The following is a 56009-nucleotide window of genomic DNA, read 5'->3' as shown; positions in this document are numbered from 1 at the left end:
GGCGCCGTTCGTCAACCAGATCTTCACCGGTCCGAACGGCGGCGCCGCCGGGCCCGCGAGCGACGGCTGGCTGACGATGAGCGACCTCGGCAGCGGCGGGACGCTCCTGGTCGACAGCGTCGAGATCGACGAGCTCAAGCAGCCGATCATGATCCACCGCCGGTCGCTGGCGCTCGACAGCGAGGGCGCGGGACGGCACCGGGGCGCCCCCGGCCTGGACGTCGAGTACGGCCCGGTCGGCGGCGAACTGGAGGCCGTCTACGCCAACGACGGGTCGGTCAACCCGATGATGGGCGCGCGCGGCGGGCTGGCCGGGGCGCCGTCCGCGCAGTTCAAGCGGGACGCGTCCGGCGAGCTGTCCGCGCTCGACATCTGCGGCCCGGTGCGCGTCGCCGAGGGCGAGCGGCTCGTGGCCCGCACCAGCGGCGGCGGCGGGTACGGCGTCCCGCACGCGCGGGACCCGGAGGCGGTCGCGCGGGACGTCCGCGAGGGCTGGATCAGCCGGGAGCGGGCCCGGCACGTGTACCGGGTCGCGCTCGACGGCGGCGGCCGCGTCGACGCGGCGGAGACCGCGCGTATCAGGAACGTCGTCCAGGACGGCGGGAAAGGCACGGAGGAATGACCACCACGACGTCCGCCCTCGGCATCGACCGGGAGCGGCTGACCGCCCTGCTCGCCGCGGAGCGGCGGCTCTACGAGAAACGCAACCCGAGGTCGCGGGAGGCGCACGGCCGGGGCGCGCACCTGTTCGGCGGCGTGCCGATGACCTGGATGGCGAAGAGCGCGGCGGGCTTCCCCCTCTACCTTAAGAGCGCGTCCGGAGCGCGGGTCACCGACCTGGACGGGCACGAGCTGATCGACTTCTGTCTGGGCGACACGGGCGCGATGGCCGGGCACTCGCCGGCCCCGACCGTCGCGGCGGTCACCCGCCGCTACGCCGAGCTCGGCGGCGCGACCGCGATGCTGCCGACCGAGGACGCCGCCGCGGTCGCCGCCGAGCTGACCCGGCGGTTCGGCGTCGCGCGGTGGAGCTTCGCGCTGACCGCGACGGACGCGAACCGGTGGGCGCTGCGGCTGGCCCGCGCCGTCACCGGCCGGCCGCGGATCCTCGTGAACAGCTACAACTACCACGGCAGCGTGGACGAGTCGTTCGTCGTCGCGGGCGAGCACGGCGCCGAGTCCCGGCCGGGGAACGTCGGCGCGCCCTACGACGTCACCGCGACCAGCAGGGTCGCCGAGTACAACGACCTCGACGGGCTGGAGCGGCAGCTCTCCTACGGCGACGTCGCCGCCGTCCTGATGGAGCCGGCGCTGACCAACATGGGGATCGTCCTGCCGGAGCCTGGCTACCTGGAGGGCGTCCGGGACCTGACCCGCCGGGCCCGGACGCTGCTGATCAACGACGAGACGCACACGGTGTCGATGGGCGTCGGCGGCTGCACCCGCGCGTGGAACCTCGAACCGGACATCGTCACGATCGGCAAGGCCATCGGCGGCGGCGTCCCGGTCGGCGCCTACGGTCTGGACGAGGCGCTCGCCGAGCGGGTGTGGGGACGCTCCGACCTCGACCTGCTCGACACGGGCGGCGTCGGCGGCACGCTCGCCGGGAACGCGCTCTCGATGGCGGCGGCCCGCGCGACGCTGGCGGAGGTGCTCACCGAGGCGGCGTACACGCACATGACCGACCTCGCCACGCGCTACACGGCCGGGGTGCGGCGGATCATCGACGCGCACGGGCTGCCGTGGTCGGTCGTCCAGCTCGGGGCGCGGTCGGAGTACCGGTTCGCGTCGCCCGCGCCGGTCAACGGCGGCGCGTCCCAGCGGGCCGCCGACGCCGAGCTGGAGGACTACCTCCACGTCTTCCTGATCAACCGCGGGATCCTGCTGACGCCGTTCCACAACATGGCGCTCATGTGCCCGGCGACGACGCGGGACGACGTCGACGCGCACCTGGCGGTCCTCGCGGAGGCCGTCCGCACCCTGCGCGCCGCCTGAGCCTGGAAACGCCTCCGAAGACCACTCAGCGACCCCGGGGATCGATGTCGTGATCACCGGGGTCGCGCGGAGTCTCCAGTCTCGTCGGCGGATACCGTTTACGGAATTCCGCCGCTGTAGGTGACGTTGCCGAAGCGGGTGATGTTGATCCGTCCGGATTCCTGCGTCTCGAACCCGGCGGGGAAGTTCAGGATCTGGGCGCCGGCGAAGACGGTGAAATTGATCCCGGTGCTGGTGAATCCGCGGTCGCCGCCGCCGTTGTTCCAGGTGCCGCACCAGGTCTGGGTGGCCGTCACGGGCGCGATCTGCCGGTTCTTCGTGCAGTACGGGCCTTCGACGACGTAGACCTTCTTGGTGTTGTACTTGACCCGGGCCTTCACGGTGAAGGAATGGAAGGCGAAAAGCGGCCCGTAGGCGAACGTCCGCTGCACCCACATGTACTTGTACTGCGCGGGCGCCTTCGCCGTCTTGGCCCCGGCGGCCTGGGCGGTGCCCGCGGTCCCGGTGGTCCCGGTGGTGCCGGTGGTCCCGGTGGTCCCGGTCACGCTCTTCTCAGCGGACACGCGGCCGACGGTGGACGACTGGCCATCGCTTCCGGCCACCCAGGCGCCGCCCGCGACGAGCGACGTCGCCATCGCCCCGGTCGCGGCGACAACGGTCAGTTTTCTCATCTGCTCCTTCTTTCGTGGATTTCTTCAGCCGACAAGGCAGGACATGAGGTCGTCATAGGCCCACGGAGTCTGCAGGTCGGGAATGCGGGCGCCCGCCCGGAAAGTCGGGCCGGGGTCCTCCACGCAGTCGACGTCGTTCCACAGCGTCACGGTCCGTCCCGACCCGACGATCAGGGAGGTGGCCTTGTTCCGGAACGACGCAGGCGCGGTGTGCACCTGCACCGGGGAATTGAGCTTGACCTTCCACTGCGTGCCCTTGTAGTTCTTCTTCGTCCAGAGACAGACGTAACCGCGCGGGCAGGACGCGGCCGCGGCGGACACGGCCGAGACATTGCCGGCGTCGGACGATCGGCCGCCGCCGGTCCCGGCCCAGGCGCCGCCCGCGAGAAGCGTTCCCGCCAAGGCACCGGCGGAGCCGATGACAATCAGCTTTCTCCGCACTGCCCCTCCTTTCCTGAGAAGGCGAGAATGAATCGCCCATGCAATTCATCGCCGTTCAGGAAAGATATGAGCGCCCGCGGTGCCCCACTAGGGCCCTAGGGCCCCAGCGCTCTTCATAGGGGACCTATCGCCCCCTATCGCCCCCTATCGGTTCCGCGGGTCGGCGGCGCGAGTCCGCCGTCCGTGAAGGAGGGCGGCGAGGTTGAGGACGGTGAGCAGTACGAGCAGGGCGAGGGTCAGCCAGAAGCCCCACTGGAGGCCCGCCGCCCGACCCGACTGGTCGATCAGCGGGGCGCTTTCGCTCTTCGGGATCGTCGCGAACAGGGCGGACAGCAGGCCGCGCACCGAGTCCCTCAGTTCTCCGACGGCGACGAGGCCGGTCGCCGTCAGCAGGGCGATGGCCGCGGCTCCGGTGATCGCGGCGTAGAGCGGGCGGCGGCGGGCGGGACGGGTCACGGCCGTCGCCGCGCCCGCGGCCAGGGCCAGGAGGGTGGCGATCGCGAGGACGCGCGGGCCGGGCGGCCAGTCGAACTCGGACTGGTGGACCGCGATGTTCCCGCCGGTCGAGGAGAGGTCCAGGACGGAGACCATCGCCGACAGGGCGTTCACGTGCTCGGGAAGGGCCTTGTAGGACATGGCCGCGCACGGGAGGAACAGGAACGCGAGCAGGGCGAGTCCGAAGCCGACCGGCGTGACCGCCCGCGTCACCAGTCTCTCGAAGGGGGATCGGGGTGCGTCGCTCACTCGCAGCACCTTAGTCCCGGCCAGGCGGGGTATGCGGCCTTCGGACAGGCGGCCCTCGGGGGGAGGAGCGGGTGAGCCTTCCGAAGCGGTTCCTCGTCGGCCGGCCGCTCCGCAGCGGGCAGCTCGGCCGGACGCTGCTGCCCAAGAAGCTCGCGCTGCCGGTGTTCTGCAGCGACCCGCTGTCGTCCAACGCGTACGCGACGGAGGAGATCCTGCTCGCGCTCAGCCTGGGCGGGCTCGCGCTGACGCACCTCACGCCGTGGATCGCGGGCGCGGTCGTCGTCCTGCTGGTGGTGGTCGTGCTGTCCTACCGGCAGACCTGCCACGGATACCCGAACGGCGGCGGCGCCTACGTCGTCAGCCGCGAGAACCTCGGCGTCAACGCCTCGCTGGTCGCCGCCAGCGCGCTGCTCGTCGACTACGTGCTGACGGTGGCGGTGTCGGTGGCGGCGGGGGTCGCGAACCTCGCGTCCGCGCTGCCGGCGCTGGCGCCGTACTCGGTGCAGGTCTGCGTCGGGCTGGTCGCGCTGCTCGCGCTGATGAACCTGCGCGGGGTGAGGGAGTCGGGGACGGTCTTCGCCGTCCCCACCTACGGGTTCGTCGCCGTCGTCATGGCCGTGATCCTATGGGGGGTGGGCCGGGCCCTGGCGGGCGACACCCCGCACGCCGAGTCGGCACATTTCGGGATTCAGCCGTCCCACGGGACGACGGGGTGGCTGGCCGTCGCGCTGGTCCTGCGCGCGTTCTCGCAGGGCTGCACGGCGCTCACCGGGGTCGAGGCGGTCAGCAACGGCGTCCCCGGGTTCAAGCCGCCGAAGGCCGACAACGCGGCCGCCACCCTCGCGATCATGGGCGGGATCACCGTCACCGTCTTCGTGGGGATCACGGGGCTCGCCCTCATCTCGGACGTGCGGGTCGCCGCCGACCCCCGGCTGCTGACCGGGACGCCCGCGGGCTACGAGCAGAAGACCGTCATCACGCAGATCGCGGCGGCGGTGTCCGGCTCCGGTTCGATGCTGTTCTACCTGGTGGCCGGGTTCACGGCCGCGATCCTGGTGCTGGCGGCCAACACCGCCTACAACGGCTTCCCGATCCTCGCGTCCATCCTGGGCGAGGACGGCTACCTGCCGAAGCAGTTCTCCCGGCGCGGCGACCGGCTGGTGTTCAGCAACGGGATCATCATGCTCGCCGTCTTCGCGAGCATCCTGATCTGGGCGTTCAACGCCAGCACGACGCGGCTTATCCAGCTCTACATCATCGGCGTCTTCGTGTCCTTCACCCTCAGCCAGACCGGCATGGTCCGGCACTGGACGGCGCTTCTGCGGCGCGACGCCGGGCCGGGGCGGGGGCGGATCCACCGGGCCCGGCTGATCAACGCGGCCGGGGCCGTGCTGACCGCGCTGGTCCTCGCCGTCGTCCTGGTCACGAAGTTCACGCACGGGGCGTGGATCGTCGTCATCGCGATGCCGGTCGTCTTCATGACGATGAAGGCCATCCACGGCCATTACGCGCGGCTGGCCGTCGAGCTGGAACCGTCCGAGGAGGCCGTGTCGCTGCCGAGCCGCGTCCACGCCGTGGTGCTGGTCTCCAAACTCCACACCCCGGCGCTGCGCGCCATCGCCTTCGCGCGCGCGACCCAGCCGTCGACGCTCACCGCCGTGACCGTCCGGACGTCCGGGAGCGACACCGCGGAACTCGAGGAGGAATGGGCGCGGTTCGGGATTCCCGTGCCGCTGACCGTCCTCGACTCGCCCTACCGCGACATCACGGGGCCCGTCCTCGACTATGTCGGACGGATCCGCCGGAAGAGCCCCCGCGACGTCGTCTGCGTGTTCATTCCCGAATACGTCGTCAGCCATTGGTGGGAGCAGCTCCTGCACAACCAGAGCGCGCTCCGCCTCACGGCGCGCCTGCTCTTCCGGCCGGGCGTGATGGTGACGAGCGTCCCGTGGCGGCTCGGGCCCGCCGAGGAGGCCGTCAGGCGTCGAGGCCGCCCCGGTTCACGAGCTGGCTCGTGATGACGTTGCGCTGGATCTCGTTCGTGCCCTCGCCGACGATCATCAGCGGCGCGTCGCGGAAGTACCGCTCGACGTCGAACTCCGTCGAATAGCCGTAGCCGCCGTGGATGCGGACGGCGTCCAGCGCGATCTTCATGGCGGTCTCGGACGCGAACAGCTTCGCCATCCCCGCCTCCATGTCCACGCGCCGTCCCGCCTCGCCCTCCCGGGCCGCGTAGAGGGTGAGCTGGCGCGCGGCGGTCAGCGACGTGGCCATGTCGGCGAGGTAGTTGCCGACGGCCTGGTGCCGCCAGATCGGCTTTCCGAACGACTCGCGCTCCTGGGCGTAGGCGAGCGAGTCCTCCAGCGCGGCCCGGCCCACGCCGAGCGCGCGGGCGGCGACCTGGAGCCTGCCCGTCTCCAGCCCCTTCATCATCTGGGCGAAGCCCTTGCCCTCCGTCCCGCCGAGGACGGAGTCGAGCGGCGCGCGGTAGCCGTCGAAGACGATCTCGCAGCTCTCCACGCCCTTGTAGCCGAGCTTGGGCAGGTCGCGGGACACGGTGAGGCCGGGCCCGTGCTCGACGAGCAGGATCGAGACGCCCTTGTGCGCGGGTTGCGCCTCGGGGTCCGTCTTGCACATCAGGGCGATCAACTGCGAGCGCCTCGAATTGCTGATCCAGGTCTTCTGGCCGTCGACGAGATAGCCGTCCGCGTCCCTGCGGGCGACGGTGCGCATCGCCTGGAGGTCGGAGCCGCCGCCCGGCTCGGTCAGCGCCATCGTGGCGCGCACTTCGCCGGTGGCCATTCTCGGGAGATAGCGGCGCTTCTGCTCCTCCGTGCCGAAGTCGAGAAGCAGTTTCGCGACCACGGTGTGGCCGCCCATGGCCCCGGCGAGGCTCATCCAGCCGCGCGCCAGTTCCTCGGTGACCAGGACGTAACACGGCAGGGACACGGGATTCCCGCCGTATTCCTCCGGCACCGCGAGGCCGTAGATGCCGAGCCGCTTCATCTGCTCGATCAGCGCCTCGGGATAGGTGTTCGCGTGCTCCAGTTCCCGGACGACGGGCTTCACCTCGTTGTCCACGAACTCGCGCACGGTCTCGACGACGAAGCGCTCGTCGGAGGACAGGATGTCCAGTGTGCTCATTGTCGTTCCTCTGTCGTCAGATCGCGCCGTCGGCGCGCAGTGCCTCGATGTCGGCGGCGGTGCGTCCCAGTTCGGTCAGGATCCGCTCGGTGTGCTCCCCCGCCGCGGGCACCGGGTCCATTCGCGGGCGGACACCGGAAATGTCGGCGGGCGGTTCGAGCATCGGCACGACGGCGCCGGGAATCGCGACGTCGTGCCAGCGTCCGCGTTCGGCGAGCACCTTGTGCGCGACGAACTCGTGGACGTCGTTGACCCCGGCGTTGGCGATTCCCGCCTCGTCCAGCGTCCGCATGATCTCGGCGCTCCCGGACCGCCCGAACCGTTCGGCGACGACGGCGTTCAGCTCGTCCCGGTGGGCGACCCGCGCCGATCCGGTGGCGAAACGCGGATCGTCCACGAGGTCCGGACGTTCGAGGAACCGCTCGCACAACGCGGCCCACTCCCGCTCGTTCTGGACGGAGAACAGCACCTGCCCGCCGTCGCCCGCCGTATAGGCGCCGTAAGGAGCGATCGTCGCGTGCTGCGTGCCGATCCGCTGCGGCGGCACCCCGCCGTACCGCGTGTAGTAGGCGGGCTGGCTCATCCATTCCCCGAGGGCCTCGAAAAGCGACACCTCCACCGCCCGCGCCGTTCCGGTGGTCGCGCGGGTGTAGAGCGCGGTGAGGATTCCCGAATAGGCGTACATTCCCGCCGCGATGTCGGCGACCGACACCCCGACGCGCGCGGTCTCCTCGGCGGTGCCCGTCAGCGAGACCAGCCCGGTCTGGCACTGGACGAGCAGGTCGTACGCCTTGCGGTCGGCCCACGGGCCGGACGTCCCGTACCCGGAGATCGTGCACGGGATCAACGACGGATACCGGGCGGAAAGCGACGCGACGTCCAGTCCCAGTCGGGCGGCCGCGCCGGGGGCGAGGTTCTGCACGAACACGTCGGCCCCGGCGAGCAGTTCCTCCAGGACCTCGCGCCCGCCCGGGGATTTCACGTCCAGGGTCAGCGATTCCTTGGACCGGTTGAGCCACACGAAATAGCTGGACTGCCCGTGCACGGTCGTGTCGTACCGGCGCGCGAAGTCGCCGCCGCCGGGCCGCTCCACCTTGATCACGCGCGCGCCGAGATCAGCGAGTTGGCGGGTGGCGAACGGCGCGGCCACGGCCTGCTCAAGGCTCACGACGGTGACCCCCGAAAGCGGATGCTCATACATGCGGTGACTTCCTCCTCGCGCGGTGCCATCATCATCGTCCGTAATGTGGAGCCGAGTAAAATACCGATTACTGATGTCTTCATGCCGGGTACGGATGGAATGGGGGGAGGACCAGTGGACGTCAAACAGCTCAAGGCGCTCGTGACGGTGGCCGAGACCGGGAGCGTGACCCGGGCGGCGGAGCTGCTGCACCTCGTCCAACCGGCGGTGACCAGGCAGATCCGCGCGCTGGAGCGGGACCTCGGCGTCCCGCTGTTCGAGCGGACGCGGCAGGGCATGCGCCTCACCGACGCCGGGGAGATCCTGCTCGAACGCGCCAGGCGCGCCCTCACCGAGCTGGAGCGGGCCCGCGCGGAGATCCAGCCGGCGCCCGGACAGGTCACCGGGATCGTGACCGTCGGGCTGCTCGACAGCGCCAGCGACCTGCTCGCCGAGCCGCTCGTGTCCGCCATCGCCCGCGACCATCCGGGCATCGAGCTGCGCGTCCTCACCGCGTACTCGGGGCACCTCCAGCAGTGGCTGGACGACGGCGACCTCGACCTCACCCTGCTGTACGACCTGGCCGGGACGCCGTCGCTGAACGTCCGCCCGCTGGTGCGGGAGAAGCTGTGGGCGGTCGCGCCGCCGGCCGCCGGGCTCCGCGCCGCCGATCCGGTGCCGTTCGCGGAGGTCGCGGCGCAGCCGCTGGTGATGCCCGCGTCCGGGCACGGGCTGCGGGCGCTGATCGACGCGGCCGCCGCCCGCGCCGGGACGGCGGTGGCCATCGCCGCGCAGACCAATTCCATGCACGTCCAGAAACGGCTCGTGCGGGCCGGGCACGGCTGGACCATCCTCCCCGGCGTCGGCATCGCCGAGGACGTCGCCGACGGCTCCCTCAGCGCGGCGCCGTTGTGCGACCCGACGCTGTGGCGCTCCATCGTGCTCGGCACGCCCCGGACGGGACGAAGGGCGCCCGCCACCGATGTCGTCGTCACCGAACTGACCCGCCAGGTCGAGTCGGCCCTGAGCCGGGGGCAATGGCCTTCCGCGGAGCTGACCGGGAACGACGCCTAGATACCCGCGAACGCCTTCCGCACCTCATCGGTCCCGGCGCCGTTGGCGAGCAGCAGGCTCAGCAGGACTCGCGCCTTCGGGCCGGTCAGGAATCCGGCCGGGACGAGCCCGCGCGCGATGAGGTCGCGCTCGGATCCGGGGAACCCGTACGTGGCGTGGAGCACGTCGCCGCCGCCCGTCCGCGAGGCGAGCACGACGGGGATCGACGCGGCCAGCCGCTCCAGCGCCGGAACGGTCCACGAGGGGACGTGCCCGCCGCCGAACGACTCCACGACGAGACCCGCGTAGCCGAGCGCGCCGACCTGCTCGATGAGCCGGTCGTCCCCGCCGAGGGACATCGTCAGCAGCGCCACCGGCGGCACCGGCCCCGGCGGGAGCGGCACGCCGGACGGCCGCTCCGTCCGCGCCGCGATCCGCGTCCGGTCCTCGACCAGCCAGCCGACCGGCCCGGCGGGCGCCGAGCGGAAGGCGGCGGGGCTGCTCGTGTGGGTCTTGGCGACGAACCGCGCCGCGTGGATCTCGTCGTTGAGCACGACCAGCGCGCCGAGCCCGCGCGCCTCGGGCGACGCCGCGACCCGGACGGCCGCGCGCAGGTTCGCGGGCCCGTCCGGGCCCGCCAGCGTCGGGTTGCGCATGGCGCCGGTCACGACGACCGGGTTCGGCGCGCCGACCAGCAGGTCCAGGACGAACGAGGTCTCCTCGATCGTGTCGGTGCCCTGGACGACCACCGCGCCCGCCGCGCCCGCCTCGAACCGCGCGCCGATCTCCGCCGCGAGCGCGACGAGGTCGCCGAAGGCGAGGTCGCCGGACGCGGTCCGCCGGAACGCCACCGGTTCCAGTTCGGCGAAGCCGTCCAGTCCGGGGACGCCCGCGAGCAGTTCCTCGGCGTTGAGCCGGGGCGTGACCCCGGCGGCGGTCCCCTGCGCGTTCGTCGACGCGATCGTCCCGCCGAGAGAGAACACCGTCACGAGGGGACGGTCCCCCGCGGTCACCATTCCGGAGTGGCGGGCAGGTCGCTGACGAACTGGTTGAGCGCGGCCTCCATCGTCCATTCCATTCCGCGCCGCAGCGCCTCCTGCGCCGCCTTGGCGTCGCGCCGTTCCACGGCCGCGTGCACCTCCTCCATGGTGGCCGCCGCGCGGTTGATCCGCTCCCCGCCGACGAGCATGAGCCGGCTGTACCGGGCGGACCGCACGTACACCGTGTCCAGGCTGTTCAACATCTGCGGACGATCGGCGAGCGAATAGAGGTAGCGGCGGTAGTTCCAGCTGTGCCCAACGTACTCCGGCCATTCCGCCTGGCTGTGCGCGGCGTGCTGGATCTTCTCAAGGGCGCCGCGCAGGTACTCGATGTCGTGGTCCTGCACCTGCTCCACGGCCCGCCGGGTGAGCCACCATTCGAGGCTCACCCGGATCGTCCAGACCTCCTCGAACTCCTCAAGGCTCATCGGCGCCACCCGCATGCCGGAATGGGGACGGCTGACCACCAGCCCGGCGGCGGCCAACTCGATCAGCGCCACCCGCACCGGCGTGATGCTCACCCCGAAATGCGCGGCGAGCTGGCGCAGCGGCAGGTGCGCCCCGGGCGCGAGGTCGCCCTCCGCGATCAGCCGGCGCAGTTCCTGCGCGATGCGCTGCTCGACCGTCTCGGTGACCTGCGGCTGGCTCCCGGCGTCGCTCGGCAGCTCCAACTTGATCGCCCGCGACGACCGGTCGGACGGCGACGCCTTCGCCCCCGAGGGCGGCTCGCTGGTCATTCTCTCCTCCTACGGTGGGGGTGCGGCTGACGCGGATCATGGCAGATGCGCCGTATCCGCGGGCAGCGGATGCCCGGGGTCAGCCGGTGTCGCCGGACCGGAACACGAAACGCTTGATGACCTCGGCCGCCCGCTCCGGCTGCTCCAGCACGAGGTAATGGCCGCACTTCTCCAGGATGTGCAGTTCCGCGTCCGGAACGATTTTCACGGCGGTGTCGAAGCCGACGCCGCTCTCCGCCGGGACGGGCGGCGTCATCTGGTCCTCGTCCCCGCCGAGCAGGAGGGTCCTGGGCAGCCGGGGCAGCAGGTCCGACAGGTCCATGGCCTCCAGGCTCTCGGTTCCGGCGACGAACGACTCGGGGTCGTTGGAGCCCATCGCGGTGCGCAGCCGGTCCAGGATCTCGGTGGCGTCCGGACGGTCGTAGAAGCTCCGCGAGAACCCGGCGGCGGCCGTCTGGTCGGCGGCCTGCACCATTCCGCTGTCCATCGCGCCGCGCTTCCAGGTGTGCCGCATGTGCCGCGCCGCGTTGTCGTAGCGGAAGAGGCAGCACGACAGGACGAGGTCTTTCAGCGCCTCGGGGTGGTCGGCGGCGAGCCTGGTCGCGACCACGGCGCCCATCGACGTGCCGTGCACGTACGCGGGGCCGCCGATCAGCCGCTCGATGAACTCGGCGACGTAACCCGCCCATTCCGCGACGCCGAGCGGGCCGTTGGCGGTGCTCTGCCCGTAGCCGGGCAGGTCCAGGTCGATCACGTCGAAGGAGTCGACGAGATGCGGGGTCAGCATCGCGAAGTTGCGGTAGCCGAAACCGCTTCCGTGAATGTCGACGATCGTCGGTCCGGTCCCCTGCCGCTGGTACCAGACGACCGACCCGTCACCCAATTCGAGCGTTGCCACGCTTACCTCCCGTACTCGTCGTGTCGAAGGCCGCCGGACGTCATTCGCCGCCGCCGTCGCGGAGCCGGTCCAGCGTCTCCGCGAAACCGTCGCGGAGCGGGGTCAGCCGGTGCTCGTCCCCGGCGAGTTTCTCGAAGGCGGTCACGCTGAACCGGTACGGGAATCCGAGCCGGCCCGGCTCGGTGCCGATGGTCGCCTCCGGCCGGAGTTCCCGGACGAGGTCCACCGCCTCCCGCATGCTCGCGACCGTCCCCGGCAGGTTGTAGATGCCCTGGTCGGTCTCGTCGCGGCCGTTGACCAGGATGAACGCCCGCGCGACGTCCCGGACGTACTGCCACGAGAAGACGTCGTCCCCGAACGGCACCACCGCGTCCTCGCCGCGCGCCGGACGGTCGAACAAATGCTCCGTGAAAAGCCCCTCGCCGCGTTCCTTGCCCTGCCCGTACACCAATCCGATGCGGAGCCCGACGGTGTTGAGGCCGTACCGCTCCCGGTAGGCGAGCGAAATCCCCTCGGCATAGGACTTGGTGGTGCCGTACACGTTGTCGGGGCAATGGCGGCTCGACTCGGTGAACTCCTCCGAATCGTCGTCGGCCTGCGTCTGGTGGCCGAACACCGCCATCGAACTCGCCCACGTGAAATTGGTGACGCCGCACAGCAGCGCGACCTCCATCAGGTTCTGCGTCCCGATGACGTTCACTTCGAGCGCGTGGTACGGGTCGTCCTGCGACGCCGGGGCGAGCAGCGACGCCAGGTGGATGATCCGGTCGACCCGGTGCTCGCGGGCGACGCGCGCCAACTGCCTGAGGTCCCGGACATCGCCCTGAACCGCGCTCAGCCGGGGGGACCGCGGCAGCCCGGCGGCGGGCGCGTGGTCGAGCGCGACGACCTCGGCCCCCGCCGAGACCAACTCGCGCACCGCGTACCTGCCGACGAAGCCGGACGCACCCGTGACCAGGGTCGTCATCGAATCAGACCTTTCTGTCGCGGGGGAGCCGCCGTGAGCGCGGCACGCGCGCCCGCGACTCCCCCTGTGTCTCGTTCCAGCACCGGCGCCGAGGCGCCGCTCACGGCCCGCCGAGCGTCCGCGCGGAGAACCGGCCGCCGAACCGCCGCAGCAGCCGGACGAACAGCCGGTCCGCGCAGAGCCCGAGCGCGCCGAGGACGATCAGCGCCGCGAACACCCCGCGCACGTCGGTGTTCGCCGTCCCCTCGGTGATCAGGACCCCGAGCCCGGACTCGGCGCCGAGCATCTCGGCGGTGACGACCGTCATGAACGCGTTCCCCATCGCGATGCGCACGCCGGAGAAGATGTAGGGCAGGCTCGCGGGCAGCCGCACGGCGAAGAACACCCGGACCGGGCCCGCCCCGTAGGTGCGCGCCATCCGCACCATGTTCTTCGGCACCGCCTTCACCCCGGCCGCCGTGTTCACCGCGACCACGAACACCGACGTGTAGACGATCAGCGCGACCTTGGACGTCTCCCCCGCGCCGAGCCACAGCAGCGCCGGAGCGAACCAGGCCAGCGGCGGGATGAACCGGAACACGTTGATGAACGGCTCGAACAGCGCCTCAAGCACCCGGCTCGACCCGGACAGCAGCCCCAGCAGGACGCCCGCGAGCGACCCGATGGCGAGACCGGACAGGACGCGACCGATGCTGGCGACCGCCGCGTCCGGGATGTCCCCGCCGGTCAGGCCGTCGAGCAGGGTGGACCCCGTCTCCGCCGGTCCGGGGAACAGCAGCGGCTTGCCGTAGGCGCGGGCGACCAGCTCCCAGCAGACGAGGATCACGAGGATCCCGGCGACGGCGACGGGCGCCCGGCGGAGCGCGGCCCGCCGCGCCGGGTTAGCCAGGACCCTGCGGGTCCCGGCCCGCGTGGTGGTCGTGCTCACGTGTTCACCTGCCCGGCGTAGAAGCGGGCGAGGCCGCGGTGGGCGGCGACGCTGAAGATCTTGTCGAACACCAGCCCGGCGGCGCCGAGGAGGATGATCCCGGCGAACATCGTGGCGGTGTCGAAGAAGATGCGGGAGTTGTAGATCAGGTAGCCGATGCCGTCCTTGCCCGCGACCATCTCCGCCGCGACGACGCTCATGAACGAGTAGCCGAGCGACAGCCGCATGCCGGTGACGATGTAGGGCACGGCGCTCGGGACGATGATCGACCGGTAGATGCGCAGCCGGGACGCCCCGAACGTGCGCGCCATCCGCACCTTGTTGACCGGCACCTGGGCCAGCCCCGCCAGCGTGTTGATGGTGACCGGGAAGACCGTCGCGTACACGACGATGAACCGCAGCGACCCCTCGCCCACGCCGAGCCAGATGGTGGCGGGGACGATCCACGCCACCGGCGTCACCGACCGGAGGAAGTGGACGACCGGTTCGAGCGTCAGCGCGACGCTCCGCACGCTCCCGATCAGGCTGCCGATCACGACGCCGAGCGCGCTGCCGAGCGCGAACCCGACGATGACCCGGCGCAGCGTGATGACCAACTGGTGCCGCTGGTCCCCCTCGGACAGCACGTCGCGAAGCGCCGACAGGCTGGTCCCCGGCGTGGGGAAGACGAGCAGGTTGTCCTTCCACAGCGCCGCGACGTGCCAGGCGGCCACCGCGATCAGCACGGCGAGGACGTTCAGCCCGAGGCGCTGCCAGCGCCAGCGCCGCGCCGCCGCCGGACTCACCGCGCCTCCCCTACGGGCGGACGCGACTTCGCCGCGGTCACCGCGTCCTCGACCCGCTGGTACAGGTCGGCGAACTCGGCGGCGCCGCGGTGGCGCGGGCGCGGCAGCGGGTTGTCCATCACCGTCTGGAGCCGCGCCTCCGGGCCGGACGTCATCACGCCGATCCGGTCGCCGAGGATGAGCGCCTCGGAGATGTCGTGCGTGATGAACAGGACGGTCCGCTGCGACCGCTCCCACAGCCCGGCGAGCGCGTCCTGAAGGTTCGTGCGGGTCTGCGCGTCGAGGGCGCCGAACGGCTCGTCCATCAGCAGGACGGGCGCGTCCACCACCAGGGCGCGGGCGATCTGGACGCGCTGCTTCATCCCGCCCGACAGCTCGTGCGGGAACTTGCCCTGCTGCCCGGCCAGCTCGACCGTCTCCAGCGCGCGTCGCACGCGTTTCGTCCGCTCGGCGGCGGGGACGCGCAGCGCGCGCAGCCCGAACTCGACGTTGTGCCGGACGTTGAGCCATCCGAGCAGCGAGTCGTCGCCCTGGAAGATGACGGCGCGGTCGGGTCCGGGGCCGCTGACCGGTGTGCCGTCCACGGTGATCGAGCCCGTGGTCGGCCGCTCGAACCCGGCGACCTGGTTCATGATCGTCGTCTTGCCGCAGCCGCTCGGCCCGAGCAGGACGAAGAACTCCCCGCGCCGCAGCGTCAGGCTGACGTCCCGCAGGATCGGCTGCGGGCTGCCGGGATAGGAGAAGGAGACGCCGTCGATGACGACGAATCCCTCGTCGGACGAACGCGGCTGCGAGCCCGTGGTCGGTTGCGTCATGCCGTCCTCTCCTCTGGGTCGTTGGGGGCGTGCGCGTTCATGGGCGCGCTCATGGGCGGCCTCATGGGCGCAGCGCGGTGGTCAGCCGTTCGCCGGTGAGGGCGACGTGCGCGTCCGGGTCGGGGACGGTCGTGCTCAGCACCGCGCCGTCGATCCCGCTCTCCCGCTGGAACTCGCGGAGGCGCTCGGCGACCGCGCCCGGCGTGCCGACCGCCGCGAAACGCTCGAACAGGTACGCCTCTTCTTCGGGGTGGTCGGCGAGCAGCCGCTCGTTCGCGCCGTCCGCCTTGGCGTGCGCGGCGAAGTCGTAGCGGGCGAACGCCTGCTCAAGGCCCGGACGCAGCCGGGACGGGACGTCCCGCCCGGCCATGTCGACGCCGATCGCGTGCCGCGCCACCGCGAGGACCGAGGCGCGGACGGCCGCGCGGGCCCGCGCCACCTCGTCCTCGCGCTCCACCAGGTGGCCGATCAGGAAGACCCGCGCGGTCAGCGGCCGGGGCCCGGCCGCCGCGATGAGCCGCCGCGTCCACGGCACGGACAGCCCGCCGCCCAGCACCAGCCCGTCGACGCCTTCGGCGGACGCGGCCGAGGCCGCCTTCGGCCCGCTCGCCGCGAGTTCCAGCGTCACCCCGGCGGGGGCGACGGCGCGGATCGTCTCCAGCGCGCGGGCCGCCTCCCCGGCCTTGGCCGGACGCAGGCCGACGCTGTGGACGGCCGAGTCGCCGGTGCCCATCGCGACCGCGATCCGCTCCGGCGAGTACAGCGCCGCGAGCGCCGCGACGTCCGCCGCGTGGACGGACGGGTGCCGCGTCACCGGGTTGGTGACGAACGGCCCGACCGTGATCCGCGACGTCCGGGACAGGATCAGCTGCACGGTGGGGTACATCGCGCCGAACAGGTGCGAGGAGTCCGCCACCCCGAACCGCGCGATCCCGGTGCTCTCGGCGATCTGGGCGAGGCGCAGCGCGCGGGACGGCGACACCGGCAGGTGTGAGATCCCGATTTCCACGGCGTGCCTCCACGTGGCCGATCGATGGACAAGGGCTGAGCGATGGACAGGGCTGCTCAATGGACGGGGCTGTGCGGTGGTGCCCCGGACGGCGGGCCGCCCCAATGCCCGCCCGCCGTCCGGGCTCTTCTCTTGTGGGGGGACGACCCCCCACACCCCCCGGGAGGGAAGTAAGGCTGCGGCTCACTCCACTCCGCTGCGCTCCGTTGCGTGAGCCGGAGCCTTACTTCTCGGACTCCGCGACCCAGGTCGCCTCGACCAGGCTCTGCGCGTCCACCCGCTCCTTGATCTGCTTGTGCTGGAGCTGGTAGTCCGCGATCTGCTGGACCTGCTCGACGCTCTTCGGGTCGAAGGCGAGGCTGAAGTCGATCTGGGCGAGGATCTCCTTGATCTGGGCGTCGTCGGTCATGCCGGTGAGCTCCTTGGCGAGCTTGATGACCTCGGCCTCGTTGTTCTTCATGTACTCGGCCGTCTCGCGCAGCCCGCGCAGGACCCGCAGGGCCGTGTCCTTGTCCTTGTAGACCTTCGGACCGGCCGCGACGTAGCCGTAGAACGGGAGCAGGTTGTCGTCGCCGCCCCACCAGGTCACCTTGGCGCCGCTCTTGCTGGCGACCGCCTTGGAGACGTTCGGCTCGAAGTGGATGATCGCGTTGGCCTTGCCCTGCGCGAACGTCGGGACGAGCTGCGCGAACTTGGCGTCCACGATCTTGATCTTGGAACGATCCAGCTTGTGGAACGCGACGAACTGGTCGAACCAGTAGTTCGCGGTGGAGTTGGACTGGAACCCGACCGTCTTGCCTTCGAGGTCGGACGGCTTGCTGATGCTGCCGTCCGTCACGAAGCCCCACCACTTGGCGGACGTCGCGTTGTGCCCGATCACCTTCACCTGCGCCTTGCGGGCCGCCAGGCTGACCACGGGGAAGCCCGCGACCGTGGTGAAGTCCGCCTGGCCGGTCGCCACGGCCTCCGTGCCCTCGACGCCGGTCGGGAACTTCTGGAGCTTGGCGTCCAGGCCCTGCTTCTTCAGGAAGCCCTTCTGCACCGCGAAGTACAGCGGCACCCCGAAGAAGTCGGGCTGGGTCGCGACGGTGATCTTCTTTCCCTTGTCGCCGTCGTCCGAGCCGCCCCCGCCGCACCCGGCGAGGACGAGGGACGCACCGATCAGCACCGAGCCCAGAACGCGTGCCCGAACCTTCATGAACTCCTCGCTTTCCGCGGCGCGCCGCGGCCCATGGCCGGGCCCTCGCGCGAACTCGCTTCCTCCGTCTGCGGCCGGAGCCCACCTCACGGAGGTGGCGCCGCTCACGTGGCGTGGATGTTGTCACATACAACATGCAACCGTCAACGGCTGGCCATGGAACGGTCAAAAAGAGCGAAGCGCGAGGTCACACGCCTGGAGGGGGCGAGGCGGGCCGCCTACTTGAGGACGGGGTGGTTCGCGCGGAAGACGTCGTGCGGGTCGCGGGCGCGCTTCAGCTCGCGCAGCCGCGCGAGGACGGGCGGCGTGAAGAAGTCGGCCGCCGTCTCGCCGGGGGCGAGCAGCGTGTAGGGCTTGCGTCCGGTGACGATGGCGCGGAACCGCTCGACGAACCGGGCCTGCCCCGCGCGGGTCGCGCGCGCCAGCTCGGGATCGGCGCCGACGCCGACCATGGAGAGGCCGTAGGGCTCGGACAGGGCTCCGCTCGCGCCGGGGCCCGGCTCGGCCAGCGCGCCGGACAGGTGCCTGACCTGGACGGAGATCAGCGGTTCGATCGGCTCGGTGGCGAGGGCGTCGTCCAGGGCGGAGAGCAGTTCGGCGCGGGGCATCGACGCGGACGGCTTGGTGGGCTCGGCGGCGATGCCGCCGAGGTCGGCGACCGGAAGCGTCCCGCGCGTGTCGCTGATCGCGCCCTCGATCCCGTCGATGGCGCGGACGAGCGCGGCTCCCTCGCGCGGGTCGCCCAGGTAGGTGAGATCCAGGCCCGCCATCGGCGGAGCGCCGGGGAAGGAGAACCGGTTGAACCAGACGGCCAGCTCGCGCGGCGCGGCGGCGGTGATCGCCCGGAAGGCGGCGAAGACCTCGGCGGCGCGGGCGTCCGGCCAGACCACCCGTCCGCCGTACAGGACGGGCGCCGGGTACAGGTCGAATTCGAGGGACGTCACCAGCGCGAAATCGCCGCCACCGCCCCTGAGCCCCCAGAACAGCTCCGGGTCGGACGCGTCGGTCACCCGCGTCCGGTTCCCGTCCGCGTCGACGACCTCGGCGGCGCGGACGCTGTCGGCGGCCCAGCCGAACTTCCGGCCGAACCAGGACAGGCCCCCGCCCAGCGTGTAGCCGGTCACGTTGACGGCGGGCGAGCTGCCCGCGAGCCCGGTCAGCCCGTGCGGCCCGGCCTCCGCCAGCACCCGGCCCCAGGTGACGCCCGCGCCCACCTCGGCGGTGCGCTCGTCCGCGCGCACGCGCAGGCCGTTCAGGCGGCCGGTGCGCAGCAGGATCACGCCTTCGACGTCGCCGGACGCGTCATGGCCCCCGGCCTGGGCGGCCACCGAAAGGCCCGAGCGGCGGGCGTACCGGACGAGCGCGGCCACGTCGGCGGCGTCCGCGGCCTCCACCACCGCCGCCACCGGCTGCTCGACCGTCAGGTTCCAGGCCCGGCGCGCCGCGTCGAAGCCGTCGTCGCCGCGCGTCAGGACCCGTCCCCTGACCGCGCTCCGCAGATCACCGCCGATCATCTGGCCCTCCCCCTGGGCGGCTGGCACCGCGCTCGCTAACTTCCTAATTTGACAGGATGCTAGCATCCTTGCCGCAATGCGCCGCTTCGATCGACTTCTACCGCTCGGCGGGGCGCGCACCCGCGCGCGGCGCCGCCGGGCCGCAGAGTCGCCTGGCGGCCTCGCTCGGCGACGAGGCGGCCAGGCGAAGCCACCGGCCTCCCGGCGAGCGTCCGCGCCCGGTCCGGGGACGGCTAGTGCGCGGCCTCGTACTGCTCGACCACGGTGGCGGGAATGCGCCCACGGTCGTTGACCTTGATCCCGGCCTGCCGCGCCCACTCGCGGATCTCGGCGGACCGCTCGCGGTTGCCGGCGCCGCGGGCCGCGGGGCGCCCGCCCCTGGTGGCCTTCAGCCGCCGGCCGCTCTCCATGTAGGCGTGCAGCGTCCGCCGGAGTTTGTTGGCGTTCTTCTCGCTCAAATCGATTTCGTAGACCCTGCCGTCGAGGCCGAAGGAGACGGTCTCCTCCGCCGCACCGCCGTCGAGGTCGTCCGTCATGATGACTTGTACCTTCTGAGCCATTTTCTGCCTTTCATCTCGTGGCGCCACGTCATCGTTACTTTAGCGAATCGAACGCATCGTGGATCCAGAAGTATAGAGCCCGCACAGGTCGCGTAGCACGGCGGTGTTCCCGGCCGGTCGTCCGGCCCGCCATAGAAGTCGCCTGGTTACGGACTCGACTCGCCGCCGGGCGCTTACTTTCCCCGCCCCGGCCCGCCGGTGAGTTCGGCCGCGAGTTCTTGGATGCGGACGCGGATTTCGTCCCTGATCGGACGGACCGCTTCGACGCCTTGGCCCGCCGGGTCGTCGAGTCGCCAGTCCTCGTAGCGTTTGCCGGGGAAGACGGGACAGGTGTCGCCGCAGCCCATGGTGATGACGACGTCCGACACGCGGACCGCGTCGGCGGTGAGCGCCTTCGGGATTTCGGCGGAGATGTCGATGCCTTCTTCCGCCATCGCTTGCGCGACGGCGGGGTTGATCTCGTCGGCGGGGGCCGATCCGGCGGACCGGACTTCGATCGCGTCGCCCGCGAAGTGGGTCAGGTAGGCGGCGGCCATTTGGGAGCGCCCGGCGTTGTGGACGCAGACGAACAGGACGCTGGGTTTGTCGTCCATGGGGTCCCCCTAAGTGTGCCTGAGCCGGAAGAAACGGCGGGCCCAAAGGCCCGGCGCGGACCGGGACGGCCCGGCCCGGCACTTCGCCCATGGAGCCGCGGACGGTGCGGGGCAATGTCGCGTAGTGATCGTAGGGCGGGCCGATTCCGCGCTCCCCGATGAACGCGCCGCCACCACATCGGCGCGCGGTAAGCCCGTAATGATAATGGGGCCGCGGCCCGCCCGTCTCAACCGATGCTGATCGGCACGGGCCCCGGCCGGCCGCCGCCGCAGCACGAGGCGCCGCCCGCCGCGCCGGGGATCTGGTCCTCGGTGACGAGGTCGGTGGAGCAGACGCCGGTCTCGGGCAGGTCGAGCCGGACGGTGTCGGCCGCCTCCCGGTCCCCGGCCAGCGCGGCGGCGATCGAGCGGACCTGCTCGTACCCGGTGGCCATGAGGAAGGTCGGGGCGCGCCCGTAGCTCTTCATCCCGGCCAGGTAGAAGCCGGGCTCGGGGTGGGCGAGGACGCGCTCGCCGTGCGGCGGGACCGTCCCGCACGAGTGGAGGTTCGGGTCGATCAGCGGGGCCAGCTCGGCCGGGGCCTCGGTGCCGGGGTCGAGGTCGAGCCGGACCTCGCGCAGCATGTCCAGGTCGGGACGGAACCCGGTCGCCGCGACGACGGTGTCGGCCGCGATGACGCGCTCCCCGTCCGGGGTCGCGCCGGTGACCTGGACGTCCCCGTCCCCGTTCGCGAGGCGGGTGATGGAGAAGTCGCGGACCAGGTCGATCTCACCGTCCCGCACGGCCCTCTTCAGGCGGGTGCCGAGCGCGCCGCGCGCGGGCAGGCCGTCGGCGTCGCCGCCGCCGTAGAGGCGGGCGACCGACGATCCGCGCACGGCCCAGGCGATGCGCGTGCCGGGCTCGGCCTTGGCGAGTTCGACCAGGGCGAGCAGCGTGTTGGCGGCCGAGTGGCCCATGCCGACGACGAGGGTGCGGCGTCCGGCGAAGCGGTCGCGGTCGCGGCCGAGGACGTCCGGCAGCGGCCCGGCCAGGTATGGCGCGGCCTCGTCCTCGCCCGGCGCGGGCAGGCCGGAATGTCCGAGGGGGTTGCCGTGGCCCCACGTCCCGGACGCGTCGATGACCGCGCGGGCGGCGAGGTCGGTGACCGTCCCGTCCGGGCCGGCGGCGCGGACGAGCAGCGGGCGGTCGCCGCGTCCGGCGGTGCGGGTGACGTCGAGGCCGCGGCGCGCGACGGCGGTGACGCGGGTCCCGGTGCGGATCCGCCCGGCGAGCCGGGGCGTCTCGGCGAGCGGGGCCAGGTAGTCGCGGACCAGGTCGTCCCCGGTGGGGAGGGCGTCGGGGTCGGGCGGCGTCCAGCCGGTGGGCTCCAGCAGGCGGCGGGCGGCGGCGTCGATGTCGTACCGCCACGGCGAGAACAGCCGGACGTGGCCCCACTCGGAGATAGCCGCGCCCACCCGGGGCCCGGCCTCAAGGACGACGAAGTCCAGCCCGCGTTCGGCCAGATGGGCGGCGGCGGCCAGCCCGACCGGCCCGGCTCCGACGACCGCGACCGGCGCCCCGGCGTCCCTCATGATGCCTCCCCTTGTTTAGACGTTCTTCTAATCAGGGCCCAGTTTGCTTCGCTGCTTAGATGGATGTCAAATTAGAGGCATGTCGAAGTCGCTGGTCGTGGAGGACGTCACCGCCTCGGCGTGCTGCGCGCCGCTGAACGCGTCCGCGCTGGACGAGGCGGAGGCGGTCGAGCTGGCCGGGGTGTTCAAGGCGCTGTCCGACCCGATCCGGCTGCGGCTGCTCAGCATGATCGCCTCGGCCGAGGGCGGCGAGGCGTGCGTGTGCGACCTGACCGTGCCGTTCGCGCTGACCGCGCCGACGATCTCGCACCATCTGAAGGTGCTGCGCCAGGCCGGGCTGATCGACGGCGAGCGCCGCGGGACGTGGGTCTACTACCGGGCGATCCCCGACCGCCTCACCCGGCTGGCGGGGCTGTTCACGCTCCCCGGCTGAGCGGGGCCCGGACGAGCGGGGCCCGTGCGGACGGCGGGGCGCCGTCCGCACGGGCGTGCGGGGGGCGGCGCCGCTAGCCCGTCAGGCCGAGTTCCCGGGCGGCGAGGGCGGTGCCCTGGACGCGGGCGGCGATCTTGGCGAAGGCGATCTCGCGGGAGGTGGAGGTGTCGTCCGCGAACGGCGAGAAGCCGCAGTCGTCGCAGGTGCCGAGGCGGTCGACCGGCAGGTGCCGGGCCGCGGCGAGCACCCGGTCGCGGACCTGCTCCGGCGTCTCGACCCGGGGGTCGATCGGGTCGGTCACCCCGATGAAGACGCGGGCGTCGGCGGGCAGGTGCTCGGCGATGACGGCGAGGACCTTCTCCGGGTCGTCCTCGCTCGCGAGCTGGACGTAGAAGTTCCCGGCCTTGAGCTGGAACAGCTTGGGCAGCAGCCCGGCGTAGTCGACGTCCAGGCTGTGGGTGGAGTCCTGGTCGCCGCCGGGGCAGGTGTGCACCCCGATCCGGGCGCGCTCGGCGGCGCCGAAGCGTTCCAGGACCCGGTTGTTGAGCGCGACGAAGTCGTCCAGGACGCCGCCGCTCGGGTCGAGCTTAAGCGAGAGCCTGCCCTCGGTGAAGTCGAGCTGGACGGCGTGGGCCCCGGCGTCCAGCGGCCCCCGGATGTCGGCCTCGGCCTCGTTCACCAGGTCGGACAGGAACGCCTCGCGCGGGTACCCGGGGACGCCGTCCGGCGGGTAGAGGAGGCTGAGCGCGGACGGCGCGATGACGGCCTGCTTGACGGGCACCCGCGCGTGCTCCGCCGCGACCGCGTAGAACGTGGCGGCGTGGACCTGGTAGCGGAACGGCCCCTCGGTCAGGACGGGCAGCTGCCGCTGGTGACCGTCCGCGAACGGGATGACCACGCCCTCGGGCGCGAGGCCGGGGAGACCGGCGATCGGGTAGGTGGCGAAGCTGGGCTTGGACTGCTCGCCGTCGGTGACGACCGGCGAGCCCGTCGCCTCCAGCCGCTGGATGGTGTCGCGGACGGCCGCGTCCCGCGCGGCGGCGAGGTCGGCGTCGCCGACCTCCCCGGCGGCGTGGGCGGTCATCGCGGCCAACAGTTCAGGGGGTCGGGGAATGCTGCCGATCTGCTCGGTCGGTATCGCCATGGCCCCGAGCGTAGGTAACGCTATGGGGATCATCAATCACAATCGGTGAGCGCGCCGATGACCGGTAGCGGACACCCGCGAGCACCCCGATCGTCCCCGGTCACGGCGCCGCACGGACGCTGAGCACGATCGGAGTTGCGCGCCGTTCCGCTGGTCAGCGCGCCGTCCGAACCCGGTCGTAGTCTTGAGCCCGCATGTGACCGGCGTCGGAGGGAGGCAAGTGTGGCGGAGGAGACGCTGGCCGAGGTGATGGCCGAGTTGGCCGGGCTCGACGACCCGAAGACACGCGGGGTGAACGAGCGGCACGGCGACGACCACGGCGTGAACCTCGGCAAGCTGCGGGCGGTCGCGAAGCGGCTGAAGACGCAGCACGACCTCGCGCTGCGGCTCTGGGAGACCGGCGACGGCGCGGCGCGGCTGCTGGCGCTCCTGATCTGCCGTCCGAAGGCGTTCGGGCGCGACGAACTGGACGCCATGCTGCGCCAGGCGCGCACGCCGAAGGTCCACGACTGGCTCGTGAACTACGTGGTGAAGAAGAGCCCCCATTCGGAGGAACTGCGCCTGGCGTGGTTCGCCGACCCGGATCCGGTGGTCGCGAGCGCCGGTTGGGCTTTGACGAGCGAACGCGTCCGGAAGAAGCCCGAGGGCCTCGACCTCGGCGGCCTCCTCGACATCATCGAGGCGACGATGAAGGACGCGCCGGACCGCCTGCAATGGGCGATGAACGAGTGCCTGAGCCATATCGGGATCGAGCACGCCGAGCACCGCGCCCGCGCGATCGGCATCGGCGAGCGCCTGGAGGTGCTCAAGGACTACCCGACTCCCCCGAACTGCACGTCGCCGTTCGCGCCCGTCTGGATCAACGAGATGGTCAGCCGCCGGACGCCCACTCCTTGAGGGCGTCGCGGCTCTTGAAGTCGGCGACGTTCTTGTCGATCGGCTCCGAGGTGTACTGGTGGAAGAGCCACTCGTCCCGGATCTTCGGCTCGCCGGCCTTGCGGTAGTCGGCGATCCAGAGCCCGTCGGCCCTGTAGTCGGTGGTGCTCTTCCTCGTCCACAGGTCGCGGTTGCAGTAGAGGACCAGCCGGTGGCCGGGACGGAGCTTCTTCACCTCGTGCAGGAACTTGTCCTTCTGCGCGGTGGTGGGGAGGCGCCCCTTCGGGTCGGACTCCCAGTCGAGGGCGAGGATGTCGCCGTCCTCGGCGCCGCAGTGCTCGACGAAGTACTTGGCCTGGGCCTTGATCCGGGCCAGGCGGATTCCCCGGCGGCCGCGCAGGAAATGGTAGAAGCCCACCACGCATCCGGCGTCGCGGGCCCGCCTGGCCTGCTTGGCCCGGTAGGGATTGGTGTAGGTGCGTCCTTCGGTCGCTTTGACGATCACGAAGTCCAGCTCGTCGGTGTCGAAGGTGGGCTCGTAGGAAGCCACGTCGATGCCGTGCAGCATGGCGGACCCTTTCGGCTCTCGGGCCGACCCCCTGGCGAAGACCATTCCTCCAGCGCGGATGCCGCCCACCTGCCATCGGGACAGAAGTCCGTTCGTCCCGACGACATCGCCCTGGCCTTCCGGCCGATCCGCCGTTTCGGGCACCCCGTCGATTCCGGCGGATGGAACCGGGTGAGCGAGGCGTAGGACGCCGCCTCGGCGCGGACGCCGGTGACGATCTCGCCGGTCGCGGTGTCGGCGACGCGGAGCACGCCGTCCGCGTCGTCGATCGCCAGCCCGGATCCACACGCGGGTGCCGGGCCGGACGTAGAAGTCCGGCGACTCGCGGGGCGTGCCGTCGGGGGTCGAGCGATCCCGAGGTACGCGACCAGCCGACGGGGTGAGGGGGCCTGGTCCGGGCGCCCCGTCCTGGCGCATTCGGGATGGGACGCCACGGAAATGGTTCGTCCCACCGCCCGGAAATCAGCTCGATAACTGTGCTTTTCAATTTCCGGTTCGGGGTTATCCCGGGGCCGGGACGCCCTCAATTCCTGACTCCGGATTTTTACGGATCTTTGTTCTCCGGCGTCATTCACCCGCTGGATGGCGGCCGCTCGCCGGGCCCTCGCCGGGACGTGTAACTGCGGAATTACCGTCCGGAACGCCCAATTCCCCCGCAAAGGAGCGGACATGGCCCCAAGCAGAAGCGTGCTCGCGACCGTCCTCACGGGCGTCCTCGGCGCCGCCGCGATCGCGGCGGTCACGCTGCCGGGCGGCGCGGCCTCGGCGGCGGCCGACCCGGTCCTCGTCGGCGCCGGCGACATCAGCAACTCCGGCAGCGGCGACACCGCGACCGCGGCGCTGCTCGACTCCATCCCCGGAACGGTCTTCACCACCGGCGACAACGTCTACGACAGCGGCACGACCAGCGAGTTCAACACCTACTACAACCCGACGTGGGGACGGCACAAGGCCCGCACCCGGCCGTCGCCCGGCAACCACGACTACAACACGTCCGGCGCCACGGGGTACTACGGGTACTTCGGCGCGGCGGCGGGCGACCCGACCAAGGGCTACTACTCCTACAACATCGGCGACAACTGGCACGTCGTCGCCCTCAACTCCAACTGCGCGTCGATCAGCGGCGGCTGCGCGGCGGGCGGCGCGCAGGAGACGTGGCTGCGCGCCGACCTCGCCGCCAACCCGAGGCCGTGCACCATCGCCTACTGGCACCACCCCCGGTGGACGTCCGGCGCGAACCACGCGCCCTACACCGGCGTGGCCCCGCTGGTGCAGGCGCTCTACGACAACAACGCCGACGTCATCGTCACCGGGCACAACCACCAGTACGAGCGGTTCGCGCCGATGAACCCGAGCGGCGCCGCCGACCCCGCGCGCGGCATCCGCGAGTTCGTCGCCGGGATGGGCGGGGCGAGCCACTACTCGTTCGGCACCATCCAGCCGAACAGCGAGGCCAGGAACAGCGACACGTACGGCGTCCTGAAACTGACGCTGCACGCGAACAGCTACGACTGGCAGTTCGTCCCGCAGGCCGGGAAGACCTACGCCGACAGCGGCACCACCACCTGTCACTGACGTCCCGGGCCCGGCGCGGCGGGGACGCGCCGGGCCCTTCCTAGGAGCCGGCGTGTACCTTTCCACCCTCACCCGCCCGGCGGGGGGCCACCGCCGCGCGGGGCCCGTCGCCGCCAACGTCGTCGCCCTCGGCGCCGTCAGCCTGATCACGGACGTCTCCGCCGAGATGGTCACCGCGATCCTGCCGCTGTACCTCGTCGTCGGACTCCAGTTCAGCCCGGCCGCCTACGGGGCGGTCGACGGGCTCTACGGCGGGGCGACCGTCCTGCTCCGGCTGGTCGGCGGGTACGCGGCCGACCGCGTCGACCGGCGCAAGCCGGTGGCGCTGCTCGGCTACGGCGCGTCCGCCGCCGCGAAGCTCGGGCTGCTCGCCGCGGCGGGCTCGGGCGTCGGGATCGGCCTCGCCATCACCGCGGACCGCGCGGGCAAGGGCCTGCGCACCGCCCCGCGCGACGCGCTCATCACGCTGTCCACGCCGCCCGACCGGCTCGGCCGGGCGTTCGGGGTGCACCGGACGATGGACGCCGCCGGGGCGTTCGCCGGTCCGCTCGTCGCGCTCGCGGTCCTCGCCGCCGCGCCCGGCTCCTACGACTCGGTCATCATGACGAGCTTCTGCGTCGCGCTGCTCGGCGTGCTGGTGCTGGTGCTGTTCGTCCGGGACACGCCGGGGCCGAAGCCGCCGCGCGAGGCGCTGCGCTGGCGGGAGCTGCTGCGCGGGCCCGCCGCCCGGCGGCTCGTCCCCGCGTCGGTCCTGCTCGGGCTCGCGACGATCGGGGACGGCTTCACCTACCTGCTCGTCGCCCGGCGCGCGGACCTCGCGCTCGGCTGGTTCCCGCTGCTCGCGGTCGCGACGAGCGGCGTGTACCTGCTGCTCGCCACGCCGCTCGGCCTGCTCGCCGACCGGGCCGGGCGGCTGCCGGTCGTGCTCGGCGGCTACCTGACGCTGACCGCGACCTACCTGCTGCTCGGGCTCGCTCCCGGCGGCGGGCTCTGGCTGGTCGGCGCGGCCGTCGTCCTGCACGGGACGTTCTACGCCGCCACCGACGGCGGGCTGATGGCGCTCGCCGGGCCGCTGCTCCCCGCCGCCCTCCGCACGACCGGCATCGCGCTCGTGCAGAGCGCGCAGGCGCTCGCCTACCTGCTGTCGTCGGTGCTGTTCGGTGTGGCGTGGCAGGTGTGGGGCACGCGCCCGGCGCTGCTCGCCGCCGCCGCCGTCAGCGCCGCCGCCCTCGCCGGGACCGGTCTCCTGCTCCGTTCGCCAGAAAGGGTCGTCCCGTGACCGTCCGCTCCCGCGTCGCCGTCCTGGTCGTCTCGTCCGTGCTGCTCGTGGCCGTGGCCGTCGCGTACACGGTGTTCCAGGGCGCGGACCCCGCGCCCGCCCGGACCTCGGGCGGGACGGGCGACGGCCGCCGCCTCCAGTTCCTCACCAACGGGCGGCTGTCCTACACGTCGCCGCCGAGCTCGCGGCGGGTGACGCCGGTGGAGTGCGACCGGGCCTACGCCGCCGCCGGGACGGTCGCCTGCCTGCGCCCGGTCGGGGCGCTGAGCGCGGGCGCGCTGGTCGTCATGGACGCCGGGCTGCGCGAGCGGCGGCGCGTCCCGCTCACCGGGTTCCCGAACCGGCTGCGGGTGTCGGCGTCCGGGCGGATGGTCGCCTGGACGCTGTTCATCGACGGCCACAGCTACGCGACCACGGGGTTCTCCACGCGGGCGGGCGTCCTCGACACGCGGACGGGGCGGCTCGTCACGTCCCTGGAGGACTTCGCGATCACCAAGGACGGCGCCCCGTACCGGAACCGGGACGCCAACTTCTGGGGCATCACGTTCGCCGCCGACGACAACCGGTTCTACGCGACGCTGTCCACGGGCGGCCGGCGGTACCTCGTGCAGGGCGACTTCGCGGCCCGGACGGTCCGGACGCTCGCGCCCGGCGTCGAGTGCCCGTCGCTGTCGCCGGACGGCAAGCGCCTCGCCTTCAAGTCGGCGGTCGGCGGCGACCCGAAGCGGGGCTGGCGGCTGTCGACGCTCGACCTCGCCACGCTGCGGACGGCGCCGCTCGCCGAGACGCGCAGCGTCGACGACCAGCCCGTCTGGCTGGACGATCACACCGTCGCCTACACGATCCAGCTCAGCGACGGCAAGAACCAGACGTGGGCCCTCCCGGCGTCCGGGGGCGGGCGGCCGCGCCTGCTGCTCGACAACGCCAGCTCGGTGGCACCGCTCCCGTGAGGCCCGGAGGGCTCACGGCCGTGTGCGCGGCTGCCGGGAGAGGCCGAGGACGGCGATCCGCCGGGCGCGCGGGCAGGGCGGCTCGCGGCGCTCGGGACCGGCGATCGTCCGGGTCGCGGCGGCGATCGCGAGGCTGGCCAGCGACAGGATCAGCGAGACGTCGGCGTGGCCGTCCAGCCGGATCCGCACCCACTCCTCCCCGTCCCCCTCGGCCGGGGAGTGGACGGGCCGCTCGTCCGCCGCTATGGGGATGAGCTGGCCGGACTCGTCGAGCGCCGGGCGCAGCCGCCGCACCGCCGCCGCGCCGAGCCGCAGCTCCGCCTCGTGCTCCCCGGGTAAGTGGACGATCTGCCGCGTGCCCAGGGCCAAGGCCGATCCCGGGCCGCATTCCGCCGCGGAGACCCGCAGCCCCGGCCAGCCGGACAGTTCGTCCACGACCCGGTCGACAAGACGGGTACCGGGGTTGGCGCCGTTCGAAAAGGGAAGCCGGTTGAGCCCGGCTCTCGCACCCATGGGGCCATCGTTCACCCGACGCTCGCCAAAGCGGCACCCTTTAGCCTCAAATCGTTATGACCGGCCGCATCCGGTCACCGGGGAAAATCCGCCGACGCTGGGGCGTTGCGCATCGCGCATTTCCGAGGAAGCATTTTGGACATGGACACTGCGGCGCGCGAGAAGACGGCCATGAACGAGGTCACCGCCCGGCTGATGAAGGCGTACGGCGACACGCACGGCGCGGACGAGGTCGCCGAGGCGGTCAGCGCGATCCACCACCGGTTCGACGGGCGCCCGGTGCGCGACTTCGTCCCGATCCTGGTCGAGCGGGACGCGCGCCGGGCGCTGTCGGGCTGACCGCCCCCGGGCGCGTCAGGGCGCGTCAGGGCTTCCAGAGCACGGCGGACGGGGACGCGGGCGTCAGCGTGACCGACCCCGTCCACGCGATCCCGGACGCCTGCGGCAGGTACCCGGCGTCGAGGAAGAAGCCGCGGTTGATCGAGGTCACCGTGGCGGGGGCGCCGTTGTCGCCCGCGCCCATCGGCTGCCGGACCGCCTCGACGCCCGCGATGTCCGCGATCTTCGTACCGGCCGGGAGTTCGACGGTGGTGGCGGCGGGCAGGTCCCGCTCGATCGACCACGACGGCGTCGAATGGTCGGAGCGGTAGAGCGTGCCCGGGTCGCGCTTGAGCCGGACGCCGACCGACACTCCGGGGGCCGAGCCGATCCCGGTGGGCGCGCCGGTCCGCTTCTTGAATTCGAGGAAAAGGTAGGTGCGCTGGTCTCCGACCTGCGGGGTCTTCGGGTCCGGCGGATTCTCGATCTTGTTTTCGCGGACCATTTCCTGGGCCATCACCGGATACGTCCAGGGCGAGCGGTCCATGACGACTTCGCGGGCGCGGTCGGCCGGACGGGTCGGCGTCGAGTCGAGGAAGAAGCGCAGTTTCGCGTCCGGGGTGACGGTGTCGCACATGTTGTTGTTCACCGTGCACGTCTGGAGGAGCGGGTGGTCGCCCTCGTATCGTCCGGCGAACGCGAGCGTCTGGTGGTTGGGGGCCTGGTAGACGCCGGTTCCGGGGACGCGCCGCCCGGCCGCGTCCACCTCGACCCGGTACACCCACTCGATGTCGGTGGTGCGTCCCCAGCGGGCCATCAGGGCGGGGGTGTCGGTGCCGCCGTCCTCGTTGCTCCACACCACCGAGTACTCCAAGACTCGGTGTCCGGGCGTGGTCGCGGGCAGTTCCTCGTGCCAGGCCAGCAGCGGGGTGTCGGTGCGGGCGTTCTGGTAGGCGTCGCCGAGCTGCGGCAGCGTGCGGCCGACGACGATCGGGGCGTGCCGCAGCGCGACCTGGTCGGCGCGCGGCGTCCCGGCCCGAGCCCGCCGGATGGTGACCCGCCGGGCCGCCGCCGCGCTCCCCGCGCTCGCGAACGCGAAGGTCAGCCGGTGCGTGCCGCGCCGGACGGGGCCGAGCGCGACGCCGCGCGCGGTCGGCTCCGCCGACGGGACGACGAGGTCGGTGACGTGCCGCCCGTCCACGGCGACGGCGACCACGGCGGCCTCGGCGCCCTTGCGCGCCCACGAGACGCCGGGCGCGGCGACGGTGAACGTCGCGACCGCCTCCCCGCTCCGGGACGCGACGAACGGCAGCCCGCGCGCGGGCCCGCCGCGCCGCACCACGATCGGCTCGGGACCGTGCGCGGCGGCGCCCGCCGGGACGGTCGCCACCAGGGGAACCGCCAGGGCTCCGGCCGTCGCGAGGATCACTGCGCCTGGGGAAGGTTTCATGATCGAGGACATTAGGCGGCCGAAATTGCGTCCCTGTGAATTCCGGAACGTGTCGAGGTGACAATCCGGTTCGCCGGGCGACGGCCGCTCAGCGGCGCAGCAGGCGGCGGCGGAGCCGTCCGATCCGGCGCCGGAGCCGGCGCTGCAACTGGGCGTTGAGCTCGGCCCGGACCGTCTTCAGCTCGCCGTCCAGGGCCTGCGCCCGGCCCTGCCACTTGCGCGCGTCGGCCTCCCACCGCTCGGCCTTGGCCTGCCAGTCGACCGGCGGTTTCGGGACGCTCCCCTCCTCGGCCGCTTCGAGCCCGTAGTCGGCGCCGTCCACGGTGTGCGCACCGAACATCTCGGCGACGGCCTCGTCCACGTCGCCGCCCGGCTCGGTCACGCGGGCGGCGCGGGCGAAGGCGCGCGTCTGCTCGAACCGGGCCCGGACGTCCCCCGGCAGGTCGAGCGTCACCAGGCCGTACCCCTCCTTCTCCACGAGCTGGATCAGGCGGCGGAGCGTCGTGGATCCGGGCACCCATCCGGCGGGGCAGCGGAACCGGTACGGCGCGGGGAACGCGGTGTCCGGCGCGGTCTCGACGAGGCGCACGCGGCCGTCGTCCCCGAGGCCCTCGCGGATGAGGCGCAGGTCGAGCAGCGGGTCGCCGAGGAGGTCGCGGCGGCCGTCGTCGAGCCGCGACCACGGCCCGGTCAGCACCACGCCGACGTCGGACACGAGGCCGGACGCGAGCCCGCTCACCGTCGCGCGGGCCTGCTCCCAGGTCGCCTCGGACACGTCCACGACCGCCTCGACGCCGGGGACCTTCCACGTCCGTCCGGGGTCGGGCCTGCGCTTGCGCGGGACGAGCACCCGGTTGGCGTAGAACGGCTGGCAGTAGCGGGTGGCGCGCTCCCCGTCCGTCATGGTGGTGGACCAGCCGAGGTGCCAGCTGCTGCTCGCCGTCTCCGGGACGAACACCGCCCCGGCCTGCCCGAGCCGGTACCCGAACTCGGTGTCCTCGCCGAGGATCATGTCGCCGTCGACCTGGCCCGCGTCGAGGTAGAACTCGCGGTGGTAGGAGGCGGACGCCCCGGTGAAGATCCGGGAGGCCTGCGCGCCCGCCGCGCGGAGCATGTCGGTCTCCTCGATGAACTTCTCGTAGTGGTGGAGCTCGTAGGCGTCCGCCTCGAAGAGCTTCTCGGCCCCGCCGCGCGCCACCGCGTCGTGGACCTCGCGCGGGGTGAGCGCGCCCGGCCGGTAGTCGACGAACCGCTTGTGCCCGACGACGGCGATGTGGTCGGCGAGGTGGTGCCAGCGGAGCTGCGCCTCCACGTTGTCGTGGAAGCAGACCATGTCGGCGTCCAGCCGGACGATCACGTCGCCCTCCGCCGCGAGCGCGCCGGAGCGGTAGGCGTGCGCGCAGCCCCAGCCGCCGGACAGGCTCGGCACGATCCGGCACAGCTCCGGCCGGATCTCCGGCAGCCGCAGCGGCGGGTCGCTGCCGTCGTCGGCGATGACGACTTCGAGCAGGCGCGAGGGGTAGGTCTGCGCGGCGAGCGCGGCGAGCGTCAGGTCGAGCTTGTCCTGCGACCCGTACGCGGGGATCACCACGCTCACCGTCAGGGTGGGCTCCCAGCAGCCGAGCTCCGCCGGGCGGAGAGTGCCGTAGTCGTTCTCCTTGACACGGGGCTGCGCGGTCATCGGGACTCCTTGCGTCGGCGCAGGTGGGGAGCGCGGCGGCGGGCGGCCTCCAGCAGCTTCGTGCTCAGCGGGGCCCTGAGCTTGCGCCGGAGCCGGTCCGCCTCGGCCTCCCAGCGCTCCGCCCGCTTCTTCCAGGCGAGCAGGTCCTCGGTGCGCCGGGAGGGCGGCGCGGCGTCGGCGGCGGGGACGAGTGCCCACTCCGTCCCGTCGATCCAGACCGACCCGTACGTCGCGTAGACGACGTCGTCGAGGTCCTCGCCGTCCGCGCGGACGGCGAGGGCGCGGGCGACGGCGGCGGTCCGCTCGAACCGCGCGACCTTCAGCCCGGCGGCCTCGGGCAGCGCGAGCAGGACGGCGCCGAAGTCCTCGGTCTCGGCCAGTTCCAGCAGCCGCTGGAGCGCGTCGAACGTCGGCGCCCAGCCGGGCGGGCAGGTCAGCCGGAACGGCGCGGGCGCGGACGTCGGCGCGGCCTCCTCGGCGAACGCCACGCGCCCGTCGTGGTCGAACGCGGCGCGGGTCAGCCGCAGGTCGAGCAGCGGGTCGTCGAGCGGGGCGCGGCGCCCGTCGCCCAGCTCGGACCAGGGCCCGAGGATCGTCACGGCCGCGTCGGGCAGCGTGCTCGCGAGGACCGCGCCGACGGTGGCGCGCACCTCCTCGTGCGGGCGTCCGCGCGCGTCGACGACGACGTCCACGCACGGGACGAGCCACTGCCGCCCGGCGCCCCCGCGCCGCCAGTCGCGGTGCATCGGCAGCCGGTGGCTCAGGTACGGCTCGTTGTGCCGGGTCAGCCGCTCCTCGTCGCGCATCTGCGTGGACGGCCCGAGGTGCCAGCTCCGCGCCGCCGGCTCGGGGACGAACACCGCACCGCGCTGCGCCAGCCGGTAGCCGAGCTCGACGTCCTCGCCGAGGACGAGCGAGTCGTCCATCCCCCCGGCGGCCTTCAGCAGGGAGGCGCGGACGGAGGCGGTCGCGCCGACGTGGACGCGGAAGCTGCGGGAGCCGTGCCTCCGCAGGCCGTCCGTCGCGTCGATCATGTCCTCGACCCACTCGTGGCGGCGGCTCCGGTCGAGGTCGAACAGCTTCTCCGCCGAGCCGCCCTCGACCGCGTCGAACACCGCCTGCGGGGTCGGCCAGCCGCCGTCCGCCTCGACGAAGCGCTTGTAGCCGAGGACGGCGAGGTAGTCGGCGAGGTGGTGCCACCGCAACTGGGCCTCGACGTGCTCGGGGAAGGCGATCAGGTCGGCGTCCAGCCAGTGGACGACGTCGCCGTCGGCGGCGAGCGACCCGGTCCGGCAGGCGTGCGCGCGTCCCCAGCCGTCGCCGCCGGTGCGGATCAGGCGCGTCCGCTCCGGGACGATCTCCGGCAGCCGCAGCGGCGGCGCGCTGCCGTCGTCCACGACCACGACCTCCAGCAGCCGGGACGGGTAGGTCTGCGCGGCGAGCGAGGCGAGCGTGAGGTCCAGCTTCTCCTGGTTCCCGTAGGCCGGGATCACGACGGAGACCGACAGCCGCGGCTCCCATTCGCCGATCTCCGGCGGCGCGAGCGTCCCGTAGTCGTTGTGCCGGATACGCGGCGCTTCGGACGCGCTCATCGGACGTCCCCCGTCGCGGGCAGGGGGAAGTCGTCCGGGTCGATGAAGGAGCTGAACCGGCGTCCGCGCCACTGCCGGGCCGCCGCGCGGAGGAAGTAGGTGACGGGCTGGTTCCAGGTGTGCCCGGCGGCGCGGCGGTGGAGGGCGTAGCCGAGGCTGTGCGCGCCGTAGGTCCGGCCGCCCGCCGCCGTGAGGACGTCGACGAGCGCCGCGTCGACATGGCGCGGGACGGGCGGGAACCCGCCCACCGAGTCGAGGACGGGTCTCTCCATGACGAACGTTCCCCCCGAGATCCAGCGGCCCATCAGCTCGGAGCGCGCCTTCCGGTAGATGGTGAGGTCTATCTGCCCCAGATAGACGAACTGAGCGTGGCATCCGACCAGTTCGGCGCCGCTGTAGGCGGACGCGAGCAGCATGTCGGCGAGGAAGTCGGGGCCGTACCAGTCGTCGTCGTCCCATTTCGCCACGTACCGGCCGGAGGCCCGCGCGACGCCGAGGTTGAGCGCGGCGCCGAACGGGACGTCGGCGGGCACCTCGACGACCGTGAACGGGCGGTCGAAGGCGGTGACCGCCGCCTTCACCTCGGGCAGGTCCGCCGGGATCCCGTGCAGGGTGAGGACGAGCTCCAGGTCGACGTCCCGCTGCGCGGCGATCTGCCCCAGCGCGAACCCGAGGAACTCCGGGCGGCGCGTGCACAGCACGACCGACGCGGACGGCCGGGGCGGGACCGGCAGCCCGGCCGCCAGGGCGAGGCTCCGCCAGCGCGCCTCGGTCGAGTGGCCGCGCAGCGCGGCCCGGCGGAGCCGCACGCTGTGCTCCTCCCGGCGGAGGTCATCGGCCGTGTCGGCGTCCGCGATCAGGGCGGCGGTGAGGTCGCGGCCGAGGGCCATCGCCCACGGCGGCACCCGCTCGGCGCGGAGCGGGACCCCGGCGGCGGCGAGCCCGGCGACGACCCGGACGGTCGCGAGGGGGCGGGCGCCCGTCCCCCAGTCGACGGCCACGGCGCGCACCTGGCGGAGGCGGTCGACGTCGGCGTCGGTCACGGCCCCCGTCTCCGGGAACAGCACGAGGTCTTCGGCGCCCGCCCGGACGCGCCAGCGGTCGCCCGCCGGGGTGAGCACCGCGTCCCCGAGCTTCGGGTCGGTGACGAAGCCGGTCGGGTTGACCGAGCGCTCGTCGACGGGCGGGACGGCGTCCATCTCGAACGGGGCCTCGCCGCCGGACGACGGCCGGTCGAGCACGGTCGCGACCCTCGGGTCGGACCATTCGCCCGGGTCGGGGGACGTGCGGAGGACGATGTCGGCGGGCGGGGGGCCGTCCGGGTTCCCGAGCGGGCCGTGCGCCGTCGTCGGCGTCGCGCCGGGATCGCCGGGCCGCCAGTGCGACGCGCCGGGCCCGGCCAGCGCGACCCGCGGGCCCGGGAGCGGCCGGAGCCGGTGCCCGTCCCGCCCGCGCACGAGCGCGGCGACCGACTCCCCCACCGGGCGCGGCCCCGCGAACGCGATCTCCACGGCCCACTCGCCCGCCGTCCCGCGCCGCGCCTGGAAGGAGACCGGTCCGGGGACGGGCGCCGGGACGAAGGGCCGGTCGGCGGACGACACCGCCACCGCGACCACCTGCCGCGCCGCCTTCGGGAGCAGCGCCCCGAGGGACGCCGCGCGGCGGAGGTCGGTGAAGGTGCGGGCGAGCACGGCGACCGTCCCGGCGCCCGCGTCGCCGGCGCGTTCTTCGAGGGCGTCCAGGTCGACGACCGCGCCGGGCGCCAGTGCGCGGACGGCCGCCTCCTCCTCCGGCCGGAACCCGATCGCGAACAGCGCCGACGGCGGCTCGGCGAGGACGCTCCCGAGCAGCTCCGGGATCACGTCGTCCGCCGGGTGAACACGTGCGCGCCCTTCTCGAACGGCAGGACGGTCCGCTCGATCTCGGGGTGCTCGGCCAGCCACCGGTCGCTGACGGCGGTCTCCTCGGCGCGGCGCGAGTCGTCCAGGACGATCACCGCGTCCGCCGCGCACCGCGACAGCAGCAGCGGGACCGCCGGGTAGCGGGCCTCCGGGCCGGTGGCGGCCGGGGGGCCGTCCACGAAGAGGACCCCGATGTCCGCGAGGTCCTCCAGCGCCTCGACGGAGTACCAGGGGTAGGCGCGGTCGCCGGGCGTCCAGTCGGCGAGCGGGGCGCTGCGGATCTCGACCACGCCGTCCAGGCCGTGCGCGCGGATCAGCTCGCGGGACAGCTCCCCGTACCGCTCGTCGTGTTCGAGGCACACGACCCGCGCGGACGCGAGCTGCTCGGCGAAGTACCCGAGCCACACGCTGGACGACCCGCTCCCGCACTCGACGATCAGCTTCGGCCGCCGCCGCGCGACGGCCTCGGTGAGGTGGCGCAGGACGTCCGGGGACGCCGCCCAGCCGCGCAGCGGCGGCATCGGGGCGCGCGGCCGGACGAGGCTCCGCAGGTCGATGTAGGCCTCAAGCTGGTCGTAGTGCGCGGCGCTCGTCCGCGCGAGGTCGGCGATGCCCGTGGACACGGCGGACACCTCCCCGGCGAGCTTGTCCAGCCGGGGTTTCAGGCCGTCGCCGACCGCCGTCCCGACGGACGCGAGCCGCTCGTCGAGCCCGGCCAGCCGCCGCGTGACGGCCGACGCCCAGCGCCTGGCCCGGCGCGCCGCGACCAGGACCGGTACCGCCGCCACCGCGGATACGCCGACGGCGGCCGTGAGCCACGCCGCGTTCGCGCCATCGAGCATCCGGACAGCCTTTCCGTCGGAAACCTGCCGCCTCGTAGTATCGAGCGGCACACGGGGCCCATCGGCCGGATGCCGCCATTGCCGAGTTACCTTTCACGAGCTATTCGCCCGTTATTTACCGGCGGCGGATGGCAACCGAAGTGTTCGCGGGGAGCCCGTCCACCAGCACGAACGCCGAGGGGGCGAACTGGCGCGGCTGGAAGCGCAGCACGCCTCCCGCCCCGCCCGGACGCCACACCAGTTCCCCGCCGTCGCGGCGCAACACGAATACGTCGATCGGCCCGAACCGCGTTTTCGCCGAGGCGGCGGCGAAGGCCGCCGGGTCGGTGATCCGGGAGAGCCTCGCCAGTTCGGCGAACCGGTCGTCCCAGCGGGTCGGGCCCCCGGCGGAGCCCCGGTCGACGGCGATGTACCCGCGCCAGGGCAGGAACGCGAACAACTGCTCGTCGGACGACAGGGTGCGGGGCCGCGCGTCCCGTCCGCGGACGTTCTCGACCGCCCGCCGCACCGGCTCGACAGGGAACCAGGCCGGGGCGCCCGCCGGGGCGGCCTCGCCGCTGAACCTCGGCCCGCTCCCGTCCGGCAGCGGCTGGACGTGGGCGCGGGCGGCCTGCCGGTTCTGCGGCGCGGCGGCGGCGAGGTCGGGGGCGGCGACGCCGTCGCGTCCGGGCGTCCAGTGCGTGACGGGCATGTTGAGCTGCCAGTACGTGTACCCGGCGAAGACGAGGACGACGGCGGCGAGGGCGGTTCCGCTGCCGCGCGGGAAGGGCGTCCCGGCCCGCCGCGCCAGCGCCGGGGCGAGGTGGACGGCGGTGAGCGCGGCGGCGGCGAGCAGGCACGCCGACACCAGCGGGAACACGTAGTGCAGCAGCCCGGTGTGCCCGGTCGTGACGAACCGCGCCATGCTGATCAGGTAGTAGCCGTACGCGCCGAGCACGACGCCGAGCAGCGGCGTCGCCCACCACGCCGTCCGGCGGAGCCAGACCAGGCCGACCGCCCCGGCCGCCTGCGCGACGCCGAGCGGCGTCAGCGCGAGGAACGGGAGCGGGTCGGCCGAGATCGCGCTCGACTCGTAGGTGTCGGCGACCTGCTGCCCCCCGTGCAGCATCGCCCACCCGTACGGGACGACGTACCACGACGACACCGCCAGCATGACGGCGACGACGCGGCCGACGTGCCACGCGTACGCGCGGCGGTCGTCCTCGGCGCGCCAGGTCAGCCACACCAGCGCGAGGATGCCGGGCGCCGCGTACACCAGGTAGCCGAAGTGGACGAGCGCCGCGAGGCCCCCGGCGAGCCCGGCGGGCAGCCAGTGCAGCCGTCCGCGCGGCGGCTTCGCGACCGTGAGCAGCAGCAGCGGGACGACGACCGCGAGGGAGAGCACCTCGTGCGCCTTGTCCGGCTTCCCGAACGCGGCGAGGCCGAGCGCGGCGATCGCGAGCGCCGCGCCCGGCGAGGTCAGCCGCGACCACAGCAGGAACGCCGCGACGACCGACGCCGACACGACGAGGATCAGCGCGGGCGCGACCAGCCGCCACGCCGGGACGTCCAGGACCAGCGCGGACTTGCCGATCAGCCACGGCAGCAGCGGCGGGTACTCCGACGGGACGCCCGCGACGATGCCGTCCGTGCTCGCCGACCCGACCGTATAGCGGGTGGCCATCGCGGCCATGCGCCCGGCGTCGCCGTAGACGCCTCCGGCCGGGAAGGGCGTGCCCTGCCAGGCGGTGCGCAGGAGCAGGACGGTCCAGGCGGCGAAGAGGCCCGCCGCCGCTCCGGTGACCGCCGGGCCGCCGCGCCGCCAGAGCGCGAGGCACACGGCCAGCGCGGTGGCTGCGCCGCCGATGGCGAGCGGGACGTCGGCGTCCGCCTGCCGGAACGGGTCCAGGCCGAACGCGGCGGGCGCGGCGGCGGCGAGCGGCGCGGCGACCGCCCAGACGGGCGCCGCCGCCAGCACGCCCGCCCGGCGCCGCCGCCCCGGCTCTCCGGTGGCCTGCGGTTCTTCGCCGGCCGGCTCTTCGTCCTGCTCGTCGAGACTCAGCGCGGGTTTCACGGTCGCGGCCCCCCGGCACGCCACGAGGATGGGGTGCACATGCTGCCACAGCCGGTCACCGGCGCGGCGCTTCCGGACGGTACGGCGATTAAAACGGTCCATGAACACGGGCCCTCGACGTGATCAGCGGAAATGCGCTTCATCCCCGTTTTTCCGGGTCGCCCGGAGGGAATTCGGGATTGGCCGGATGGGGCTACAGTCGTGGTCACGCCCGGCTGGAGAAGTGGGACCGAGGACGGCTCAGAATGGATCCCTACACCGCACGCTCGCCCCGTTCCCGGCGCGACCGGATCAGTGTCGCGGCCGCCGTCGCGCTCGGCGCGGGACTGCTTCTCGGAGGCGGCGGCTGGGCGCTCATCGCGAATGGCGATGAATGCGCGCGCGATGAGGCGTCGCTGGTCGTGAAGGCCGATCCGGCGATCGCGCCCGCGGCGTCCGCGCTCGCGGCGCGGGAGGGGTCCGGCCGGTGCGCCGCCGTGAAGGTCACGGCCGAGGCGTCCGCCGACACGGCCGCCGCGATCTCCGCCGGGCGGAACGTCCCCGACGTCTGGATCCCGGACTCGGAGTTATGGCTCGACCTCGCGCGGGGCGGGCCGTCCGGGCGCACCGTCCTCGGGCGGTCGGCGTCCGTGGCCGTCTCGCCGCTGCTGATCGCCTATCCCCCGGACGAGGGCGCGCCGCCCGACCGGACGTGGGCGGGTCTCCTCGCCGCCCAGCCGGACGGGACGGGCGACGACCCGCCCGAGGCGGGGAACGACCTCGTGGTGCGGGTTCCGGATCCGGCGCGGACGGCGGCCGGGATGGCGTCCCTGCTCGCGCTCCAGGACGCCATCGGACCGGGCCAGGGGTTCACCTCGCTCAAGCGGTTCGCGGCGACGCTCCGCACGATCGAGACGCTCGACCCGGGCGAGGACCCGCGCGCCGCGCTGAGCGAACCCGCCGAGGGCTCGTCCGCGCAGGTCGCCGTGGTCTCCGAGCAGCAGGCGACGCGCTGGCCGGCGGGACGGCCCGGCACGGTCTACCCGGCGTCCGGCACGCCCGCGCTGGACTTCCCCTTCACCGTCACCACGGCCGACCTCGCGAAGCAGCACCGCGCGGACGATCTCCTCCGCCGCTTCCAGTCGCCGTCCGGCGTCGCGGAACTGAACCGGCGCGGGCTGCGCGGCGGCGGCGGGGCGAAGGCGGCGGCCGGAGGGGCCCTTTCGACACCGCTGCCGCGGATCCTCCCGCTGGCGAGCCCCGGCGCGGCGTCCCGGATCCAGCAGACGTGGCGGAGCTTCAAGCAGGAGATCAACGTGCTGGCGCTGGTCGACCCGTCCGGGCCCGCCGGGACGGCCATGACCGGCGCGGCCTGGCGCGACGCCATCGGCCCCGGCGGGAACCGGCTGGACGCCATGCTGGTCTCCCTGAACCGGGGCCTGAACCTGGTCGGGGACGACTCGGAGTTCGGCCTGTGGACGACGTCCGGCGCGGCGCGGCGCTCGTACCGGCCGGTCGTCGGGATAGGCGAGCTGGGCGGCCGCACCCGAACGGCCACCACCCACCGGCTCGTCCTGGAGCAGCGGCTCAACGCGATCCGGCCGCGGCGCGGCCGCGACGGCGCCATTTACGAATCGGTCGTCGCCGCCTACCGGGAGATGAAGCGGCGCTATGACGCCGATCAGATCAATGTGGTGCTGGTGCTCACCGCGATGGGCGCGGACGGGCATCCGTCCGCGCAATTCGGAAAGGCGCTCGAACGGTTGCGGCGGGAGGTCGATCCGGCGCGTCCGATCGTCTTCGTGGTCGTGGGGTTCGGCAGCGGGCTCGATCCGGGGCTGAAACAGCTCACCGGGGCGGTGCAGGGGCAGTCGTTCCAGATCAGGAACCCGGAGGGAATCGAGGAACTGTTCCGCAATTCCGACCTGATGCGCGTCTGCAGCCCGCCCCAGTGCTGACCGACGCCGTGCTGACCACCGCCGTGCTGACCACCGCTGGACATCGTTCCGACCGCGAGCGGCTCGGCGTGGCGTTCCGCGTGCTGCTCGTGCTGCGCGGCCTGGTGCTGGCGATGACCGTCCTGCTCGTCCCGGACGGCTGGCGCGACACGTCGCTGACGCTCGCGGTCGCGGCGGTCGGCGCGGGGACGGCCGCCGCCTGCCTGGCCTGGCGCGGCGTCCTGTCCCTGCTGCTGCGGCATCCGGCGCTGTGGTGCCTGGACGCGCTGCTCATGTGCCCGGTGCTGCTCGCGGGCGGGGCGGCCGGGCCCTGTTTCACGGTCACCGTCCTCACGTCCGCGATCGCCGGGGTGCTGTACGAGTGGCGGGCGGTGCTGGTCGTCTGCGCGGCGCAGACGGCGCTGTTCTTCGCCGCCGCCGCTGCCGCGACGGGGCAGGAGGCCATCGCGCCCGTCCTGATCGGATTGCCCGCCTTCTATCCGCTCGCGGCCTGCGCCGGGGTGGCGCTGCGCCGGTTCCTGGACGACTACGCCGTCCTCGAAGAACGGCACCGGGACGCGGCCGCCGCGCTCTCGGCCGCGCGGTCGGCGGAGGAGGAGCGCGCGCGGCTGGCCCGCGAGATGCACGACTCGCTCGCCAAGACGCTGCAGGGGATCAGCATGTCGGCCGAGGCGCTGCCGGTGTGGGTCCGCCGGTCGCCCGAGCGGGCCGAGGCGGACGCCCGCGCCATCGTCGCCGGGCTGCGGGTCGCCGCCCGCCAGGCCCGCGGCCTGCTGGCCGACCTGCGCGACGACCTGTACCGGCGGCCGCTCGACGGCGCGCTCGCCGCCGTCGTCGCGGAGTGGAGCGCGCGGACCGGCATCGCGGCCGTCACCCACCTCCCCCCTGCGCCGGTCGGCGGGCCGGGCGCGGCGGTCCGGTACGAGGTCGTCTCGATCGTCCGGGAGGCGCTCGCCAACGTGGAGCGGCACGCGGACGCGCGGAACGTCACGGTGAGCGGCTCCGCCGACGCGTCGTGCCTGGCCCTGGACGTCCGCGACGACGGCCGCGGCTTCGAGCCGCCCCCCGACGGACGCCTTGACCTGCTCGCCCGCGACGGCCACTACGGCCTGGTCGGCATGCGCGAGCGGGCGCACCGGATCGGCGGGCGGCTCACCGTGGACGGCGCGCCGGGCCTTGGCACGACCGTCCATCTGGTGGTCCCGGTGGGCGACGACGGGCGCGCGCCGTGACCGCCGGGCCGCCGCCGCGGATCCGCGCGCTGGTCGTCGAGGACAACCCGATCGTCCGCAGCGGGCTCGTGACGCTGCTGCGCGCCGCCGACGTCGAGGTGGTCGGCGAGGCCGTGGACGGGCGCCACGCCATCGAGCTGGCCGAGCGGCTCCGTCCGGACATCGTGCTGCTCGACGTCCGCATGCCGGTCCTGGACGGCGTGGCCGCCGCCGGGCCGCTGAGCCGCGTCGCCAAGGTGCTGATGCTGTCCTACGCGACGGACGCCGGGGTGATCGGCGACGCGATCCGCAACGGGGCGTCGGGGTACCTCGTCCACGGCGCGTTCGACATGCCCGAGCTGGTCGCCGCGATCCGGGACACGGTCGGCGGGCAGGCCAGCCCGCTGTCGCCCGAGGCGAGCAAGGCCGTCGTGGAGGCGATCCGCCGAACGCCCCCCGCCGGGGAACCGCCGCCCGGCCGGGACGAGTTCGACCTCACCCCGCGCGAGAGCACCGTCATGGACCTCATCGCCCGGGGCCGCACCAACGCCGAGATCGCCCGCGCGCTCGTCATCTCCGAATTCACGGTGAAGAACCATGTGAACCACATCTTCGCGAAACTCGGGGTCGGCACGCGCGGCGCCGCCATCGCCCGCTGGCTGCGCACGGACGAATCCCCGCCGCCGACAGATCCGTGAAAGAAACGAGAAAGGCTTGCTCGCAACACTTCTCAGGTAGGCAGTTCGGCACCTGAGAAAGGAGCAAGAAATGCAGTCCACGAAACTGGCCCGAACGGTGGGCGTCTCCGCGCTGGCACTGACCGCGCTCGCCACCCCCGCCATGGCCGACACGCCCCCGGCGGCCCCCGCGCCGCACACCGCCACCGTCAAGAAGGCGGGCGCCGAGACCCCGTCCGCGACGACCTTCAGCACCCGGCGGATGAGCAAGCGGTGCACCCGGCCGCGCAACAAGCGGTTCACCGTCTCGTACTCGCCGGGCAGCCAGTCCACGACGTTCTATTTCAACAACCACTGCTCCCACAAGAGCTACATCAAGATCAAGGTCCACGTCCCGGCGACCGGCACCGTGACGAAGTGCATCCGCGTCAACGCCCGGACCCACGGGCGCAAGAAGATCTGGCACCTCGGCGGAAGCGTCGGCCGCGTCCGGCTCGCCCACTGCTGATCCTCCGATTCCGCCGAGCCGGTCGAGGGCCGGCTCGGCGGCATGCCCGGGCCCTTTCACCATTGGCCGGTGCGGGACGCGACGGAGACGAGATCGCCGTGGAGGATTCGCCGGTGAATTTCGCTGATCGAGGCTCCCGGCTCCACGCCGAGCGCTCCGACCAATCGTCTCCGCACCACCGTGTAGCGTTCGAGCGCGTCGCTCTGCCGTCCGCACCGGTAGAGCGCGACCATGAGCAGGCCCGCTATCCGCTCGTCCAGCGGATGTTCGTCGGCGAGCCCTGCCAGGAACGGAACGGTCTCGGCGTGCCGTCCCAGCCGCAGCCTCGCCTCGACGGAGGCGAGCATCGCCGACAGCCTTTCCTGCTCCAGGGTCGTGCGGACCCGTTCGGCCCACGTCCCCGGAACGCCCGCGAGCGGGACGCCCCGCCAAAGCCCGATCGCCTCGTCGAAAAGGCGCGCCGCCATCGCGTCCGCGCCGTGCCGCGCCTTTTCCCGCGCCTGGCCCGCGACGTCCCGGAAGCGCTGAACATCCACGTCACCAGGAATGGTGAGCAGCACATATCCGCCGCACCGGCGGGCCACCCGGTCCCTCCCCTCGATCCCGAACGCCGCCCGTAACCGCGCCGCGATCGTGTAGAGCGCGGCCCGCGGATGGCGGGGAAGGGACTCGTCCCAGATCCGGTCGATGAGCGTCGCGTCGGGAATCACCTGGTTCGGTTCCCAGGCGAGCACCGCGAGCAGCCCTTGCGTCCGCGCGGACCTCAGCGGCGCTTCGCCTTCCCCGAATCGCGCGGTCACCGAACCCAGCAGTCGCACTTCCACGGCCACTCCCCTAGCGTTCCGGCACGGTCACCGTTCACCTTGGAGGCTGCGCCACCGCACGGTGAAGGTGCCGGAGAACCATCTGGCCGCGCCCGAAAACGAGCCGATGGTGCCCTGGCACTACGCCGCCCGGCCCGGATGAAATGCTCACGCGCCCGGCGGACATCTCCCCGTCATCGGTCCCCGGCACCCGGAGGAGATGACTTGGGAAACGAACGATCGGCCCGGTTCGAGGAGCTGTACTCGGCCCACCTCGGACACGTCACCGGCTACGTGCGCAGGCGCACGGACGACCCCGACGACGCCGCGGACGCGATCGCCGAGACCTTCCTGGTCGCCTGGCGCCGTCTCGACGACGTCCCACCGGACGGCGCCGCGCGCTTCTACCTCTACGGGGTCGCGCGGCGGACGCTCGCCAACCAGCGGCGCGGGGAGCGGCGGCGGCGCGCCCTCGCCGTCCGGATCGGCCAGGACCTCGCCGCCGACCTGGCGGCCGAGCCCGTCCCGGCCCCGGAGCGCCCCGAGGTCGCCGCCGCCTTCCGCGCCCTCGCGGACGCCGACCGGGAACTGCTCGGCCTCGCCACCTGGGAGGGACTCGACCCGGGCGAGATCGCCGCCGTGCTCGGCGTGTCCCGCAACGCGGCCCGGATCAGGCTGCACCGGGCCCGCCGCCGCTTCGCCGCCGAACTGGAACGCCGCACCGACCGCCGCGCCGTCCCCGCCGCCGCACGCTCGAAGGGAGAGCCCGCATGAACAACGACCTGGACTCGCTCATCCGCCACGCCGCCCCGCTCAGCGACGACGAGGCCGTCCGGCCCGTGTCCGCCGAGACGCGCCGCGCCCTGCTCGCCCAGATCACCGCCGAGCCGACGGCGGAGCCCCGCCGCGGCCGCCGGTGGAGCCTCGGCCTCCCGCTCGTCGCGGCCGCGGGGGCCTGCGCCGTCGCGGCCGGGGCGCTCGTCCTCGCACCGTGGCAGTCGGAGAAGGACACGCGTGTCGTCCCGTCCCCCGGCCCCGGGACGTTCGCCCCGAGCCCCGTCGCAGCGCTCAGCTTCATCCACCACAAGCGCTACATCGAAGTGAAGATCAAGGACCCGGACGCCGACCCGGAGCGCTACCGGAAGGAATTCGCGGCCCAGGGCATGAGAATCGACCTCACAATGGTCCCGGCGTCCCCGAGCGTGGCCGGTCACGTCGTCATGCAGGGGGGCGACGCGTCCATCAAGCCGATCGTGAGCAAGGGCTGCTATTCCGGGGGCGGCGGCGACACGTGCATCAGCGGCCTGCGCGTCCCGATCGGCTTCAAGGGCGAGGCGGAGTTCGCCATCGGACGCCCCGCACGTCCAGGCGAGAAATACGACTCCACCAACAGCGCATTCACACCGGGCGAGGCCCTCCACTGCGTAGACATCCGCGGCCTGACCGTGGACGCGGCCCTGCCGCGCATCCAGAAACGCCACGTGAAGGCCACGGTCTTCAACTACGACTCCAAAGGCCCGGAGGGCTATGTCAACGTAGGCCGCGACAAAATCCCCGGCAACTGGTACGTCCTAGACGCCGAACCATGGGCCCCCGGCGAAGTCCTCCTATTCGTCCAGGAGACCCGCCCAACCGGCAAGCCCCAAAACAATCTCCTCTTCCAAAACTGCCCCCGTCCCTAACCCCACCGAATCACGGCACGGCCGTGGAGCGCTCGGCCACGGCACGCGGGCGAGACGGCCCGAACGTGCCCGCGGCCCGGGTGCGCGCCAGTTGACCCGGGCCGCGGAACTCTAGGGCCAGACGTTGGACGAAGGGGCGGCGCGGCCGGGACCCGGGGGCGAGGTCGACCGGCGGCGCCGCCCCGGCTCACCGAGTGGGGTGGCGCAGCAGCCAGTTCACCGCCGTGGCAAGGTGCTCCTCGCTCGGCTCCTCAACCAAGTACGGCCCCACGGGCCCGGGGACGATCGCCCACCAGGACCCGGTCACCCGACCATGCCAGTACGTGATCCCCTGAGGCATGCGAACGCTGCCGGGCCGCGCGTCCACGAACGTCCCGTCAACGTTCCGACGCCCGCCGCCCCCGCTCACCGCTCCCCCTCCCGAACGTCTCCCACCCCGGCTTCGGCCTGCGGGAGCCGCAAGAGCAGCAAGGCCAACTCCTTGGGGTCGTTGCCACGCACCTCAGTGACCGAAGCCGCCCGCTCGGCGTAGTCGACGTAGTTGCGCTGCCCGTGCCAGACCGGACGGCTGTCGCACACCTCGAACGCCCACTCGGGGAACCACTTGCGCAGGGCGGTCAGGTGCCCCATCCGCTCGCCGTACGACAGCGCGTCCTTGCCGGACGCCAGCGCCGCCAGATCGACGGCCTGGGCCATCAGCCGCCCCAGGTACCCGGGCAACTGGGCCTCCACCGCCGAGTGCCCACCGACCCACCCCTGACGCGACTCACGCACGGCCAGCCACGGAACGGCCCTGCCCTCGACGTGGTCGATCGTCCAGCCCGGATTCTCACGGCGGAGCCGGGCCATGGTCTCGGATATGGTCATCGTCAGCCGGACCTCGTTTCCGGTCAGGCCCCGGAACCCCTGGCGTTAGCCCGCCAGCCGGGGCCGTCCTCACGTCTAGTGACGCCTTCCGCACACAACGAGACCGCTTCCGGGGTTAGCGTGTGAAGAGTTGTCCGTTGACCGCCCGGCGCGGACAACGGCCAACATGGATCCACACCGGGGCGAAACGGTGGGAAGCGAATGAGCGGCGAGTCATTCGGCGAGGCCCTTCGCGAACTCATGGCCGAGCGCGGCATCGGCGTCCGTGCGCTGGCCAGGCAGGTGCCCTGCGACCCCGGCCACATCTCCAGGCTCTGCCAGGGCCACAAGGGCGCCTCCGAGGGAACCGCCAAGCGACTCGACGAGATCTTCGGCAGCGACGACCGCTTCCTTGCCCTCTTCAAGGCGACGACAGGCGTCGTGAACACCAGAGTCGTTGACGGCCGCGACACTGAGGACGTGGAACGTCGAACCCTGCTCAGTCTTATGGCGACTGCCGCCACCGCCAGCTCGCTAAGCCGTGATGCAGAACTGCTGCGCGCCGCGTTCGAGACCGCGGTCGCCGCAGACGTCGGTGACCGTGACGCCGACACATGGGAGCGGGTCGCCTACGACTACGCGGGCGAAGTCGGATGGGCTCCCGCCGCCGAGCTTCAGCCGGAACTGGCAGCGGACTTCGCGGAGCTGACCGCTCTGTTGCCGACCGCGCCGGGAACCGTCCGGACCCGGCTGGTCTATGTGGCAGCCCAGATCGCGGCGCTCATGGCCATCAACCTGACCAATTTGGGAGCTGGAAGGTCCGCGCGACGCTGGTGGCGCACCGCCGCCCGCGCCGCCGACCAGACCGGCGACCACGCCGCAGCGGCTCTCGTCCGTGGACGCGCCGCTGTCTTCTCCCTCTACGCCCAGACACCGCGTCTGTCGGTCGTGAAGGCCGCCGAGGAGACAATCGGCGTCGGGCAGGGCGCTCCCTGCGTCGGCGTCGTCTCCGGGTACGCCGCCAAGGCTCAGGCCCTCGCCGAACTAGGCCAACACGACAAGGCGTCGGACGCCCTCGACGATCTGCGTCGGATCTTCGAGAAGCTGCCCGACACCGTACGAAACCAGCGCGGCAGCCAGTGGGGCTGGCCCTACGGCCGTTTGCTCTACGTCACCAGCCTCGTCCACACCTGCGCCGGGAACATCGAACCGGCCATGGCTGTCCAGGACGAGGCACTCGCCCTCTACCCAACGCGCAACTGGCAGGGCCGGGGACAGATCGAGATGCACCGCGCCGGGGTGTTGATCCGGGCGGGCGACACCGACGAAGGCGCCCGGCACGTGACGCGGTTCCTGGAGAGTCTGCCCGCGGAGCGGCGCAGCGACGGGCTCCTTCAGGGCAGCGCGCTCACCGCGTTGAAGCTCGCGACGCCCGCCCAGGCCACGCAACCGTCGATCAAGCAAGCACTCGAACTACTCGCAGCAGGAGACCGATGACCTTGGACCTCACGTTCACCCGCCACGACCCCGCCGACGCGGAGAAGATCCTCGACACCGTGATCGTGCCGGTTTACGTCGCGTCCCATCGAGACGTGATCGACCAGGAGTTCTACTCCGCGGAGCGGTTCGCCGAGCGCTTTCCCGGCTACTCCAAGGCGCCCGGGTTCGAGATCGTCATCGCGTATAAGGACGGTGAACCTGTGGGGCAGGCGTTCGGGTACGCGCTACCGGTGAAGGCCCGCTGGTGGAACGGGTTGACCACGCCCGTGCCGGACGGGTTCACCACTGAGACCGGGGCGCGGACGTTCGCGTTCAACGAGCTGATGGTCGTCCCCGAATGGCAGGGCAAAGGGGTCGCGCACGCCCTGCATGACGCGCTGCTCGGCGGCCGGGGCGAGGAGCGGGCGACACTGCTGGTCCGAGAGGACAACGAGTCGGCGCAGCGCGCCTATCTGCGGTGGGGGTGGCGCAAGGTCGGGAAGGCCCAGCCGTTCCCCGACTCTCCGCATTTCGACGTGATGATCGTCGACCTGCCCCTCGGGGCGTGAGTGCGAGCAGGCCATTACTGAGCGTGGACGTCGTTACGCTCTGCCACCATTAGTTCTCATTTTTCACACTTATGCACTAGGGTCCCATGATCAGGCGGGCCGTGGACGGTCCGTCGTCTTGCCCGGTCTCGGAACGGCAGCTCCCAACGACCACCCCAGGGAGGTCACATGCACGGGGACCTGGAAGCCCTCTACGACGCCCACGCCCACCGCCTGTACGCGCACTGCTGGTCGCTGGTCGGCGACCGCGGCGCGGCGGACGCGCTCCGCGACACGCTCACCGAGGCGGTGCGGCAGACCCCGCAGGGCGAGCTGGTCCTGTTCCTGCACCACCTGGCCCGGACGGTCTGCTCCGAGCGGGGCGCGTTCAGCCGCCATGGACACGCCCTCTTCGCCCCGGCCGACACCGACCCGCTGCTCAACGCCGCCGGACGCATGCCCGCCCAGCAGCGGGAGGCGCTGCTCCTCGCGGCGGGCGAGTGGCTGGACGTCCGCGACATCGCCCGCGTCGTCGGCATCGCGCCCGGCGCGGTGCGCGAGCGGCTGCACGAGGCGCGCACCGGACTGGAACGCCTCGTCCTGGACGCGCTCATGCGCGGCGCCGCCGACCCCGCCGAGCACATGGACGTCATCGCCGCGTTCGAGCAGGGACGCCTCCCCCACCTGCTGGCCCGCCGCGCGCCCGGCCTGGCGCCCGCCCCGCTCCGCGACCACGTCCTCGGCGCGGACGACGAGTACGACGTGATCGGCGACGAGCCCGTGACGCCGGGCCGTCCGCTCGTGGTGATCGGCGCCGACGGCGCCGACCGGGGGCGCAGCCGCCGCCGCAAGGCGCTCAAGGGCGTCGGCGGCGTGGCCGGGGTCGCCGCGACCGTCGCGGTCGGCCTGCTGATGACGTGGCCGTCCGCCGACGAGGGCACGGTGAACGCGCTCGGCCCGCCCGACGGCGGCACCCGTCCCGGGACGACGGGCGGCGTCGACGGCGGGACGGAGCGTCCCGGCGCCGCGCCGACGACCGCCGCGCCCGACCCGAGGCCGACGACCGAGAAGCAGAAGCTCGCCGCCGCCGAGCCGCCGCGCACGGACGGCGGGAACGCGACAGGGCTGCAGAAGTCCCCGGAGCGCGAGACGCCGTCCGCGCCGTCCACTCCCCCGCCGGACTCGCGGCAGCAGCCGCCTCCGCCCGCCTCGGCTCCGCCCAAGCAGCAGCAACCGCCGCCGCCGGACGACGGCGCCCACCGCGACAACCCACTCAAACCGGTCACCGACATCGTCGACCACCTCGCGACCCCGATCCTGAGCGGCCTCGCGGGGCAGTAGCGGGTCAGGGGCCGGAGAAGACGCTCGCGGCGGCCAGCACGTCGCGGGCGACGGCCGGGTCGCCGCTCGTCTCGGCGCGGACGTCGGCCGGGGTGCGGCGCCCTCCGGCCAGGAAGCAGAACTCGACGACGTCCATCCTGACCTGGGCGGACGGCGCGTCGTGCGCGGTGTCGCGGCTCAGCGGGAGCGTCCAGCGGCCGCCGCCCGGGCCGTCCAGGACGAGGTGCAGCAGGCGGTCGGGGTGGGCGCGGCCCGTCACCGCGAGCGCCCTCGGCAGGCTCCGCGCGCTGAGGTCGGCGATCGGGTGCAGGTGCTCGGCGGGCGGCGGCGGCAGGTCCCGGCCCGTCGCGCGGGCGATGTCGTCGGCGTGGATCCACGTCTCGGCGGCGCGGGCCGTCAGGTGGTGCCTGAGGCGCATCGGGAAGCCGCCCACCTCGACGCGGCGGTCGGCGTCGGCCTTGGCGAGGCGGTCGCAGAGGGCGTCGGCCTGCCGCCGCCACGTCCGGCGCGCGGCGGCGGGCGCGGGACGGCGGCCGATCGCGTCCTCGGTGCGGGCGAGCACGTCCGCCAGCGACGACCCGCCGCCCGCGATCGCCTCCCCGAGCAGCCCGTCGGTGGCGGCGAGGTGGACGACCAGGTCGCGCGCGTCCCAGTCGCCGGCGGCGCGGGCCTCCCACTCGGCGTCGTCGAGCCCGCCGAGCAGCGCGTCGAGCATCGCGACGAGCGCGGCGTAGGGGCGGGCGAAACCGGGCGCCGGACGCGCCGGAGGGCGGCGGGAGAGCGCGGCGCGGAGGGTGCGCGCCCGCAGGTCCGGCGGCGGCTCGGTCGTCATGGGGCGCCCTCCTCCTCGGCCAGGGTGTCGGCGATGCTGCGCAGCCCGGAGCGGATCCGCGACTTGACCGTACCCTCCGGTAAGCCCAGCTCGATCGCCGCCTGCCGGTACGTCCGCCCCCGGTAGTAGGCGAGCTCGACCGCCTCCCGCAGGCGCTGCGGCAGGGCCGCCACCGCGTGCCGCACCCGGACGCCCGTCTCGTCCGCGATGATCACGTCCAGGATGGGGGCGGCGGGCTCGGTGCGCGGCGCGGCGTCCAGCAGGCGGCGCTGCCGCTCCTCCCGCCGGACCCAGTCGACGGCGCGCCGGTGGGCGAGCATCGCCAGCCAGGTGCGCAGCGTCCCGCGGCCCGGGTCGAAGGCGTAAGGGTTCTCCCACAGGTGGACGAACACGTCCTGCGTGATCTCCTCGGCCGCCTCGCGGGACCGCGTCACCCGCAGCGCGAGCCCGTGCACCAGGGACGAGAAGTGGTCGTAGGCGTGCTGGAGCGCGCCGTCGTCGCCCGCCGCCAGGCGCTGCCTGAGCCGGATGTCCCCGTCCATCGAACCCCTCTTCCCCGTGGGTCGAACGACACAGTCGTCGTCATCGAAGGTTCGCCCGACGACGCGGACGGGATGGAGCGTGGCCGACTCCGGCCGCGCCCCCGGAGACGCCTCGCCCGCCTTCAGATCGTCCACCACGGGCGCCGCGCCGTACAGCCCGCGGCCGTCCCCGGCCACCCGGATAATCGCGCGCGGTTTCGGCGGCACGGGCTCATTGGTAGAACCAAGGCGTCGGCCTTGCTTTGATCAGCGGGGAGAGAAATGGACGGGACGGGCGGTATGCCTCCCGACCGGGCGCTGACCCTCGAATTGAAACGACTCAAAAGGGAATCGGGACTGAGTTTCGGAAGGCTCGCCGCCCGGACGAACTACAGCGCGTCGGCCCTGGAGCGTTATGTGAACGGCAAGGCGCTGCCGCCGCGCGGGGCCGTCGAGGCGCTCGCCGAGGCGTGCGGGGCCGCCGCCGGCGATCTACTCGAACTGCTGGACGCGGCGCGGCACGCGAACGATCAAAAGGCGGAATCCCAACCGGAACCCGCGAAACACCCCCTCCCTTCTTCGGAACTCCGCCGTGAATGCGAACGGCTGGCGCGGGCCGTGATCGAGCGGGAGAGCCGGGTCCGGCACGATCTGCTGCGCGGGTTCACCGCCCCCTCGGTCGCCTTCGAGGCGGCCGGGGTGTGGCGCGGCGGCGGGCCCGGGACTGCCGGTCCCGCCGCCGGGACCGGCGGCGACCTGCGCTCGATCGGGGCGTTCTTCGCCGCGCTGCCGTCCGGCAGGCTGGTCATCGTCGGCGAGCCCGACTCGGGGAAGACGCTGCTCGCCGTCGAGCTGGTGCTCGGGGCGGCCGCGCCGCTGGCCGACCCGGCGGCGGAGTCCCCGGCGTTCCCGGTGGTCGCGCTGCGGCTGCGGGCGGGCGACCGGCGTCCGGGGCGGGGCCTCGGCGCGTGGCTGGCGGGCCACCTGGCCGCCGAGCTGAACACCGACCCGGACGTCGCCGCCGAGCTGGTCGCCGCCCGGCACGTCCTCCCGGTGGTGGACGGCCTCGACCGGCTCGACCCCGCGCCGGCCGCGGCGCTGCTCGCCGAGCTCGACCGGTGGGCCGACGTCACCGGCACCCGCGCGGGCGCGGTGGTCGTGACCTGCGCGGACGACCTCGCCGCCCGGCTGGAGGAAGAGGGCGTGCCGCTGGAGGGGGCGGTCAAGATCCGCGTCCGGCCGCTGCGGACGACGCGGATCCGCACGTTCCTGCGCCGCCGGATACCGGACGGCCATCCGGCGGCGGGCCCGCGGGACGCGCTGCTCGCGATGGTCCGGGCCGCGCCGGGGAAGGCGGCGGGCCTGCGGCGGCCGTGGCGGCTGGCGCTGGTCGCCGCCGCCCTCTCCGCCGGGGCGGCGGACGCGCCGCGCACCGAGCACGACCTGCTGCGCGTGCAGATCGACCTCGCGACCCGCGCGGCGGGACGTCCCGGCTACGACCCCGAACGGGTGCTGGCCTGGCTGGTGGCGATCGCGGCGCGGCTCGGCCGCGACGGCGCGGACACGATCGTCCCGTCCCGGCTGTGGCGGACGGCCGGGCCGTGGCGGTTCGGCCTCACCGTCCTCGCGGTCGCGCTCCCCGCCGCCGCGCCGGCGGGGGCGATCTCCGGGAGCTGGACGGCAAGCGCGGCGGCGGCCGCCGCCGTCGCGGTCGGGACGCTCGCCGTGCCGCCCGTCCGGCGCCGCACCGGCCTGCTCGCGGCGGCCTGGAGCGGGCTGCTCCCCTGGCGGCTCACGCGCTTCCTCCGCTGGTGCCGCGACGCGGGGCTGCTGAACGCCAAGGGGAAGGCCTTCCAATTCCGCCACCGGGAATTGCTCGACCACCCTCAAGACCGACCATAGGACGCCATGGAACCGCCACCGGGAGTGGACCCGCCCCGCCCTTCGGACCCGGACGCCGTCGGCCCTTACGACGTGCTCGGCGTCATCGGCGAAGGCGGAATGGGAATCGTCTACCTCGCCCGTTCCAGGAATACCCCGGACGCGCCGCTGGTGGCGCTGAAACTCGTCCGGTCCCGGCATGCGGACGACGCCGAATTCCGCCGCCGTTTCCGCGACGAGGTCGCCAACGCCCGCCGCGTCGCGCCGTTCTGCACCGCGCGGGTGCTCGACCAAGGCCAGTACGGAACGCGCCCTTACATGGTCACCGAATTCATCGCGGGCGTCTCCCTGGAAAGGCGGCTGGCCGAGAACGGGCCGCTGCCGCCCGCCGAACTCCAGGGCGTGGCGGCCGGGACCGCCGCCGCGCTGAGCGCGATCCACGCGGCGGGACTGGTGCACCGCGACCTCAAGCCCGCGAACGTGCTGCTGTACCTCGCGGGCCCGCGCGTCATCGACTTCGGCATCTCCCGCGCGCTGGACGCCGGGCCCGGCCACACCGGCACCGGACGGCTCGTCGGCACCCCCGGCTGGATCGCGCCGGAGCGGCTGAGCGGCGAGTCGGGCCCGCCCGGCGACGTCTGGGCGTGGGGCTGCCTGGTCGCCTACGCCGCCACCGGACGCCACCCGTTCGGCGACGGCGAGGACGGCGGGGCCCTCGACCGCACGCTCACCCCGTCGCTCGGGGCGCTGCCGCCGCCGCTGGACGAACTCGTCCCCGCCGCGCTCGCCGCCGACCCGCGCCGCCGCCCGCGGGCGCGTGAGCTGGTGCGGCGGCTCCAGTCCCCGGCCGGGGGACCGTCCGGCGGGAAGCCCCCGCCCCGCGGACCCCGCCGGACCAGGGCGCTGCCGCTCACGCTCGCCGCCGCCGGGACCGCCGCCGCGATCACGGCGGTGACGCTCGCCGTACTCCGCGCCGCGGGCCCACCGGACGACGTCGGCGTCGGGTTCCTCGGCTCGCTCAGCGGCGAGTACTCGACCCTGGTCGCGAACGCGCGGGACGGGGCCGTCCTCGCGATCGAGGAGCACGACCGCGCCGGACGGCATCCGAAGATCGTCCTGCGGGACTACGACACGGGCGCGGGCGCCGAACGCGTCCCGAGGGCGGTGGACCTCGCCGAAAAGGCCGACGTGGACGGAATGGCCGCCGTCATCGGCCCGGCCTATTCCGACGAGGCGCTGCGCGCGGGCGAGGTCCTGGACGCCGCCGGAATCCCGACCGTCTCGCCGTCCGCCACCAATCCGGACCTGACCGCCAAGAACTGGGAGCACTGGCACCGCACGATCGCGCCGAGCACCGTCCAGGCCACCGGAATAGCGGACGTCGTAGGCCGGGCACTCCCGCCGAACGGCGTCGCGTTCGTCGTCTACGAGGACAACGGCGTCTATCGGCCGCCCGCCGAGGACGCCCGGATGGCGCTCCAGCGGCACGGCCTCTCCGTCCAGACCGTCGCTTTCGGGACGGCCGACTCCACCGCCCAGCGCATCGCGAAGGGAAAAGCCGACGCCGTCCTCTATTTCGGGACGGCGAACACCGGGCAAAGCCTGCTCACCTCGATGCGCCGCCGCCACCTGGCGCCCCTGTTCGCGGGCGACGACGAATCGCTCGGCCTGCGCGGGCAGGGCATCACCGGACCGGACGCCGAGGGAATGGTCCAAGGCTGCTCCTGCCTCCTCCCCTACACGGGGCCGGGCGTCACCCCGGCCGACGCGGCGTTCGCGCGGCGCTATTCCGCCCGTTTCCACGCCGCCCCCGGGTTCTATTCGGCGGAGGGATACCTCGCCGCCCGCTCGATCGTCGCGGCGATCGAGGCGGGCCGGACCGGGCGCGAGCAGATCAACGCGTTCCTCCGCACGGCCACGATCTCCGCGCTCGGACGCCGTTTCGCCTTCGACCGGCAGGGCGACCCGGCCGACGCCCCCGTCTACGTCTACCGGCGCGCGTCCAACGCCGCCGAACTGCTGGGCGAGGCGCGGTCGGTCCCGCCGTCCGCGCTCCGCGTCCGCCCCTGACACGCGTCCCGGCGTCCACGCAACCTCGGGAAGCCCGGACCACACCCGCCCAGACGGCGCACGCCCGGCCGGAACCTCGTCCGGCCGGGCGTGCGCTCACCCGAACAGCCTCAGTAGCTGATCCAGATGTGGGCGAAGCGCAGCGCGTCCCACCCGCGGAACCGCGGGGTGAAGGCGTGGTTGCCGATCGGGACCTGGCAGACCCCGCCGCCCGAGCCGCACTTCACCCAGTACGCCTGCCCGCGCGTGTTGTACGTCATGATCTGGAGGGCGGCGTAGCCGTCGGTCGCCGTCCAGCGGAAGCCGTGCCAGGCGCCCGGCCTGCCGAGCAGGGCGCACGAGCCCTTCCCGTACGACCAGCGCACCGGGTTGGCGGGCACGTTGCCGCCGCACTTCCCCCGCACGGCGGACGCGGCCGGGGCGTCCGCCGAGGCCGGAGCGGCGCCGGCCGGGGCCAGCGCCCCGGCCGACGCGAGCGCCAGCGCGGAGCCGAGCAGGGCGGTCTTCCTCGTCAAGGTCGATGGCATCGCATCCCCCTTCAAGCGGGCCCCGCCGTGGGACGGGGCCTCGTCGTTGACCGGACGCCCTCACCTTGACCCGCCCGACCAGGGGATGTGCAGCCCTCCCGCGTCCCATGGGATCCCATGGGACGCGG

General features: G+C 73.2%; 53 protein-coding genes (1 of these 53 running past the window's edge). 21 read left to right on the top strand and 32 right to left on the bottom strand.

Annotation, left to right across the window (positions count from 1 at the left end; genetic code table 11):
- Both ACH01S_RS16610 and ACH01S_RS16605 read left to right on the top strand, forming a co-directional pair.
- Nucleotides 1-622: the 3' portion of a hydantoinase B/oxoprolinase family protein gene (locus ACH01S_RS16610; RefSeq protein WP_067892109.1), read on the top strand. It extends 1193 nt beyond the left edge of the window; the window shows 622 of its 1815 coding nt (coding positions 1194-1815); the start codon falls outside the window, past its left edge; the stop codon is at nt 620-622.
- On the top strand, nt 619-1995 hold the full coding sequence (locus ACH01S_RS16605) for a transaminase (RefSeq protein WP_067892108.1): 1377 nt from the start codon (nt 619-621) through the stop codon (nt 1993-1995). The genes ACH01S_RS16610 and ACH01S_RS16605 overlap by 4 nt, the downstream gene beginning before the upstream one ends.
- Before the next feature lie 98 nt (nt 1996-2093).
- On the opposite strand, the gene ACH01S_RS16600 is transcribed toward ACH01S_RS16605, so the two are convergent.
- The 3 genes from ACH01S_RS16600 to ACH01S_RS16590 all read right to left on the bottom strand — a co-directional run bounded on the left by ACH01S_RS16600 (nt 2094) and on the right by ACH01S_RS16590 (nt 3851).
- Nucleotides 2094-2666: a hypothetical protein gene (locus ACH01S_RS16600; protein ID WP_067892105.1), complete on the bottom strand. Its 573-nt coding sequence runs from the start codon at nt 2664-2666 to the stop codon at nt 2094-2096.
- Between the two features lie 24 nt (nt 2667-2690).
- Nucleotides 2691-3107, bottom strand: coding sequence for a peptidase inhibitor family I36 protein (locus ACH01S_RS16595; protein ID WP_169809281.1), 417 nt, complete (start codon nt 3105-3107; stop codon nt 2691-2693).
- A gap of 144 nt (nt 3108-3251) precedes the next feature.
- The gene (locus tag ACH01S_RS16590) at nt 3252-3851 is read right to left on the bottom strand and encodes a hypothetical protein (RefSeq protein ID WP_157406289.1); all 600 of its coding nucleotides are present in this window, start codon (nt 3849-3851) and stop codon (nt 3252-3254) included.
- A gap of 71 nt (nt 3852-3922) precedes the next feature.
- Here ACH01S_RS16590 and ACH01S_RS16585 point away from each other — a divergent pair, with 71 nt between their 5' ends.
- Nucleotides 3923-5869 carry an APC family permease gene (locus ACH01S_RS16585; RefSeq protein ID WP_067892099.1) on the top strand — a complete coding sequence of 649 codons (1947 nt, stop codon included), beginning with the start codon at nt 3923-3925 and terminating at the stop codon, nt 5867-5869.
- Here ACH01S_RS16585 and ACH01S_RS16580 read toward each other — a convergent pair.
- Both ACH01S_RS16580 and ACH01S_RS16575 read right to left on the bottom strand, forming a co-directional pair.
- The gene (locus ACH01S_RS16580) at nt 5829-6995 is read right to left on the bottom strand and encodes an acyl-CoA dehydrogenase family protein (RefSeq protein ID WP_067892097.1); all 1167 of its coding nucleotides are present in this window, start codon (nt 6993-6995) and stop codon (nt 5829-5831) included. The genes ACH01S_RS16585 and ACH01S_RS16580 overlap by 41 nt on opposite strands.
- Before the next feature lie 16 nt (nt 6996-7011).
- Nucleotides 7012-8196 carry a CaiB/BaiF CoA transferase family protein gene (locus ACH01S_RS16575; RefSeq protein WP_067892095.1) on the bottom strand — a complete coding sequence of 395 codons (1185 nt, stop codon included), beginning with the start codon at nt 8194-8196 and terminating at the stop codon, nt 7012-7014.
- A gap of 114 nt (nt 8197-8310) precedes the next feature.
- On the opposite strand from ACH01S_RS16575, the gene ACH01S_RS16570 reads away from it, so the two are divergent.
- Nucleotides 8311-9249, top strand: a complete 939-nt coding sequence (locus tag ACH01S_RS16570; protein WP_067892093.1) for a LysR family transcriptional regulator — start codon at nt 8311-8313, stop codon at nt 9247-9249.
- Here ACH01S_RS16570 and ACH01S_RS16565 read toward each other — a convergent pair.
- The 13 genes from ACH01S_RS16565 to ACH01S_RS16505 form a co-directional block, all read right to left on the bottom strand.
- Nucleotides 9246-10217 (bottom strand): asparaginase, encoded by a 972-nt coding sequence (locus ACH01S_RS16565; RefSeq protein ID WP_218010283.1) that lies wholly within the window; start codon nt 10215-10217, stop codon nt 9246-9248. The genes ACH01S_RS16570 and ACH01S_RS16565 overlap by 4 nt on opposite strands.
- 20 nt (nt 10218-10237) lie before the next feature.
- Complete coding sequence (locus tag ACH01S_RS16560) at nt 10238-11005, bottom strand: GntR family transcriptional regulator (protein ID WP_067892089.1); 768 nt, start codon at nt 11003-11005, stop codon at nt 10238-10240.
- 79 nt (nt 11006-11084) lie between these two features.
- A complete protein-coding gene (locus ACH01S_RS16555) occupies nt 11085-11903 on the bottom strand; it encodes an alpha/beta fold hydrolase (RefSeq protein ID WP_083980764.1) in 819 nt (272 codons plus the stop codon).
- Nucleotides 11904-11943: 40 nt separating this feature from the next.
- Nucleotides 11944-12870, bottom strand: a complete 927-nt coding sequence (locus ACH01S_RS16550; protein ID WP_067892085.1) for an NAD-dependent epimerase/dehydratase family protein — start codon at nt 12868-12870, stop codon at nt 11944-11946.
- Nucleotides 12871-12970: 100 nt separating this feature from the next.
- Complete coding sequence (locus ACH01S_RS16545; protein ID WP_067892084.1) at nt 12971-13798, bottom strand: ABC transporter permease; 828 nt, start codon at nt 13796-13798, stop codon at nt 12971-12973.
- Nucleotides 13795-14583 carry an ABC transporter permease gene (locus ACH01S_RS16540; RefSeq protein WP_067892082.1) on the bottom strand — a complete coding sequence of 263 codons (789 nt, stop codon included), beginning with the start codon at nt 14581-14583 and terminating at the stop codon, nt 13795-13797. The genes ACH01S_RS16545 and ACH01S_RS16540 overlap by 4 nt, the downstream gene beginning before the upstream one ends.
- Complete coding sequence (locus tag ACH01S_RS16535) at nt 14580-15398, bottom strand: ABC transporter ATP-binding protein (RefSeq protein ID WP_067892080.1); 819 nt, start codon at nt 15396-15398, stop codon at nt 14580-14582. The genes ACH01S_RS16540 and ACH01S_RS16535 overlap by 4 nt, the downstream gene beginning before the upstream one ends.
- 61 nt (nt 15399-15459) lie before the next feature.
- Nucleotides 15460-16407 carry an LLM class flavin-dependent oxidoreductase gene (locus tag ACH01S_RS16530; RefSeq protein ID WP_067892078.1) on the bottom strand — a complete coding sequence of 316 codons (948 nt, stop codon included), beginning with the start codon at nt 16405-16407 and terminating at the stop codon, nt 15460-15462.
- Nucleotides 16408-16630: 223 nt separating this feature from the next.
- Complete coding sequence (locus ACH01S_RS16525) at nt 16631-17605, bottom strand: ABC transporter substrate-binding protein (protein WP_083980762.1); 975 nt, start codon at nt 17603-17605, stop codon at nt 16631-16633.
- A 218-nt stretch (nt 17606-17823) separates the two neighbouring features.
- Nucleotides 17824-19119, bottom strand: coding sequence for an FAD-binding oxidoreductase (locus ACH01S_RS16520; RefSeq protein WP_067892075.1), 1296 nt, complete (start codon nt 19117-19119; stop codon nt 17824-17826).
- A gap of 233 nt (nt 19120-19352) precedes the next feature.
- Nucleotides 19353-19679: a histone-like nucleoid-structuring protein Lsr2 gene (locus ACH01S_RS16515; protein WP_067892072.1), complete on the bottom strand. Its 327-nt coding sequence runs from the start codon at nt 19677-19679 to the stop codon at nt 19353-19355.
- Between the two features lie 173 nt (nt 19680-19852).
- Nucleotides 19853-20272: an arsenate reductase ArsC gene (locus ACH01S_RS16510; protein ID WP_067892071.1), complete on the bottom strand. Its 420-nt coding sequence runs from the start codon at nt 20270-20272 to the stop codon at nt 19853-19855.
- A gap of 227 nt (nt 20273-20499) precedes the next feature.
- A complete protein-coding gene (locus tag ACH01S_RS16505) occupies nt 20500-21843 on the bottom strand; it encodes an FAD-dependent oxidoreductase (protein ID WP_067892069.1) in 1344 nt (447 codons plus the stop codon).
- Nucleotides 21844-21922: 79 nt separating this feature from the next.
- On the opposite strand from ACH01S_RS16505, the gene ACH01S_RS16500 reads away from it, so the two are divergent.
- Complete coding sequence (locus ACH01S_RS16500; protein WP_174564885.1) at nt 21923-22276, top strand: ArsR/SmtB family transcription factor; 354 nt, start codon at nt 21923-21925, stop codon at nt 22274-22276.
- A 73-nt stretch (nt 22277-22349) separates the two neighbouring features.
- On the opposite strand, the gene ACH01S_RS16495 is transcribed toward ACH01S_RS16500, so the two are convergent.
- Nucleotides 22350-23420: a cobalamin-independent methionine synthase II family protein gene (locus tag ACH01S_RS16495; RefSeq protein ID WP_067892067.1), complete on the bottom strand. Its 1071-nt coding sequence runs from the start codon at nt 23418-23420 to the stop codon at nt 22350-22352.
- A 249-nt stretch (nt 23421-23669) separates the two neighbouring features.
- Between ACH01S_RS16495 and ACH01S_RS16490 the strand changes: the two genes are divergently transcribed.
- Entirely contained in the window at nt 23670-24317 is a 648-nt protein-coding gene (locus tag ACH01S_RS16490; RefSeq protein WP_083980787.1) for a DNA alkylation repair protein, read from the top strand.
- On the opposite strand, the gene ACH01S_RS16485 is transcribed toward ACH01S_RS16490, so the two are convergent.
- Nucleotides 24292-24864, bottom strand: coding sequence for a glycoside hydrolase family 25 protein (locus ACH01S_RS16485; RefSeq protein ID WP_067892063.1), 573 nt, complete (start codon nt 24862-24864; stop codon nt 24292-24294). The genes ACH01S_RS16490 and ACH01S_RS16485 overlap by 26 nt on opposite strands.
- A gap of 669 nt (nt 24865-25533) precedes the next feature.
- Here ACH01S_RS16485 and ACH01S_RS16480 point away from each other — a divergent pair.
- The 3 genes from ACH01S_RS16480 to ACH01S_RS16470 are packed head-to-tail and all read left to right on the top strand — an operon-like array spanning nt 25534 to nt 28668.
- Nucleotides 25534-26439 carry a metallophosphoesterase family protein gene (locus ACH01S_RS16480; protein ID WP_218010282.1) on the top strand — a complete coding sequence of 302 codons (906 nt, stop codon included), beginning with the start codon at nt 25534-25536 and terminating at the stop codon, nt 26437-26439.
- A gap of 52 nt (nt 26440-26491) precedes the next feature.
- Nucleotides 26492-27718: an MFS transporter gene (locus ACH01S_RS16475; protein ID WP_067892062.1), complete on the top strand. Its 1227-nt coding sequence runs from the start codon at nt 26492-26494 to the stop codon at nt 27716-27718.
- Nucleotides 27715-28668 carry a TolB-like translocation protein gene (locus ACH01S_RS16470; RefSeq protein ID WP_067892060.1) on the top strand — a complete coding sequence of 318 codons (954 nt, stop codon included), beginning with the start codon at nt 27715-27717 and terminating at the stop codon, nt 28666-28668. The genes ACH01S_RS16475 and ACH01S_RS16470 overlap by 4 nt, the downstream gene beginning before the upstream one ends.
- Nucleotides 28669-28680: 12 nt before the next feature.
- On the opposite strand, the gene ACH01S_RS16465 is transcribed toward ACH01S_RS16470, so the two are convergent.
- Nucleotides 28681-29181, bottom strand: coding sequence for a luciferase domain-containing protein (locus ACH01S_RS16465; RefSeq protein ID WP_148344296.1), 501 nt, complete (start codon nt 29179-29181; stop codon nt 28681-28683).
- Nucleotides 29182-29322: 141 nt separating this feature from the next.
- Between ACH01S_RS16465 and ACH01S_RS16460 the strand changes: the two genes are divergently transcribed.
- Nucleotides 29323-29520, top strand: a complete 198-nt coding sequence (locus ACH01S_RS16460; RefSeq protein ID WP_067892056.1) for a three-helix bundle dimerization domain-containing protein — start codon at nt 29323-29325, stop codon at nt 29518-29520.
- A 25-nt stretch (nt 29521-29545) separates the two neighbouring features.
- Here ACH01S_RS16460 and ACH01S_RS16455 read toward each other — a convergent pair whose 3' ends face one another.
- The 6 genes from ACH01S_RS16455 to ACH01S_RS16430 form a co-directional block, all read right to left on the bottom strand.
- Nucleotides 29546-30949 (bottom strand): hypothetical protein, encoded by a 1404-nt coding sequence (locus ACH01S_RS16455; protein ID WP_218010281.1) that lies wholly within the window; start codon nt 30947-30949, stop codon nt 29546-29548.
- Between the two features lie 88 nt (nt 30950-31037).
- On the bottom strand, nt 31038-32630 hold the full coding sequence (locus ACH01S_RS45015) for a glycosyltransferase family A protein (protein WP_067892052.1): 1593 nt from the start codon (nt 32628-32630) through the stop codon (nt 31038-31040).
- The gene (locus ACH01S_RS16445; protein ID WP_067892050.1) at nt 32627-34222 is read right to left on the bottom strand and encodes a glycosyltransferase family 2 protein; all 1596 of its coding nucleotides are present in this window, start codon (nt 34220-34222) and stop codon (nt 32627-32629) included. Before ACH01S_RS16445 ends, ACH01S_RS45015 begins: the two co-directional genes overlap by 4 nt.
- Entirely contained in the window at nt 34219-36084 is a 1866-nt protein-coding gene (locus ACH01S_RS16440; RefSeq protein WP_067892048.1) for a glycosyltransferase family 2 protein, read from the bottom strand. Before ACH01S_RS16440 ends, ACH01S_RS16445 begins: the two co-directional genes overlap by 4 nt.
- Entirely contained in the window at nt 36081-36965 is an 885-nt protein-coding gene (locus tag ACH01S_RS45365; protein WP_067892046.1) for a class I SAM-dependent methyltransferase, read from the bottom strand. Before ACH01S_RS45365 ends, ACH01S_RS16440 begins: the two co-directional genes overlap by 4 nt.
- Before the next feature lie 115 nt (nt 36966-37080).
- Nucleotides 37081-39018 carry an arabinofuranosyltransferase gene (locus ACH01S_RS16430; RefSeq protein ID WP_169809280.1) on the bottom strand — a complete coding sequence of 646 codons (1938 nt, stop codon included), beginning with the start codon at nt 39016-39018 and terminating at the stop codon, nt 37081-37083.
- A 245-nt stretch (nt 39019-39263) separates the two neighbouring features.
- Here ACH01S_RS16430 and ACH01S_RS16425 point away from each other — a divergent pair, with 245 nt between their 5' ends.
- The 4 genes from ACH01S_RS16425 (at nt 39264) to ACH01S_RS16410 (ending at nt 43351) form a co-directional block, all read left to right on the top strand.
- Nucleotides 39264-40955 (top strand): substrate-binding domain-containing protein, encoded by a 1692-nt coding sequence (locus ACH01S_RS16425; RefSeq protein ID WP_067892041.1) that lies wholly within the window; start codon nt 39264-39266, stop codon nt 40953-40955.
- The gene (locus ACH01S_RS16420; RefSeq protein ID WP_083980759.1) at nt 40949-42187 is read left to right on the top strand and encodes a sensor histidine kinase; all 1239 of its coding nucleotides are present in this window, start codon (nt 40949-40951) and stop codon (nt 42185-42187) included. Before ACH01S_RS16425 ends, ACH01S_RS16420 begins: the two co-directional genes overlap by 7 nt.
- Nucleotides 42184-42864, top strand: coding sequence for a response regulator (locus ACH01S_RS16415; RefSeq protein ID WP_067892039.1), 681 nt, complete (start codon nt 42184-42186; stop codon nt 42862-42864). Before ACH01S_RS16420 ends, ACH01S_RS16415 begins: the two co-directional genes overlap by 4 nt.
- Before the next feature lie 70 nt (nt 42865-42934).
- Nucleotides 42935-43351, top strand: a complete 417-nt coding sequence (locus ACH01S_RS16410; RefSeq protein WP_067892037.1) for a hypothetical protein — start codon at nt 42935-42937, stop codon at nt 43349-43351.
- A 56-nt stretch (nt 43352-43407) separates the two neighbouring features.
- On the opposite strand, the gene ACH01S_RS16405 is transcribed toward ACH01S_RS16410, so the two are convergent.
- Nucleotides 43408-44175: an AfsR/SARP family transcriptional regulator gene (locus tag ACH01S_RS16405; RefSeq protein WP_067892311.1), complete on the bottom strand. Its 768-nt coding sequence runs from the start codon at nt 44173-44175 to the stop codon at nt 43408-43410.
- Between the two features lie 204 nt (nt 44176-44379).
- Between ACH01S_RS16405 and ACH01S_RS16400 the strand changes: the two genes are divergently transcribed.
- Nucleotides 44380-44928 (top strand): RNA polymerase sigma factor, encoded by a 549-nt coding sequence (locus ACH01S_RS16400; protein WP_067892035.1) that lies wholly within the window; start codon nt 44380-44382, stop codon nt 44926-44928.
- Nucleotides 44925-45836, top strand: coding sequence for a hypothetical protein (locus tag ACH01S_RS16395; protein ID WP_067892033.1), 912 nt, complete (start codon nt 44925-44927; stop codon nt 45834-45836). Before ACH01S_RS16400 ends, ACH01S_RS16395 begins: the two co-directional genes overlap by 4 nt.
- Nucleotides 45837-46241: 405 nt before the next feature.
- Here the strand turns inward: ACH01S_RS16395 and ACH01S_RS16385 are convergent, their stop codons facing one another.
- Entirely contained in the window at nt 46242-46703 is a 462-nt protein-coding gene (locus ACH01S_RS16385) for a hypothetical protein (RefSeq protein ID WP_067892029.1), read from the bottom strand.
- 201 nt (nt 46704-46904) lie between these two features.
- On the opposite strand from ACH01S_RS16385, the gene ACH01S_RS16380 reads away from it, so the two are divergent.
- The 3 genes from ACH01S_RS16380 to ACH01S_RS16370 all read left to right on the top strand — a co-directional run bounded on the left by ACH01S_RS16380 (nt 46905) and on the right by ACH01S_RS16370 (nt 50050).
- On the top strand, nt 46905-48179 hold the full coding sequence (locus ACH01S_RS16380) for a helix-turn-helix transcriptional regulator (RefSeq protein WP_067892027.1): 1275 nt from the start codon (nt 46905-46907) through the stop codon (nt 48177-48179).
- Complete coding sequence (locus ACH01S_RS16375; protein WP_067892024.1) at nt 48176-48730, top strand: GNAT family N-acetyltransferase; 555 nt, start codon at nt 48176-48178, stop codon at nt 48728-48730. Before ACH01S_RS16380 ends, ACH01S_RS16375 begins: the two co-directional genes overlap by 4 nt.
- A gap of 168 nt (nt 48731-48898) precedes the next feature.
- On the top strand, nt 48899-50050 hold the full coding sequence (locus ACH01S_RS16370; RefSeq protein WP_067892022.1) for an RNA polymerase sigma factor: 1152 nt from the start codon (nt 48899-48901) through the stop codon (nt 50048-50050).
- Between the two features lie 4 nt (nt 50051-50054).
- Here the strand turns inward: ACH01S_RS16370 and ACH01S_RS16365 are convergent, their stop codons facing one another.
- Together ACH01S_RS16365 and ACH01S_RS16360 are read right to left on the bottom strand one after the other, a co-directional pair.
- Nucleotides 50055-50882 carry a maleylpyruvate isomerase family mycothiol-dependent enzyme gene (locus tag ACH01S_RS16365; protein WP_067892020.1) on the bottom strand — a complete coding sequence of 276 codons (828 nt, stop codon included), beginning with the start codon at nt 50880-50882 and terminating at the stop codon, nt 50055-50057.
- Nucleotides 50879-51424, bottom strand: a complete 546-nt coding sequence (locus tag ACH01S_RS16360; RefSeq protein ID WP_067892309.1) for a sigma-70 family RNA polymerase sigma factor — start codon at nt 51422-51424, stop codon at nt 50879-50881. Before ACH01S_RS16360 ends, ACH01S_RS16365 begins: the two co-directional genes overlap by 4 nt.
- A gap of 279 nt (nt 51425-51703) precedes the next feature.
- Between ACH01S_RS16360 and ACH01S_RS16355 the strand changes: the two genes are divergently transcribed.
- A complete protein-coding gene (locus ACH01S_RS16355) occupies nt 51704-53305 on the top strand; it encodes a helix-turn-helix domain-containing protein (RefSeq protein ID WP_169809279.1) in 1602 nt (533 codons plus the stop codon).
- A gap of 6 nt (nt 53306-53311) precedes the next feature.
- Nucleotides 53312-55354, top strand: coding sequence for a bifunctional serine/threonine-protein kinase/ABC transporter substrate-binding protein (locus tag ACH01S_RS16350; RefSeq protein ID WP_083980755.1), 2043 nt, complete (start codon nt 53312-53314; stop codon nt 55352-55354).
- 110 nt (nt 55355-55464) lie between these two features.
- Here ACH01S_RS16350 and ACH01S_RS16345 read toward each other — a convergent pair whose 3' ends face one another.
- Complete coding sequence (locus tag ACH01S_RS16345; RefSeq protein ID WP_148344294.1) at nt 55465-55881, bottom strand: hypothetical protein; 417 nt, start codon at nt 55879-55881, stop codon at nt 55465-55467.
- Nucleotides 55882-56009 lie beyond the last annotated feature (128 nt).

The organism is Actinomadura chibensis NBRC 106107, from assembly GCF_001552135.1.
In the GTDB taxonomy this organism is placed as follows: Bacteria; Actinomycetota; Actinomycetes; order Streptosporangiales; family Streptosporangiaceae; genus Spirillospora; species Spirillospora chibensis.
This window is presented reverse-complemented; position numbering and strand designations above follow the sequence as displayed.

Excerpts from the sequence above, each read along its gene's own strand:
- ACH01S_RS16355 (WP_169809279.1), top strand. The coding sequence starts at position 51,704 with ATGCCTCCCGACCGGGCGCTGACCCTCGAATTGAAACGACTCAAAAGG.
- ACH01S_RS16525 (WP_083980762.1), bottom strand. The coding sequence starts at position 17,605 with ATGAAGGTTCGGGCACGCGTTCTGGGCTCGGTGCTGATCGGTGCGTCC.
- ACH01S_RS16380 (WP_067892027.1), top strand. The coding sequence starts at position 46,905 with ATGAGCGGCGAGTCATTCGGCGAGGCCCTTCGCGAACTCATGGCCGAG.
- ACH01S_RS16425 (WP_067892041.1), top strand. The coding sequence starts at position 39,264 with ATGGATCCCTACACCGCACGCTCGCCCCGTTCCCGGCGCGACCGGATC.
- ACH01S_RS16510 (WP_067892071.1), bottom strand. The coding sequence starts at position 20,272 with ATGGACGACAAACCCAGCGTCCTGTTCGTCTGCGTCCACAACGCCGGG.
- ACH01S_RS16480 (WP_218010282.1), top strand. The coding sequence starts at position 25,534 with ATGGCCCCAAGCAGAAGCGTGCTCGCGACCGTCCTCACGGGCGTCCTC.
- ACH01S_RS16385 (WP_067892029.1), bottom strand. The coding sequence starts at position 46,703 with ATGACCATATCCGAGACCATGGCCCGGCTCCGCCGTGAGAATCCGGGC.
- ACH01S_RS16550 (WP_067892085.1), bottom strand. The coding sequence starts at position 12,870 with ATGACGACCCTGGTCACGGGTGCGTCCGGCTTCGTCGGCAGGTACGCG.
- ACH01S_RS16580 (WP_067892097.1), bottom strand. The coding sequence starts at position 6,995 with ATGAGCACACTGGACATCCTGTCCTCCGACGAGCGCTTCGTCGTCGAG.
- ACH01S_RS16365 (WP_067892020.1), bottom strand. The coding sequence starts at position 50,882 with ATGACGACCGAGCCGCCGCCGGACCTGCGGGCGCGCACCCTCCGCGCC.
- ACH01S_RS45015 (WP_067892052.1), bottom strand. The coding sequence starts at position 32,630 with ATGACCGCGCAGCCCCGTGTCAAGGAGAACGACTACGGCACTCTCCGC.
- ACH01S_RS45365 (WP_067892046.1), bottom strand. The coding sequence starts at position 36,965 with ATGCTCGATGGCGCGAACGCGGCGTGGCTCACGGCCGCCGTCGGCGTA.
- ACH01S_RS16575 (WP_067892095.1), bottom strand. The coding sequence starts at position 8,196 with ATGTATGAGCATCCGCTTTCGGGGGTCACCGTCGTGAGCCTTGAGCAG.
- ACH01S_RS16465 (WP_148344296.1), bottom strand. The coding sequence starts at position 29,181 with ATGGGTGCGAGAGCCGGGCTCAACCGGCTTCCCTTTTCGAACGGCGCC.
- ACH01S_RS16490 (WP_083980787.1), top strand. The coding sequence starts at position 23,670 with ATGGCCGAGTTGGCCGGGCTCGACGACCCGAAGACACGCGGGGTGAAC.
- ACH01S_RS16520 (WP_067892075.1), bottom strand. The coding sequence starts at position 19,119 with ATGATCGGCGGTGATCTGCGGAGCGCGGTCAGGGGACGGGTCCTGACG.
- ACH01S_RS16505 (WP_067892069.1), bottom strand. The coding sequence starts at position 21,843 with ATGAGGGACGCCGGGGCGCCGGTCGCGGTCGTCGGAGCCGGGCCGGTC.
- ACH01S_RS16535 (WP_067892080.1), bottom strand. The coding sequence starts at position 15,398 with ATGACGCAACCGACCACGGGCTCGCAGCCGCGTTCGTCCGACGAGGGA.
- ACH01S_RS16600 (WP_067892105.1), bottom strand. The coding sequence starts at position 2,666 with ATGAGAAAACTGACCGTTGTCGCCGCGACCGGGGCGATGGCGACGTCG.
- ACH01S_RS16345 (WP_148344294.1), bottom strand. The coding sequence starts at position 55,881 with ATGCCATCGACCTTGACGAGGAAGACCGCCCTGCTCGGCTCCGCGCTG.
- ACH01S_RS16560 (WP_067892089.1), bottom strand. The coding sequence starts at position 11,005 with ATGACCAGCGAGCCGCCCTCGGGGGCGAAGGCGTCGCCGTCCGACCGG.
- ACH01S_RS16410 (WP_067892037.1), top strand. The coding sequence starts at position 42,935 with ATGCAGTCCACGAAACTGGCCCGAACGGTGGGCGTCTCCGCGCTGGCA.
- ACH01S_RS16370 (WP_067892022.1), top strand. The coding sequence starts at position 48,899 with ATGCACGGGGACCTGGAAGCCCTCTACGACGCCCACGCCCACCGCCTG.
- ACH01S_RS16460 (WP_067892056.1), top strand. The coding sequence starts at position 29,323 with ATGGACACTGCGGCGCGCGAGAAGACGGCCATGAACGAGGTCACCGCC.
- ACH01S_RS16375 (WP_067892024.1), top strand. The coding sequence starts at position 48,176 with ATGACCTTGGACCTCACGTTCACCCGCCACGACCCCGCCGACGCGGAG.
- ACH01S_RS16515 (WP_067892072.1), bottom strand. The coding sequence starts at position 19,679 with ATGGCTCAGAAGGTACAAGTCATCATGACGGACGACCTCGACGGCGGT.
- ACH01S_RS16495 (WP_067892067.1), bottom strand. The coding sequence starts at position 23,420 with ATGGCGATACCGACCGAGCAGATCGGCAGCATTCCCCGACCCCCTGAA.
- ACH01S_RS16500 (WP_174564885.1), top strand. The coding sequence starts at position 21,923 with ATGTCGAAGTCGCTGGTCGTGGAGGACGTCACCGCCTCGGCGTGCTGC.
- ACH01S_RS16360 (WP_067892309.1), bottom strand. The coding sequence starts at position 51,424 with ATGGACGGGGACATCCGGCTCAGGCAGCGCCTGGCGGCGGGCGACGAC.
- ACH01S_RS16605 (WP_067892108.1), top strand. The coding sequence starts at position 619 with ATGACCACCACGACGTCCGCCCTCGGCATCGACCGGGAGCGGCTGACC.
- ACH01S_RS16485 (WP_067892063.1), bottom strand. The coding sequence starts at position 24,864 with ATGCTGCACGGCATCGACGTGGCTTCCTACGAGCCCACCTTCGACACC.
- ACH01S_RS16350 (WP_083980755.1), top strand. The coding sequence starts at position 53,312 with ATGGAACCGCCACCGGGAGTGGACCCGCCCCGCCCTTCGGACCCGGAC.
- ACH01S_RS16455 (WP_218010281.1), bottom strand. The coding sequence starts at position 30,949 with ATGAAACCTTCCCCAGGCGCAGTGATCCTCGCGACGGCCGGAGCCCTG.
- ACH01S_RS16445 (WP_067892050.1), bottom strand. The coding sequence starts at position 34,222 with ATGAGCGCGTCCGAAGCGCCGCGTATCCGGCACAACGACTACGGGACG.
- ACH01S_RS16395 (WP_067892033.1), top strand. The coding sequence starts at position 44,925 with ATGAACAACGACCTGGACTCGCTCATCCGCCACGCCGCCCCGCTCAGC.